Annotated in this window: 47 protein-coding genes and 1 pseudogene (1 of these 48 running past the window's edge); 31 read left to right on the forward strand and 17 right to left on the reverse strand. The window is 61.9% G+C overall.

Annotation, left to right across the window (positions count from 1 at the left end; genetic code table 11):
- Both C5J24_RS20350 and C5J24_RS20355 read left to right on the forward strand, forming a co-directional pair.
- On the forward strand, positions 1-390 hold the end of the coding sequence (locus tag C5J24_RS20350) for a 2-hydroxyacid dehydrogenase (protein WP_172724077.1). Its footprint begins 516 nt before the window's first position; the window shows 390 of its 906 coding nt (coding positions 517-906); the start codon falls outside the window, past its left edge; its stop codon occupies positions 388-390.
- Positions 391-463: 73 nt separating this feature from the next.
- Positions 464-787 carry a hypothetical protein gene (locus C5J24_RS20355; protein ID WP_105420435.1) on the forward strand — a complete coding sequence of 108 codons (324 nt, stop codon included), beginning with the start codon at positions 464-466 and terminating at the stop codon, positions 785-787.
- Positions 788-792: 5 nt separating this feature from the next.
- On the opposite strand, the gene C5J24_RS20360 is transcribed toward C5J24_RS20355, so the two are convergent.
- The 4 genes from C5J24_RS20360 to C5J24_RS20375 all read right to left on the reverse strand — a co-directional run bounded on the left by C5J24_RS20360 (position 793) and on the right by C5J24_RS20375 (position 3721).
- A complete protein-coding gene (locus tag C5J24_RS20360) occupies positions 793-1215 on the reverse strand; it encodes a VOC family protein (protein ID WP_105420437.1) in 423 nt (140 codons plus the stop codon).
- Positions 1216-1319: 104 nt separating this feature from the next.
- Positions 1320-2129: an AraC family transcriptional regulator gene (locus C5J24_RS20365; RefSeq protein ID WP_105420439.1), complete on the reverse strand. Its 810-nt coding sequence runs from the start codon at positions 2127-2129 to the stop codon at positions 1320-1322.
- Positions 2130-2203: 74 nt separating this feature from the next.
- The gene (gene kynA / locus C5J24_RS20370) at positions 2204-3043 is read right to left on the reverse strand and encodes a tryptophan 2,3-dioxygenase (RefSeq protein ID WP_105420441.1); all 840 of its coding nucleotides are present in this window, start codon (positions 3041-3043) and stop codon (positions 2204-2206) included.
- 24 nt (positions 3044-3067) lie between these two features.
- Entirely contained in the window at positions 3068-3721 is a 654-nt protein-coding gene (locus C5J24_RS20375) for a glutathione S-transferase (RefSeq protein WP_105420443.1), read from the reverse strand.
- Between the two features lie 116 nt (positions 3722-3837).
- Here C5J24_RS20375 and C5J24_RS20380 point away from each other — a divergent pair, with 116 nt between their 5' ends.
- From C5J24_RS20380 to C5J24_RS20420, 9 genes are all read left to right on the forward strand, one after another.
- Positions 3838-5052, forward strand: coding sequence for a polyhydroxyalkanoate depolymerase (locus C5J24_RS20380; RefSeq protein ID WP_105420588.1), 1215 nt, complete (start codon positions 3838-3840; stop codon positions 5050-5052).
- 82 nt (positions 5053-5134) lie between these two features.
- Positions 5135-6508: a malonyl-CoA decarboxylase gene (locus C5J24_RS20385; protein ID WP_105420445.1), complete on the forward strand. Its 1374-nt coding sequence runs from the start codon at positions 5135-5137 to the stop codon at positions 6506-6508.
- Entirely contained in the window at positions 6508-8037 is a 1530-nt protein-coding gene (locus C5J24_RS20390; RefSeq protein WP_105420447.1) for a malonyl-CoA synthase, read from the forward strand. The genes C5J24_RS20385 and C5J24_RS20390 overlap by 1 nt, the downstream gene beginning before the upstream one ends.
- 88 nt (positions 8038-8125) lie before the next feature.
- Positions 8126-9793, forward strand: coding sequence for a hypothetical protein (locus C5J24_RS20395; RefSeq protein WP_105420449.1), 1668 nt, complete (start codon positions 8126-8128; stop codon positions 9791-9793).
- A 2-nt stretch (positions 9794-9795) separates the two neighbouring features.
- Entirely contained in the window at positions 9796-10773 is a 978-nt protein-coding gene (locus tag C5J24_RS20400; RefSeq protein WP_105420451.1) for an NAD(P)/FAD-dependent oxidoreductase, read from the forward strand.
- 4 nt (positions 10774-10777) lie between these two features.
- Complete coding sequence (locus C5J24_RS20405) at positions 10778-11467, forward strand: GntR family transcriptional regulator (RefSeq protein ID WP_105420453.1); 690 nt, start codon at positions 10778-10780, stop codon at positions 11465-11467.
- Between the two features lie 112 nt (positions 11468-11579).
- Positions 11580-12629, forward strand: coding sequence for an ABC transporter substrate-binding protein (locus C5J24_RS20410; RefSeq protein ID WP_105404931.1), 1050 nt, complete (start codon positions 11580-11582; stop codon positions 12627-12629).
- A 97-nt stretch (positions 12630-12726) separates the two neighbouring features.
- Entirely contained in the window at positions 12727-14475 is a 1749-nt protein-coding gene (locus C5J24_RS20415; protein ID WP_105420455.1) for an iron ABC transporter permease, read from the forward strand.
- The gene (locus C5J24_RS20420; RefSeq protein WP_105420457.1) at positions 14475-15545 is read left to right on the forward strand and encodes an ABC transporter ATP-binding protein; all 1071 of its coding nucleotides are present in this window, start codon (positions 14475-14477) and stop codon (positions 15543-15545) included. Before C5J24_RS20415 ends, C5J24_RS20420 begins: the two co-directional genes overlap by 1 nt.
- 15 nt (positions 15546-15560) lie before the next feature.
- Here C5J24_RS20420 and C5J24_RS20425 read toward each other — a convergent pair whose 3' ends face one another.
- On the reverse strand, positions 15561-16415 hold the full coding sequence (locus tag C5J24_RS20425; RefSeq protein WP_105420459.1) for an NADPH-dependent oxidoreductase: 855 nt from the start codon (positions 16413-16415) through the stop codon (positions 15561-15563).
- A gap of 232 nt (positions 16416-16647) precedes the next feature.
- On the opposite strand from C5J24_RS20425, the gene C5J24_RS20430 reads away from it, so the two are divergent.
- Together C5J24_RS20430 and C5J24_RS20435 are read left to right on the forward strand one after the other, a co-directional pair.
- A complete protein-coding gene (locus C5J24_RS20430; RefSeq protein WP_105420590.1) occupies positions 16648-17880 on the forward strand; it encodes a Xaa-Pro peptidase family protein in 1233 nt (410 codons plus the stop codon).
- 111 nt (positions 17881-17991) lie between these two features.
- Complete coding sequence (locus tag C5J24_RS20435) at positions 17992-18447, forward strand: Rrf2 family transcriptional regulator (protein ID WP_105420592.1); 456 nt, start codon at positions 17992-17994, stop codon at positions 18445-18447.
- A 62-nt stretch (positions 18448-18509) separates the two neighbouring features.
- Here the strand turns inward: C5J24_RS20435 and C5J24_RS32430 are convergent.
- From C5J24_RS32430 to C5J24_RS20480, 9 genes and pseudogenes are all read right to left on the reverse strand, one after another.
- Positions 18510-18953, reverse strand: a pseudogene (locus C5J24_RS32430) (integrase core domain-containing protein); the annotation flags it as partial.
- Between the two features lie 755 nt (positions 18954-19708).
- Positions 19709-21298, reverse strand: coding sequence for an ABC transporter substrate-binding protein (locus C5J24_RS20445; protein WP_105420463.1), 1590 nt, complete (start codon positions 21296-21298; stop codon positions 19709-19711).
- Positions 21299-21402: 104 nt separating this feature from the next.
- Complete coding sequence (locus C5J24_RS20450; protein ID WP_105420465.1) at positions 21403-22755, reverse strand: NtaA/DmoA family FMN-dependent monooxygenase; 1353 nt, start codon at positions 22753-22755, stop codon at positions 21403-21405.
- 27 nt (positions 22756-22782) lie between these two features.
- Positions 22783-23433, reverse strand: a complete 651-nt coding sequence (locus C5J24_RS20455) for an NAD(P)-dependent oxidoreductase (RefSeq protein ID WP_105420467.1) — start codon at positions 23431-23433, stop codon at positions 22783-22785.
- Positions 23434-23451: 18 nt separating this feature from the next.
- Complete coding sequence (locus C5J24_RS20460) at positions 23452-24705, reverse strand: NAD(P)/FAD-dependent oxidoreductase (protein WP_105420469.1); 1254 nt, start codon at positions 24703-24705, stop codon at positions 23452-23454.
- Positions 24706-24709: 4 nt separating this feature from the next.
- Complete coding sequence (locus C5J24_RS20465) at positions 24710-25573, reverse strand: NmrA family NAD(P)-binding protein (RefSeq protein WP_105420471.1); 864 nt, start codon at positions 25571-25573, stop codon at positions 24710-24712.
- A complete protein-coding gene (locus tag C5J24_RS20470; RefSeq protein WP_105420473.1) occupies positions 25570-26604 on the reverse strand; it encodes an ABC transporter substrate-binding protein in 1035 nt (344 codons plus the stop codon). The genes C5J24_RS20465 and C5J24_RS20470 overlap by 4 nt, the downstream gene beginning before the upstream one ends.
- Before the next feature lie 8 nt (positions 26605-26612).
- A complete protein-coding gene (locus C5J24_RS20475; RefSeq protein ID WP_105420476.1) occupies positions 26613-27845 on the reverse strand; it encodes an acyl-CoA dehydrogenase family protein in 1233 nt (410 codons plus the stop codon).
- A gap of 12 nt (positions 27846-27857) precedes the next feature.
- Complete coding sequence (locus C5J24_RS20480) at positions 27858-28898, reverse strand: ABC transporter substrate-binding protein (protein WP_105420477.1); 1041 nt, start codon at positions 28896-28898, stop codon at positions 27858-27860.
- Positions 28899-29208: 310 nt separating this feature from the next.
- On the opposite strand from C5J24_RS20480, the gene C5J24_RS20485 reads away from it, so the two are divergent.
- Genes C5J24_RS20485 through C5J24_RS20505 form a run of 5 tightly spaced genes read left to right on the forward strand, consistent with a single transcriptional unit; the run spans position 29209 to position 34202 of the window.
- A complete protein-coding gene (locus tag C5J24_RS20485; RefSeq protein ID WP_046665741.1) occupies positions 29209-30195 on the forward strand; it encodes an ABC transporter permease in 987 nt (328 codons plus the stop codon).
- Entirely contained in the window at positions 30195-31199 is a 1005-nt protein-coding gene (locus C5J24_RS20490) for an ABC transporter permease (protein WP_105420479.1), read from the forward strand. The genes C5J24_RS20485 and C5J24_RS20490 overlap by 1 nt, the downstream gene beginning before the upstream one ends.
- A gap of 3 nt (positions 31200-31202) precedes the next feature.
- Positions 31203-32201, forward strand: coding sequence for an ABC transporter ATP-binding protein (locus tag C5J24_RS20495; RefSeq protein ID WP_105420481.1), 999 nt, complete (start codon positions 31203-31205; stop codon positions 32199-32201).
- Positions 32179-33123 carry an ABC transporter ATP-binding protein gene (locus C5J24_RS20500; RefSeq protein ID WP_105420483.1) on the forward strand — a complete coding sequence of 315 codons (945 nt, stop codon included), beginning with the start codon at positions 32179-32181 and terminating at the stop codon, positions 33121-33123. The genes C5J24_RS20495 and C5J24_RS20500 overlap by 23 nt, the downstream gene beginning before the upstream one ends.
- 17 nt (positions 33124-33140) lie before the next feature.
- Positions 33141-34202: an aldo/keto reductase gene (locus C5J24_RS20505; protein ID WP_105420485.1), complete on the forward strand. Its 1062-nt coding sequence runs from the start codon at positions 33141-33143 to the stop codon at positions 34200-34202.
- 84 nt (positions 34203-34286) lie between these two features.
- Here C5J24_RS20505 and C5J24_RS20510 read toward each other — a convergent pair whose 3' ends face one another.
- Together C5J24_RS20510 and C5J24_RS20515 are read right to left on the reverse strand one after the other, a co-directional pair.
- Positions 34287-35240, reverse strand: coding sequence for an amidohydrolase family protein (locus C5J24_RS20510; protein ID WP_105420487.1), 954 nt, complete (start codon positions 35238-35240; stop codon positions 34287-34289).
- Positions 35237-36337 (reverse strand): LLM class flavin-dependent oxidoreductase, encoded by a 1101-nt coding sequence (locus C5J24_RS20515; protein WP_105420489.1) that lies wholly within the window; start codon positions 36335-36337, stop codon positions 35237-35239. Before C5J24_RS20515 ends, C5J24_RS20510 begins: the two co-directional genes overlap by 4 nt.
- A 463-nt stretch (positions 36338-36800) precedes the next feature.
- Here C5J24_RS20515 and C5J24_RS20520 point away from each other — a divergent pair, with 463 nt between their 5' ends.
- The 3 genes from C5J24_RS20520 (at position 36801) to C5J24_RS20530 (ending at position 40363) form a co-directional block, all read left to right on the forward strand.
- On the forward strand, positions 36801-38417 hold the full coding sequence (locus C5J24_RS20520; protein WP_105420491.1) for an ABC transporter substrate-binding protein: 1617 nt from the start codon (positions 36801-36803) through the stop codon (positions 38415-38417).
- Positions 38418-38483: 66 nt separating this feature from the next.
- The gene (locus C5J24_RS20525) at positions 38484-39707 is read left to right on the forward strand and encodes an acyl-CoA dehydrogenase family protein (RefSeq protein WP_105420493.1); all 1224 of its coding nucleotides are present in this window, start codon (positions 38484-38486) and stop codon (positions 39705-39707) included.
- 41 nt (positions 39708-39748) lie between these two features.
- The gene (locus tag C5J24_RS20530; RefSeq protein ID WP_245437449.1) at positions 39749-40363 is read left to right on the forward strand and encodes an alpha/beta hydrolase; all 615 of its coding nucleotides are present in this window, start codon (positions 39749-39751) and stop codon (positions 40361-40363) included.
- A 238-nt stretch (positions 40364-40601) separates the two neighbouring features.
- On the opposite strand, the gene C5J24_RS20535 is transcribed toward C5J24_RS20530, so the two are convergent.
- Positions 40602-42956 (reverse strand): LuxR C-terminal-related transcriptional regulator, encoded by a 2355-nt coding sequence (locus C5J24_RS20535; protein ID WP_105420596.1) that lies wholly within the window; start codon positions 42954-42956, stop codon positions 40602-40604.
- Positions 42957-43092: 136 nt separating this feature from the next.
- Here C5J24_RS20535 and C5J24_RS20540 point away from each other — a divergent pair, with 136 nt between their 5' ends.
- The 10 genes from C5J24_RS20540 (at position 43093) to C5J24_RS20590 (ending at position 57561) form a co-directional block, all read left to right on the forward strand.
- The gene (locus C5J24_RS20540; RefSeq protein WP_105420495.1) at positions 43093-44121 is read left to right on the forward strand and encodes an ABC transporter permease; all 1029 of its coding nucleotides are present in this window, start codon (positions 43093-43095) and stop codon (positions 44119-44121) included.
- On the forward strand, positions 44121-45002 hold the full coding sequence (locus C5J24_RS20545) for an ABC transporter permease (protein WP_105420497.1): 882 nt from the start codon (positions 44121-44123) through the stop codon (positions 45000-45002). Before C5J24_RS20540 ends, C5J24_RS20545 begins: the two co-directional genes overlap by 1 nt.
- Before the next feature lie 3 nt (positions 45003-45005).
- Positions 45006-46652, forward strand: a complete 1647-nt coding sequence (locus C5J24_RS20550; RefSeq protein ID WP_105420499.1) for an ABC transporter ATP-binding protein — start codon at positions 45006-45008, stop codon at positions 46650-46652.
- 13 nt (positions 46653-46665) lie between these two features.
- Positions 46666-48222 carry a hydantoinase/oxoprolinase N-terminal domain-containing protein gene (locus C5J24_RS20555; protein WP_105420501.1) on the forward strand — a complete coding sequence of 519 codons (1557 nt, stop codon included), beginning with the start codon at positions 46666-46668 and terminating at the stop codon, positions 48220-48222.
- The gene (locus tag C5J24_RS20560; RefSeq protein WP_105420503.1) at positions 48215-49348 is read left to right on the forward strand and encodes a DUF917 domain-containing protein; all 1134 of its coding nucleotides are present in this window, start codon (positions 48215-48217) and stop codon (positions 49346-49348) included. The genes C5J24_RS20555 and C5J24_RS20560 overlap by 8 nt, the downstream gene beginning before the upstream one ends.
- Before the next feature lie 39 nt (positions 49349-49387).
- The gene (locus C5J24_RS20565) at positions 49388-50986 is read left to right on the forward strand and encodes an ABC transporter substrate-binding protein (protein WP_105420505.1); all 1599 of its coding nucleotides are present in this window, start codon (positions 49388-49390) and stop codon (positions 50984-50986) included.
- Positions 50987-51075: 89 nt separating this feature from the next.
- Complete coding sequence (locus C5J24_RS20570; protein WP_105420507.1) at positions 51076-52149, forward strand: DUF917 domain-containing protein; 1074 nt, start codon at positions 51076-51078, stop codon at positions 52147-52149.
- Positions 52150-53688 carry a hydantoinase/oxoprolinase N-terminal domain-containing protein gene (locus C5J24_RS20575; RefSeq protein WP_105420509.1) on the forward strand — a complete coding sequence of 513 codons (1539 nt, stop codon included), beginning with the start codon at positions 52150-52152 and terminating at the stop codon, positions 53686-53688.
- 242 nt (positions 53689-53930) lie between these two features.
- Positions 53931-54962, forward strand: a complete 1032-nt coding sequence (locus tag C5J24_RS20585) for a dipeptidase (protein WP_371674730.1) — start codon at positions 53931-53933, stop codon at positions 54960-54962.
- Positions 54963-55428: 466 nt separating this feature from the next.
- The gene (locus tag C5J24_RS20590) at positions 55429-57561 is read left to right on the forward strand and encodes a TonB-dependent siderophore receptor (RefSeq protein ID WP_245437450.1); all 2133 of its coding nucleotides are present in this window, start codon (positions 55429-55431) and stop codon (positions 57559-57561) included.
- Positions 57562-57671: the final 110 nt, after the last annotated feature.

Raw genomic sequence — 57671 nt, forward strand, 5'->3', positions numbered from 1 at the left:
TCCTGTGCCTCGCCGGTGGCCTTGGCGGAAGACAGCGACGTGCTGTGCGTCATCGTCGCGGCGAATGCGCAGACGAAGGACATCGTCAATGCCGAGGTTCTGAAGGCGCTGGGACCGAAAGGTATCCTGATCAATATCGCCCGCGGCAGCGTTGTCGATGAGAACGCGCTGCTGGCCGCCCTTAACGACGGCACGATCGGTGCAGCCGGTCTCGACGTCTATCTCGACGAACCCCGCATCCGCGAGGATTTCTTCACCGCGCCGAACACGGTGCTGATGCCGCACCAGGGCAGCGCCACCGTCGAAACCCGCGTCGCCATGGGGGAGCTGGTGCTTGCCAACATCGCCGCACACTTCGCCGGCGAAAAGCCGCCGACCACCGTCAATTGAGCAATTCCAGGAAAAGTGTGAAGCGGTTTTCCGTCCGGAATTGCGCAGCGCAAAAGTGAGCCGGAGAAACGAGATGATCATCCGTCAGGCCTTTTTCGAAGGCATGATCCATGCCGGCCAGGAGGATGCCTTCAAGTCCTATGTGGCCGAGAAGTTGATGCCGATGTGGCTTGCTTTTCCGGGCATCAGGGAAGTGCGCGTGCTCTACAATATCGAGCGCGACGAAGGCGCACCGTTCTATCCGATGGTGCTGTCGACCATGTACGAAAGCCGCGAGGCACTGGCCGCGGCGCTCGAATCGCCGGTGCGTTACCAAAGCCGAGACATGACCAAGGGCCTATTGGACATGTTCGACGGCCATATCCACCACCACGTCTTCGATCTGGCGATGGCCTGAGTTCGTCAACCGCCGGCGGTCTTGGTGCCTGAGCCGGGCGCGCGATAGGCGGGCGTGTTCGGCTCGAACAGTTCGATCAGGTTTCCGGACGGATCCTCCAGTAAAATCTGCTTGCCGCCCGTCCCCTGGATGATCTCGTTGTGGAAGCTGCAGCCGGCCAGTTTCAGGCGCTCGACCATCCCATCCAGATCCTTAACGGTCAGATGGATGCGGTTCCAGCCGCCGGGTGCCTGCTGCTCTCCGGACGGCATTGGCGCACCGCCGCCGCCCCGCGGGTTCGGCTGAGACAGATAGAGATGCATGTCGCCGCGTGAAATTTCCGCGAAGGGCGGGGCAGGGTGCATCTCGAGCTTGAAGCCGAGGTGTGCGGTGTAGAAATCGATCGCCGCCTTTACATCGTTGACGATATATCTGAAGCATGCGGACATGGTCTAAGCCCTCCCGGTGTCAGATGGATATCCGAAGAAAAGCCTAACACTCCCGCAACAGAGGGCAAGCGTCATCCGTCTTCCTCCGCGAAAGCTGCTGCACGTCAACGCACCGCAACCGCATAAAGCTGTGGGGAAAGCCCGAAACTGCGGGTGAAGATGCGGGTCATGTGGCTCTGGTCGGCAAAGCCGCTGGCCAGCGCCGCCTCCGCAAGTCCCGTCCCGCCGGCGATCAGCTTTCGCGCCAGCTGGATGCGCCGCTGGATCAGGTAGGCATGCGGAGTGAACCCCGTCGCCTTGTCAAAAGCGCGCAGGAGCTGGAATTGGCTGACGCCTGCGGGGCCTGCCAGGTCGGCAAGGCTGACCGCTTTGGCCGGATCGTCATCAATCCGCTCGCGCGCTGCCCGGATCCCTCGCGGCACCGGTTTCGGCTCCGGCACCTCCCGCATCACCTCGGCCAACAACGTCAGCAGCAATTCCTGGCGGCGGAGTTCGGCGCCGGCTTGCTCGACGGTCATCGCGGTGAACAGCTGCCGCATGGTCGCGGCATGTGGCGGTTGCCGCAGCACCGGATCGGCAAATTCGAACTCGCCAGGCCGGCCCTGGCGGATATCCGCGGCCGCGCCGGCTATCACGTTCGGATCGAAATAGAGCATCTGCCAGAAACGGCCCTCGTCGCCGATCGGCGCGCCGTCATGGACTTCGCCAGGGTTGACGGTGATGACGTCGCCCGGTCCGGCTTCCACCGGACCGCGTCCGCTTGCGGACTTCTGGGCGCCGCTCTCGATCACGCCGATGCCGTACTGGTCATGGGTGTGACGGGCGAAATGGTGGTCGGAGCGGGCCACGACCGCCTGCACGCCGGCCATGCCGCATCGAAACATCCGAAATCCGTTTCGTCCCTTCGTCCGCATCGGCTCCTCGCGTTTGACCCAGCATAACTCGGCTCGAGAAGATCGCCAACCGGCAGGTCCAAGCTTCGCGCGGCTTATAGGACGGTGCGCACCCGCCAGAGTTCGGGAAACAGTTCGACCTCCAGCATCCTCTTGAGATACGACGTTCCCGACGTGCCGCCGGTACCACGCTTGAAGCCGATCACCCGTTCCACCGTGGTGACGTGATTGAATCGCCAGCGGCGGAAATAGTCCTCGAAGTCGACCAGCTTTTCGGCGAGTTCGTAAAGCTCCCAATAGGTGCCGGGCGCGCTATAGACCTGTTTCCAGGCCTCCAGCACCTGCTTGTTCTCGATGCGTTTTGTGCGCCAGCCGGTTCTGGCCGCGTCCTCGCCGATATCGAACCCGCGCCGGGAAAGCAGCATCAGCGCCTCGTCGTAGAGGCTCGGGCGGGCGAGGATGCCCTCCAGCATCTCGATGATATCGGGCCGATGCGCATGCGGCCCGAGCATCGCGACGTTGCGGTTGCCGGCAAGGAACTCGATTGCGCGGTATTGATAGGACTGGAAGCCGGAGGACTGGCCGAGCGAGGCACGGAATTCCGTATATTCGCTGGGCGTCATGGTGCGCAGCACGTCCCAGGCATTGTTGAGCTGTTCGAAGATGCGGGCGACGCGGGTTAGCATCTTGAAGGCTGGCTGCGGATCGTCATTGCGGATAGCCTCGATCGCCGAGGTGATCTCGTGGATCGCAAGCTTCATCCACAGTTCGGACGTCTGGTGCTGGATGATGAACAGCAGTTCGTCATGCGCCGCCGAAATCGGCGCCTGCGCGTCGAGCACCTTTTCGAGATGCAGGTAGTCGGAATAGGACATCTTCTCGCGAAAAGACATTTCCGCGCCGTCTTCGCCGGGATCGTAAGGTTTCGAGCTCATGATGTCCGATATGTCTTTCGTGGTCTAGAATTCCACTTCCAACTCGACGATTTCGTCCGGTTCCGCAAGCGCCCCTTCGGTCCATTCGAGCATCAGCGGCCAGGCAAGGACCATTTCCGCATAGGCGGCAAGCTTCGGCGAGAGCTCGACCGCGTAGGTACGGAAACGGCTGCAGACCGGCGCATACATGGCATCCGCCACCGTTGGTTTCTTACCGAACAGCCACGGGCCGCCGCTCGCCTCCAGGCACTCGGTCCAGATCGTCCTGACCCGCTCGACATCCGGCCGGGCGCCCGAAAAGATCTTGAACCGCTCATGCCGCGCCTTGAGGTTCATCGGCAGGGCGGAGCGGAGATTGTGGAAGCCCGAATGCATTTCACCCGAGACCGCACGACAGCGGGCGCGATCGGCGATGTCGGCCGGCCAGAGACCGGCGTCAGGGGTGATTTCGTTCAGGTATTCGGCGATCGCCAGCGTATCCCAGACGATGACGTCGTCGTGAGTCACCCGCGGCACCAGCACGGAGGGCGACAGGAGCAGCAGTTCCTGGCGCGCATCATCGTTCATCTCGACCAGCACTTCCTCGAAATCAAGGCCTGCCAGGCGGCAGAGCAGCCATCCACGAAGCGACCACGAGGAATAGTTTTTCGACGAAATCGTCAGTGTCGCTTGTGCCATCGCTCGAAACTCCTGCCGGACAACCGTGCGTCCTGTGACAATCTTCTCGCATCGCGAGACATATTGCACTAGCATTTTTGCACTGCCGCATTTTGGCGGCGCGCGGGGTCATGTTCATGCTCTATCAGGCCTATCAATTTCATGATGACCTCCTCGCCCCGATGCGGGACCTGGCCCGACGCCTGCAACTGATGTCCTCCACCCTATTCTTCGGCGCCGGCACCGAAACGGGCCGGCATGCCGCAGCAGCATTGGAATTGATGTCCCGCTTCAAGATCTCCCACGAGCGGCCGGAGTTCGAGATCACCTCGGTCACGATCGGCAATCGCGACGTGCCGATCGCCGTGGAAACGGCGCTCGACCTGCCCTTCGGCCGCCTGCTGCATTTCGTCGCCGACGTCGATACGCCCCGCCCGCGGGTGCTGGTGGTCGCGCCGCTGTCGGGCCATTTCGCGACGCTGCTGCGCGGTACCGTCCAGACGCTGCTGAAGGACCATGACGTCTATGTCACCGACTGGGCCAATGCGCGGGACGTTTCCACGGCCGCCGGCCGTTTCGGCATGGACGATTATGTCGACTATATCATCCGTTTCCTTGAGGAGATCGGTCCGCGCGGGCATATCCTCGCCGTCTGCCAGCCCTGCGTCCAGGCGCTGGTCGCCGTCGCGGTGATGTCGGAGGCGAAGAACCCGGCGACCCCGCGCACCATGACGCTGATGGCCGGACCGGTCGATACCCGCGAGAGCCCGACCAAGGTCAACGAACTTGCGGTCTCGAAGCCGCTGGCGTGGTTCAAGAGCGAACTGATAACCGGCGTACCGATGGGGTTTCCGGGCAGTGGACGGCGGGTCTATCCCGGTTTCCTGCAGCTCGTCGCCTTCATGAGCATGAACATGGAGCGCCATGTCGAGGCGCATCGCAAGCTCTACAGGCATCTCGCCAAGGGCGAGACGGCTGAGGCAAACAAGATCAAGCATTTCTACGACGAATATTTCGCCGTGCTCGACATGACCGAGGAATTCTACATCGAGACGATCGACCGGGTGTTCCAGAGGGCGGAGCTGGCGAGCGGCACCTACACCCATCATGGCCGGAAGGTGGATCCGAACCATATCCACGCCACGGCGCTTCTGACCGTCGAGGGCGGACGCGACGATATCTGCGGGCTCGGCCAGACTTCGGCCGCGCACGACCTCTGTCGCTCGCTGCGGCCGCATCTGCGCCGCCACCACCTGCAGGCCAATGTCGGGCATTATGGCGTCTTCAGCGGACGCCGGTGGGAGAAGGAAATCTATCCCGTCGTGCGCAACCTGATCCTCGCAATGGAATGACGCCGAAGGCGTCAAGCCTCATGCCTTGACTTGCATACGATCCTCTATCTGCTGTATGCAATGAATGGGTAGGAGAAAAGAGATGAGCAACAGGGATCCAGTTTTCGGCTGGTGGGACGCTCCACCGTTTATCGGCGAGCTGATCCAGTCCTTGTCCGGCCGCGGCCGGGCCTTGTTCGGCCTGTCATCGCCGCCGTTGCAGAACCGCGATCTCACCGGCCTTGCCGAAATGATCCTGTCGCGTCGCGGCGAAGTCTCCGGCGCCATTCTCGCCGAAGCCTTCCTCGAAGCCTACCGCCAGGCAAGCGCCCCGGACCGCGACGTGTTCATGCGAGCACTGCTCGACCGTTTTGGCCCCGACCGCACGGTTCTGGATGCCGCGGCCGCCGCCTATAACAGCGAGCCGAGCGCAGAGAATATTGCGAGGCTGCACGAGGCGGCCGAACCGCGCCGGCAGGAGCTTTTCCGCCGCATCAATTTCGCCAAGCGCGGCACGGCGACGCTGGTCGAGATGCGTGAACATCTGATGGACATGTTGTCCAAGGAGCCGGCGCTGCAGCCGGTCGACCTCGATTTCTGCCATCTCTTCTCCTCATGGTTCAACCGGGGCTTCCTGATGTTGCGATCGATCGACTGGACCACGCCCGCCAATATCCTCGAGGCGCTGATCCGCTATGAAGCCGTGCACGATATCGACGGCTGGGACGATCTGCGCCGGCGATTGGCGCCGGCCGACCGCCGTTGCTTCGGCTTCTTCCACCCGCAATTGGAAGACGAGCCGCTGATCTTCGTCGAGGTGGCGCTGACCGACCATCTGCCGGCTTCGGTCGACGCGCTTCTCGCCCGCGACCGCCAGCCGCTGGAAGTGCAGCAGGCGACGACGGCCGTCTTCTATTCGATTTCCAACTGCCAGCGCGGCCTTGCCGGCATTTCGCTCGGCAACTTCCTCATCAAACAGGTGGTGAACGATCTGAAGCGCGACCTTCCGCGGCTCGAAAATTTTGTGACGCTATCGCCCATCCCGGGCTTCGGGGCCTGGCTGCGCGGCGAAAGCCGCGTAACCGACAGCGAAGAAATCACCCGAGAAAAGCAGCGGCTTATCGCCAGACTTGAAGGTGATTGGGCATCTGCCGGCGAGCACGAACTCGACCAGATCCAGCGCGCCATGCTGCCGCTCGGGGCGCACTACCTGTTGAACGTCCGGCGCGGCAATGGCCGGCCGGTCGATCCGGTGGCGCGGTTCCATCTCGGCAACGGCGCGCAGGCCGAGCGGCTCAATTTTCTCGGCGACCGATCGCCGAAGGGCATGCGCCAGTCCTGCGGCCTGATGGTCAACTATCGCTACCGGCTCGGCGAAATCGAAAAGAACCATGAGGCTTATGCCGAAAACGGCCATATCGCAGCCACGCCGGCGCTGCGCAAATTGGCCCAACCGGTTTCCCAGGAGGTGTTTTAATGGCTGGTAATCTCTATGACGCGCTGCTCGGCGGGCTCGACCGGGAGGACCGGCTGCTCCTGACGGACGAAACGGTCGGCGCCATGAGCTACCGCACCTTCGCCGATCAATGCGCGCGGCTTGCCGGAGCCCTTCTTGCAGCCGGCCTGCAGCCGGGCGACCGGGTCGCCGTCCAGGCGGAAAAATCGGTCGCGGCCCTGGCGCTCTATCTGGCGACGGTCCGCGCAGGCGGCATCTACCTGCCGCTCAACATCGCCTATACACCCGCGGAAATCGAATATTTCCTCACCGACGCCGAGCCCTCGATTTTCGTCTGCGATCCCTCGAAAGTCGAGGCGCTGCAGCCGATCGCCAAGGCGGCCGGCGCGAAGATCCTGACGCTCGATCCCACGGGGCAGGGGACTTTGACGGACGCCGCCGCCATTGCCACGCCGATTGCCGAAACCTCGGCGCGGGGAGGGGCGGATATCGCCGCGATCCTCTATACGTCCGGCACGACGGGGCGTTCCAAGGGTGCCATGCTCAGCCACGACAATCTCCTGTCGAACGCCACGTCACTGGTGGACAGCTGGCGTTTCACCGACAAGGACGTGCTGATCCACGCGCTGCCGATCTTCCACACGCACGGGCTTTTCGTCGCCACCAACGTCGTGCTCGCCTCGCGCGCCTCGATGATTTTCCAGGTGAAATTCGACCCGAACAAGATCATGGAGGCGATGCCGAAGGCGACTGTGCTGATGGGCGTGCCGACCTTCTATACCCGCCTGCTGCAGCATTCGGGGCTCAACAGGGACAGCACCGCCCATATGCGCCTCTTCGTTTCCGGATCGGCGCCGCTTCTTTCCGAAACCCACGCGGAATGGCAGGCGCGCACCGGTCACGCCATCCTCGAGCGTTACGGCATGACCGAGACCAACATGAACACCTCGAACCCCTATGACGGTCGGCGTGTCGCCGGCACGGTCGGGTTCCCGCTGCCGGGCGTCGAGGTGCGGATCACTGACCCCGAAACGGGCACTTCCCTCGGCACGGAGGAGATCGGCATGATCGAGGTGCGCGGCCCGAACGTGTTTTCGGGCTACTGGCGTATGCCGGAAAAGACCGCCGCGGAATTCCGCAAGGACGGCTTCTTCATCACCGGCGATCTCGGCAAGGTGGATACCGACGGTTATCTGCATATCGTCGGGCGCGGCAAGGACCTCATCATCACCGGTGGCTATAATGTATACCCGAAAGAGGTGGAGATGGAGATCGACGCCATGCCGGGCGTCACCGAAAGCGCCGTCTTCGGTGTCAACCATCCGGACTTCGGTGAGGGCATCGTCGCCGCGATCGTCCTGAAATCAGGTGCCCAATTGACCGAACAGGAGGTCGTCAAGGCGCTCGACGGCCGTCTGGCGGGCTATAAGCGCCCGAAAAAAGTGACGTTCATGGCCGAACTGCCGCGAAACACGATGGGCAAGGTCCAGAAGAATATACTGCGCGATCGGTTTTCCGGAATTTTCGAGCCTGCAGTGGCTGCAAAATAGGCGGCGGCGATTTTAGGACTTGACGGCTGATGTATACGCGTGGACTATGAATTGCATACGAGCACGGATCATTTCGGGAGGAAATGGGATGTTGCAACAGGGAAAGCCGCAGAGCGCTCAGCCGCTCGTCACCGTCCACAACCCGATGGGTTATCCGCCGAAAGTCAGCCGCAAGCAGCCGGCCGACCGACCCGCCAGCCTCGACGGCAAGGTCGTCTATCTCGTCGACAGCCGCTTTGACGATTCCGTCGAACTCCTGAAGGAGGTCGAGGCCTGGTTTGAACGCAACATGCCGTCCGTGGACGTACGGATCCGCCAGATGGCGAACACCTATTCCAAGGATGACCCGCAGCTCTGGGAAGAGATCAAGGCGAACGGCCATGCCGCGATCATCGGCGTCGGCCATTGCAGCACCTGCGCGCCAGCCGTCACCACCCACGCGATCACGCTCGAAACCAAATACGGCGTGCCGACCGCGGCGATCCATACCGAGAAATTCGACAAGGTGGTTCGCTCGGTGGCGAAGATGGGCGGGCTTTCGCAGCAGCCGCTGGTCTTCGTGCCGCAGCCGGTGATGGGAAAGACACCGGAAGAGCTGCGGGCCTATGTGGAAGGCATCGATCCGATCAGCGGCAAGCCGGTGATGAAGGAAATCATCGAGGCCCTGACCGTCGGCCTTTCGACAAGTGCCGAGGATACGCAGTTCGAGCGCAACACGCCGCGCCTGATTGAGCCGGACACGGAGGACAATCTCCACGCAGCTTTCCTGCGCAACAACTGGACCGACAAGCTGCCGATCATCCTGCCGACCGACGCCCGCGTCGCGGACATGCTGGCCGGCACAAGTCGAAAGCCGGACGAGGTCGTCGGCCATATGCAGCCAACCACCAATCGCGGCCTGTGGGAATATACGGTCGAGAAGGTCGCCGTGAACGCCGTCATGGCCGGCGCGTCGCCTGAATATTTCCCGGTCATCCTGGCGCTGGCGGCAGCACAAGTCTCCGCGCGGGGATCGACCTCTTCTTCGGCGGCGGCGATGGCCGTCGTCAACGGGCCTGTTCGCAACGAGATCGGCATGAACTGCGGCGTCGGCGCGCTCGGCCCCTATAGCCACGCCAATGCCACGATCGGTCGGGCCTTCGGGCTCCTGTCGCAGAACCTGCAGGGTGGCTCGGTCGTCGGCGAGACCTTCATGGGGTCGCTCGGCAACAACTATACCTACAACAACCTCACCTTTGCGGAAAACGAGGAGCGCAGCCCGTGGGAGCCGCTGCATGTGCAGAAGGGTTTCGACGCCAAGGCGAGCACCGTCAGCATCTTCCACGGCTGCCGTTCCACGACCTTCAGCCTCGGCCTGCGCAAGGAATATTGGCGCGAGCACGTGCGCGACATGCTGCTCGGCACCGATGCGATCACCGCGCCGACCCTGGTGCTCGACCCGATCTGCGCCCGGCAGTTCATCGATCGCGGCAGCTTCGGGAACAAGCAAGACCTGCTCGACTTCATCTACGAGACGGCGCAGATGCCGGCCGGCCGTTACTGGGACCTGCAGCTCGTCCAGAATTATATCTATCCGCGCGCCACCTTCGGCGAGGAGCCGATGGCGGGCAAGCTGAAGGCCGGCAAGGACGAACTCATCCACATCTTCCGCCCGCAGGACATCAATGTCGTGGTCGTCGGCGGCGAGTCCAACGGCTACTGGCAGATTTACGGCGCGCATTACCGCACCACCGTTTCCGTCGACGATTGGCGCTGACGATGAGCGCCAACGATTACGACATCGTGGTGATCGGCGCCGGCGTGGCGGGGCTCAATGCCGCCATCGCCGCTGCCCGCCACGGCGCGCGCACGATGATCGTCGACATGCTCGGCGCCGGCGGCCAGGTGATCAATGTCGACCGCATCGACAATTTTCCGGGGCCTGCCGAGGGTATGTCCGGTTTCGAACTCGGCCCGATGCTGCAGATGCAGGCGGACGAGGCAGGCGTCGAATTTGCGCTTGATACGATCGAGACAATTTCGAAGACGGATACCGGTTTCCGCATCGCTGGCGCCGATCTCGATCTGACGGCAGGCGCAGTGGTCATCGCCGCCGGCTCGGCCAAGCGCACGCTCGGCATTCCGGGCGAAGCGGAATTCGAAGGCCGCGGCGTGTCCCATTGCGCTTCCTGCGACGGGCCGCTGATGCGCGGCAAAGACGTGTGCATCATCGGCGGCGGAGATTCGGCGCTGGATGAGGCTTTGGCGCTCGTCCCGCATGCCGCTCGCATCACCATTATCCATCACGGTTCACGTCTCACTGCCTCCGCTGCCCTGCAGGCGAAAGCGCGGGAAGCCTCCAATATCGAAGTAAGATCAAACACGATCGTCACCGCGATCCGCGGTGACGGCGGCGTCAGCGCCATAACTGTCCGCGATCTGTCGACGGGCGCGGAGAGCGATCTCCCCTGTCACGGCGTCTTCGTTTATGTCGGGCTCGAACCCAATACCGCATTCCTCGGCCAATCGGTCACGCTCGCGGCGGATGGCCGGATTGTCGTCGATCTCGACATGCAGACGTCGGTTCCGGGCATTTTCGCGGCTGGCGACATCCGCACGCGTTCGGTTGCGCATTTGGCAGCCTCCGCCGGCGACGGCGTGACGGCCGCGATTTCCGCCGTGCGTTATCTCGCGGAACAGGACGACGAAACCCAACAGGCGGAGCCGCGTTTTGCGGCGGCCGCATCGGCAGGATAAGCCCATGAACGTGCAGCTCAAAGGCAAGCAGGGCAAACCGAGCGTTCGTGATGCGATCGAGCAGGATATCGTCACCGGCTTCTATTCCCCCGGCGACCGGCTCGACGAGGCAGGGCTTGCGACCCGCCATCAGGTGTCGCGCACGCCGGTGCGCGAGGCGCTGATCCAGCTCAGCACCATGGGCCTCGTCAAGATGGTGCCCAATCGCGGCGCCTTCGTCACCCAGCTGACGATCACCGAGCTTGTCGAAATGTTCGAGGTGATGGGTGAACTGGAGGCGATGTGCGCCCGGCTTGCCGCCCGCCGCATCCGCCCGGAACAGCTGAAACTGCTCGAAGGGGCGCAAGCCGCCTGCGCCGCGGCTCAGCAGGCCGGCAATTCCGACGATTATTATTATGCCAATGCGGAATTCCATCGGCTGATCTACGAGGCGAGCGGCAACGGGTTCCTCGCCGAGAACGCCCATGCGCTGCAGCGGCGGCTGAAGCCCTATCGGCGCCTGCAGCTGCGGGTGCCCGGGCGCGTCAACAGTTCGCTGTCCGAGCACGAGGAGGTGCTTGCCGCAATCCGGGACCGAGACGACGCCCGCGCCCGTGATGCGATGCGCAACCACGTCGTCATCCAGGGTGAATATTTCAGCGACTTCCTGGCGCTGATGCGCCCGGTGGAACGCCAGCTGATCCCCGGCGAATGATGAGGAACATCGCCTCCGGGATCGATTGCGGCGGAAGGGAAATGTGAATTTTTAAGCTCGGGAGGGTCGAGCTTATCGCCGGCGATGGGCCGGATCAAAGGGAGGAGAGACGATGAAGCATGCCATGACCTATGTGGCCGGCCTGGTTCCGGCATTCTTGCTGGCGGCCGGTCTTGCCGGTGCGGCTGAAATGACGGCCAGCGAAAAGCAGCTCTACGACGCCGCCAAGAAGGAAGGTTCGGTCACCTGGTACGTCTCGCAGACGACCACCGAGTTCGCGGACGGCATGTGCGGCCTGTTCAAGAAGAAATATGCCGGCGTCGAATGCAACGTCGTACGCGCCTCCGGCCAGGTCATCTTCCAGCGCCTCGTGCAGGAACTGCAGGCCAAGGCCGTCCAGGGCGACCTGATGTCGACCAATGACGATGGCCAGATGGCGCAGTTGAAGGAACAGGGCGCGCTTGCCCAGTTCGCCCCTGAAAACCTCAAGGACATGGTGCCGGAGCTTCGGTCGCTCGCCGACAAGGAAAATTACTGGATCACGTCGGGCGTCTCGCCTCTTGTCATCGCCTACAATACCAAGCTGGTGACCGAGGCGGAAGCCCCGAAGAACTGGACGGATCTTGCCGATCCGAAATGGAAGGGCCAGGTCGCCATCGGCCATCCGAGCTTCTCCGGCAGCGTCGGGCTCTGGACGGTGCTGATGAACGATCTCTACGGCTGGGACTTCTTCAAGAATATCGAGAAGAACAAGCCCCAGATCGGCCGCTCCGTGGCCGATGGTCATAACCTCGTCGCCTCGGGCGAACGCAAGCTGGCGCTGGCGCCGTTGCCGCTGATCCTGTCGGACTCGATTCTCAAAAAGGTACCGATCGGTGTCGTCTATCCGACCGACGGCGCGCTGCTGCCGCCTTCGGCAACCGCCATCTTGAAGGATGCGCCGCATCCGAATGCCGCGAGACTGTTCGAGAACTTCCTGCTCGGGCCGGAGATCGCGGAATATTTCGCCAAGGATTACCGTTACCCGCTTCGGGCCGGCGTGCCGCTGGCAGAGGGCATGCGTCCACTCAGCAGTTACAAGACGAAGTCGATCGCGACGGCCGACGGCATCAGGAAGCTGCCCGAGGTCCAGGAAAAGTTCCGCGACACGTTCGGGATCTGAACCGTAACCGGGAGGCCGGCATCTGCTGGCCTCCGCCCATCACGCCCGCTGGCGTGACCTGTTTCCGACGCCTCCAGTGACAAAGCGAGCGCCGATCATGACGAGTGTTTCCCATCCCGCGGCCTCCACCTGGTCGGAAGACCAGCCGGTGAAGGTACGCGTGCCCTGGCACCAGCGGCTGCAGCCGGCCAATCTGCTCTGGCTATTCCTGGCCGGCATTCTGGTCGTGCTGATCGTGGCGCCGATGTGGACGCTCGTCGTCTCCAGCTTCACTGACGCCAAGACCGGCGGCTGGACGCTTCACAACTATGTCGAGGCCTATGGCAAGGAACGCCACATCACGGCGCTCACCAATACGCTGAAGATGGGTGCCGTCGTCGTCGTGCTGAAACTGGCTTTCGGCGTGCCGCTCGCCTGGGCCTGCACCCGCACCGACATGCCGGGCCGCAACTTCGTGCGCTACAGCGTGTTCGGTGCCTTCATCATGCCGCCCTATCTCGCCGGCGTCGGCTGGATCCTGCTCGCCGGCCCGAATACCGGCTGGATCAACCGTGTCTGGCACAGCCTTTCCGGCTCGACCGAACCGCTGGTCAACATTTTCTCCTTTGGCGGACTGGTGCTGGTCACCGCGATCGGCGGCTTTTTCCTCGTCTTCGTGCTGGTGAGCTCGGCCTTCGAGATGATCAATTCCGAGATGGAGGATGCCGCCAACATCCTCGGCGCCGGGCCGTTCAAGACGGCGATGAAGGTGACGTTCCCTCTCGTCATGCCGGCGATCATCGGCGCAGCACTCCTCTCTTTCCTCGGCGCAATCGCGCTCTACGGGGTGCCGGCGCTGATCTCGATCCCGGCGCGGTATCCTGTCGTGGTGATCCAGCTCACCGAGTTCTTCTCGTTCCCGCTGCGGATCCAGGTGGCGGCCGCCTATTCGATCCCGCTGCTGCTGATCACCGCCGCGATGCTCGGGCTGCAGAAGCTGATCCTGCGCCGCAAGGGTTATGTGTCGGTCAGCGGCAAGGGCGGCGAGCGGCGTATCGTCAAGCTCGGCAGGTGGCGCTGGGTGTTGTTTGCCTATTGCTTCTGCGTCGTGGCGCTGTCGGTGCTGATGCCGATGTTCGTGCTGCTGCTCGCTGCCTTCTCGGACTCCTGGACCACGGGCTTCTCGTTCAGCAACCTGACGCTTTCAAATTTCCACTATGTGCTCTTTGAACATTCGAGTTCACAAAAGGCTTTGGTCGGCAGCATCGGTCTCGGCATCGTGGCGGCGACGGTCGCGATCACGCTGGCGCTGTTCATCGCCTATATCGTCCAGCGCAGGCTGATCCCTTTCTCGGGCCTGCTCGCGTTCCTGGCGGTCTCGCCCTATGTCGTGCCCGGCATCGTGCTCGCCATCGGCTTTTATGCGGCCTACGCCCTGCCGCCGATCGCGCTTTATGGCACCTACACGATCATGGCGCTTGCCTTCATCACCCGTTTCCTGCCGATCGCCTTCACCACCAGCTCGGCCGGCGTGCGCAGCATTCATCCGGAAATGGAGGAAGCGGTGCGCATTCTCGGCGGCGGGCGGGTGACGGCGCTGCGGCATGTGGTCGGACCGCTCCTGAAGCGCACGCTGGCCGGCGGATGGTTGCTGATCTTCGTGCCGGCCGCACAGGAACTCTCGACCGCCATCTTCCTGGTCGGTCCCACCACGCGCGTCGTATCCGTCGTGCTGCTCGATCTCAGCGAGGAGGGCGAGCTCGAAAAGCTCGCGGCGCTGGGCTCTTTGTTGTTGATCATCATTGTCGCAGTCGTCGCCCTCGGGATGAAATATCTCGGCCGCGACTTCATGTTGAGGAGAAGCTAATGGACGGACTTGTCCTCAGGAAACTCGGTCGCCGTTTCGGGGCCGTTGATGCGGTTCTCGATTTCGACCTGCATATCAAGCCCGGGGAATTCGTCTCGCTGCTCGGCCCTTCCGGCTGCGGCAAGACGACGACGCTCCGGATGATCGCCGGCTTCATCGACCCGACCTCCGGTTCGATCGAGCTCGACGGCAAGATCCTCTCGGCGCCTTCCGGCTCCGTGCCACCGGAAAAGCGCGGCATGTCGATGATCTTCCAGTCCTATGCGATCTGGCCGAACATGACCGTCTCGCAGAACGTCGCCTTCGGCCTCAACCTGCGGAAATTGCCCTCCGACGAGGTCAGGAAACGCGTCGGCGCCGTGCTGGAAACCGTGCGGATGAGCCATCTCGCCGACCGCTATCCGGCCGAGCTCTCGGGCGGCCAGCAGCAGCGCGTGGCGCTCGCCCGCGCCGTCGTCATCCGCCCGGCGGTTCTGCTGCTCGACGAGCCGCTCTCCAATCTCGACGCAAACCTGCGCGAAGAGATGCGTTTCGAGATCAAGCGCATGCATGACGAGTTCAAGATCACCTCGGTCTACGTCACCCACGACCAGGGCGAGGCGATGGTGACCTCCGACCGCATCGCGGTGATGAACAACGGCCGCCTCGAACAGATCGACACCCCATACGCGCTCTACAGCCGGCCGAAGACACGCTTCGTGGCGAGCTTCATCGGCCGCACCAATTTCCTCTCGGGCAATTGCGGCAACCAGATGATCGACTTTGCCGGCTTCAGCGTGCCGCTTGCCCTGATCGGTGAGGAAGTGAAGGGCTCCGGACCGATCACCGTCTCGATCCGGCCGCAGGCGATGAAGCTTTCGGCGACGGAGGCTCCCAAGGACAAGGCCATCAACCTCGAGGGCTTGGTTCGGCAGTCCGCGTTCCTCGGCGAGACCTGGGACTACGTCTTCCAGCCGAAGGACAGCGGGCTGCAGTTCCGCGTCGCGGCGCCGCCGGCCGATGTCTTCCAGGTCGGCGCTCCGGCCTGGCTGCAGATCGACCCGGCCCAGATCGTCCCGATCGTGGATTGAGGCCTGCCTCGCCCCCTATTTCACCTTGAAACCCATCCGTCGCACCACATCGAGCAGCACGTGCCGGCCTTTCAAGGCCGGTGCGTCGGCGATGCGGCTGGCGACGACGCTGGTCCAGCCGCGCACCGCCATGCCCTGGTCGGTCTGAAAGGACCGCATCGTGTCATCGTATGCGGCGAGATCCGCTTCCGCCGGTGCTGCCTGATATTGCTCGCGATGAAGCACGACCGATTGCGGCAGGCGCGGCTTGACCTCAGTCTCGACCGCCGGGTCCGGATATCCGACCGTCATCCCGAACACCGCCAGGGCCTCCGACGGCAGGCCGAGCAGTTCGCCCAGTTCGGCGGGATGGTTGCGAATACCACCGATATAGCAGGTGCCGAGACCGAGCGATTCGAGCGCCACCAGCGCATTCTGGGCGGCAAGCGTCGCGTCGATCGTCGCCAGCAGGAAGCTTTCGAGATAGTCGAGGCCTTCGCCGGTCTTGCCCTGTTTTGCGGTGATTTTCCTCAACCGCGAGAGATCGGCGATCCACACGAGAAAGAGCGGCGCGGAGATGATCTGCGGATTGGGCGAGGCGAGGCCGGCAAGCTTTTTCCGCTGCTCGGGGTCCTCAACCGCGACGACGCTCCAGGCCTGCAGGCTGGAGGAGGTTGGCGCCGATTGGGCCGCCGCGACGATCAGCTGCAGCACGCTTTCAGGCACCGGTTTCGGCAGATAGGAGCGAACGGAGCGGTGCGAAAGGATCGCCTCGAGCGCCGTGTTCCACTCCGCCGCCGCGGCCGGCTGATCCGATCCATAACGCTGGCGAAGAAGATCGGCCGGGATCGAGGAAGTTTCAGGGGCGGAGGCGAAGCGGGAAACGGACATCGGAAACTCCTTGGAACAGGAAAGGGATCAGGCCGGCCGTTTTCAGCCATTGTATACCGGGCGGAGAATATCTCAGTCGCTTTCAGCCGGAAGGGTGGCGGAGGGTGATTTTGGGCACGGGCGGGGAATGCTCTTCGCCGCCATGGCGGCATTCAGGAATTTTTTTCCAACCGCTGGCGATTTGGCCGCTGGCCGGCTAAGGCCTTGGGAAAAGACGGATCTGGAGAATGCGATGAGTGATATCGACCGCCGCCACGCAGAGCGCCTGATGGAGCAAGCCGGGCTCGACGCCCTGGTAATCTTCCAGCCCGAAGCCTTTCGGTATGCGGTGGGGGCGCCGGCCGGTGTCGCGACCATGTGGGGCAGGGCGGGTGCCGCAATCGCGCTTGTGCCGGCTGATGCCGCGACCGGTCTGGCCGCGATCGCCAGCGACCACGCCGCCGGCTCGATCCGCAAGGCTGTGGCAGAGGTGGACCTGCGCACCCATCGCGTCTGGATCGACATGCTCGATCTGACGGGAGCCGAGAGCGTCGAGCAGGTCAACGCCGCCTATCGCCGGCTCGGGTCTTTCGGACCTCGGCCGGAAACGTTCGATCGGTCCGCCTGTTTCGGCCTGCTCGGCGATCTGCTGAACGAGCGTGGCCTTGATCGGGCACGGATCGGCGCAGACCTGGAATTCATACCGGCGGCCGATTTCGAGGCGCTGAAACTGACTTTGCCGACGGTGACCTGGACCGATGGCTCGGACGTGCTGCGCCGCCTGCGGGCCGTCAAGACGCTGCGCGAGATCGAGCGGCTGCGTCGTGCCGCCAAGGCTGCGGAGGCCGGACTCGTCCGCATGGCGGCGGCGGTGAAACCCGGCGCGCGGCTCACCGACCTCTCTTGCGCCTGGAAGGCGGGCGCCCAGGCAGCCGCGGCGGAAGGCGGCTTCGGGCTGAGCGGCCACTGGGATTTCATCTCGGTCGGCGCCGATCTTTCGGACATGTCAGCGGTCGTGACGCCGGGCGCGCTTATCAAGGCCGATGTCGGAACGCTGGTCGACGGCTATTCCTCGGACGGCGCACGCACCTTCACCCATGGCCTTGCATCGCCATTGTCGCGCGAAATCTTCAAGGCGCTGGAAAACGCTTTCGCAGCCGGGCTCGGTGAACTTCGTCCGGGCAATACGTTCGGCGCTGTGCATGCGGCCATGCTCGCCTCGATGCGCAACGACGGTTTCGCGGAATATGATCGCGGCCATTTCGGCCATTCGGTCGGCGGCAGCGTCGGCATCGAGGAATGGCCGTTCTTCTCCGCCGGCAATCCGGAGATCATCCAGCCAAACATGGTGGTGGCGCTGGAGACGCCGTTCTACGGGCAGGGTATCGGCGCGCTGATGATCGAGGATCAGTTCCTGATCACCGAAACGGGGGCCGAATGCATGAACAGGCTGCCCCGGACGTTGCGCGATCTTTCGGCAGAATAGCGCCGAGACAAGCAAACCGGCGTTGAACCTTTGACGCCGGTCCTGTATCGGTGTCAAACCTTCGGCGATCTCGCCGCGAAGGGCACCAGACAGGCGGAATATCGATCCTCGATGCTTACGAAAAAGGGAAAATACGGGCTCAAGGCGCTTGTCCACCTTGCACAGCTTGAACCCGGCAAGACCGCCTTCGTCAGCGACATCGCCCAGCAGAACAACATTTCCAAGAAATTCCTCGATGCGATCCTGCTGGAACTGCGCAAGGGCGGTATGCTGCGCTCCAAAAAAGGACCCGGCGGTGGTTATGCGCTGTCCAAGCCTGCGTCGCAGATCTATGTCGGCCAGGCGGTCCGAATCCTCGACGGTCCGCTCGCGCCCATCCGCTGCGCCAGCAAGACGGCGTTCGAGCCTTGCGACGATTGCGACCATCCGGAAGATTGCCAGATCCGCCATTCGATGACGGAAGTGCGCGACGCGATCGCCTCGGTACTCGACAACATGACGCTGGAGCAGATGGTCGCCAAGCGCTCGAGCGGCCTTCTCGACGACGCCCAGACAAGCAGCAAATAGCCAGACAAGCAGCAAATAAATGGCGTCCCGCGGCCGCAAGCTGATGCACTCGGCCGCCGGCACTAGGTATTTAGTCCCGGCATTTGATGGATCGGATCGATGATGAATCTTTCCGGTTCTATTGTCCATCGTTTGGAGATGAACTCGTAGGGTGTGAGCCCCTTCAAGGTCTTGAGACGGCGTTTGAAGTTGTAGGCTGCGATGAAGCTTTGGAGATGGGTTCGCAGCTGATCATGGTCGTCATAAAGGAAGCGCTTGACGGTCGCGTCCTTTGTGGTGTGGTTCATGCGCTCGACCTGGCCGTTGGTCCATGGATGCTTCGGCTTTGTCAGCCGGTGTTCGATATCGTGGGCTTGGCAGGCTCGATCGAACGGATGCCCGCGCCAGATAGCTGTCGGCCCTGAGCGGTTTTTCGGCAGATCGGCAAACTGGATGCCGTTGTCAGTCAGAACAATCTTGATCTTGTAGGGAACGGCGGCCACCAGAGCACCGAGGAATGCACGTGCCGTCGCTGTGTTGGCCTTGTTTACGAGCTCAGCGAAGGCAGACGCAAGCGAGGCGTTGGCAGACACGAACGCAGGGTCGATATCGGAGATCACATTCAATTTTTGCGCGTCGAATAGTTCCGAGCTCAAGAGCGTCTGCCGGAACGGATCGTCAATCGTATATTTGTCTGGACCGGCCAGATACACCTCGAAATTTAAGGCAATGAACAGGACCTTGAGATCCTCGCCCTCCAGATGCTCGACATTCTCGACCGAAAATTCGATCTTGTCCTCCTCAATCAACACCTTGATCTGCTTGGGCTGACGTCTGGGAAACCTGGAATCGCCTGGGCAGCTTCCGGATGTAGGATCTGTAAATGTCGAGCGGAAAGCCCTCGTTGCCGATCAGGAATGTCCGCAGTGGCAACGCGAAATCCGCCGCAGGGACCGACTGATGGGAGAGGACGCTGTTGGCTTCACCGCTCTGCAGATACGTGGTCAGCAGATCCGGGCTGTATGGCTGGACCCCTGAGCGTCTGGTAGTTTTTCTTGTCGAGGACGCATAAGGCATCAGCGCCAATTGCGGGCTTCGTCTGCGAACCTATGTTCGATGACTATGTGATTGCAGTCTGTGCGCCGGGCTTCGCTGGCGGGCACCGGCCCATCGGTGCGCCTGACCAATTCGAGATCCTTGCTTGACCCTTCAGGAGGAAGATTATTTGCGCACCGTCTTCGATTGCCGGGTATTGCCCCGGCAATCGACATTCGTCGCCATGTCAGGCCTTGAGCCAGGCCCGCGAGATATTGCCTCCGAGACCTTCTGCACCCTGGGCGTAGTCCCTGACTTTGACGCTGCCCACGATCGGCTGGATTGGTGAAACCAGGTTGATGACGGGCAGATCGCGCGCAATGATGACCTGGAAATCCTTGAAATACTTCGCCCGCTTCTCGATATCCGGTTCCGCTGCAGCAGCTTCCAGCAGCCGATCGACCTCCGGATTTTCGTAATGGCTGGCGTTGGAGAAGGGCAGGCCGATCTTGAAGTTCTTGCTCCAGTAGACGCGTTGCACCCCGGCGGTCGGGTCGAATGTGTTTGAGAGAGATTCAACCGAGAGATCCCAGGCGCGGTCGGTATAGACGATTTTCACATAGGTCCCGAAATCGAACTTCTGAATGTCAGGCTCGATGCCGATCTTGGTGAGAGCCTGTGCGATGAAGTCAGAATAGGTTTGCGGGTTGAAAGGGTTAGTCGTGACCCGGAGCTTGAATCTCTTGCCGTCCGTCTTGCGCGGGTAACCGGCTTCGTCGAGAAGCTTTTCCGCCAGTGCGGTGTCGAATTTGGCAAATGGGATATCGGGGTTGTGGAACTTGGCCAATCCCGGGCTGATGGGTGTCGGTGACGGAACCGCGTAACCATAGAGCACGACGTTGATAAGCGCCTTGATGTCGATAGCGTGAGCGATGGCTTGCCGGACTTTCAGCTCCTTCAGATACGGGTTTTCCAGATTGATGACGAGCTGGTTCTGCTGGCCGGCATAGGCATAGATACGGTCATCGATCCGAAGCGCTGGAATGGTCTTCAGACGTTCAAGATCGGCAAGCGGCACAGGATTGGGACCGATGTCGACTTCGCCGGTCTCGAGCGCTGCCGATCGCGCCCCCGCATCGTTGACGAGGCGGATGATGACACGGTCGAGATAGGGACGAGGCGCATCCCAGTAGGCGGGATTCTTTTCCAGCAGGATATGGCTGCCCGGCAGCCATTCCTTCAGCACGAAGGGACCGCTGCCGATGATCTGGTCCGGCCTTGGATTGTCGATCGGTTTGAAGCTCTCGAAAATGTGCTTCGGCACGACGGGCGATTCCGAACCTGCAAGCGCCGTGATCAGCCCCGGTGATGGCTTGGCGAGCCTAATCTTGGCGGTGAGAGGATCAAATGCATCGACATCGACAACCTGCGAGAAGATGGCGCGGCCGCGCGGATGCGCTTCCTTCAGCCGAAGGATCGAAAAGGTGACATCGGCCGACGTGAGCGGCTTTCCGTCATGGAACTTGATACCATCGCGCAGCCGGAAGACATACTCCAGCCCATCGGGCGAAATGGTCCATTCCTTCGCCAGTGAAGGCTTGGGCGTAAGGTCGTAATCGTAGGTCAGGAGGCCGTCGAAAATCTTCGCGCCGATGAACTGCGGGCCGCCAGCGCTGGTATTGATCGCAACGAGCTGCGTCGGCTCTGGAAAATAGACGATCTTTAATGTGCCGCCGGAAATTGGCTCCTCGGCTGCGGCGAACGAGCCTCCCGGCAATGCGACCATTGCACCGGCGGCAAGGGCGATTTTGTGAAAGCCGCGTCTGGAAAACGTCATGGGATGATCCTGTGAAAAGCGAAAGGTGGATATCAGTGGAGATGCGGAGAGTCGTGGCGTTCGGCCTGGAGTTTCCGAATGCGCCGGGTCTCCTCGAGATCCATTCAGCGCAGCCGTGAAATGGCTGCGCTCCTGCTGATGCCGGCGTCTGTTTCGGGAAAGGGTAGGCCGTACCGCTCGCGGACAGTCTTTTCCTCGTACCGGGTACGATAGACGCCGCGATCCTGCAGGATTGGAACGACCTTTTCGACGAATTCCTCGATATCGTCCGGCGCGCGAGGCGGCTGCAGCGTATAGCCGTCGACGGTTCCATCCGCCCAGAGGTCGATGATCCCGTCGGCCACTTCCTCGGGCGTGCCGAGCAGGAGGCGGTGGTGCCCTTCCGACCGCCGCACGGCCTCTCTCGCTGTCAGCCTCTCGTGGGTGAGCAGATCGGAAAGCCCAAGGCCCATTCCAACCGCCTGCAGGCGGTTTGGATCGGGGATGAACCTTTCAGCATCCAGGATAGCATCCGGATCGAAACCGTCGGGATCAATGCCGTTTTCCTTGGCGAAGCGGGCGATCAGGCCGTCTTCCGTGCCGGCGCCGCTGAAGAGTTCGTGCTTGCGAAGCGCTTCCTCGCGTGTTTCGCCAAGAATGACGACGAGGCCGGGGACGATGCGGATGCCGGCGGGATCGCGGCCGAACGCAACTGCCCGGTCCCTGACTTTTTTGCCGAAGGCCCGCCCGGCAGGACGAGACAGGATGTTGCAATAGATGATCTCGCCATGACGCGCGGCCAGGTCGATACCGCCCTCGGACGCGCCCGCCTGTGCGATGACCGGATGACCCTGGGGGCCACGGGGGACGTTGAGCGGCCCCTTGACCGTGAAATAGGCGCCGTGGTGATCGATCGCGTGCGCGCTCGTTGCATCCCAGAACAGGTCTTCCGGGACATCACCCTCGCGGGCAGGGTCCCAGCTCGCCCAGAGCTTCTTGGCGACGTCGAGGAATTCGGATGCCTTGGCATAACGTTGGTTGCGCGGCGGCAGCGGTTCTGAGCCGAAATTGGCCGCGACGTTCGGATTGAACGAGGAGACGATGTTGATGATCAGCCGGCCCCCAGAAATGATGTCGGTCGATTGGGTACGCCGTGCGAGATTGTAGGGCGAATTGTAGGTCGAGGACATGGTGGCCACGAAGCCGATATCCGGCACCTGGGCTGCCAGAGCGGTGCAGAGGATCAGCGGATCGATCGTGTGGAAGGGGCGGCCGTTCGGATCGGTCATCAGCGCCGGGTGGTCGGAGAAGAACACCGCGTCGAACAGGCCCTTGTGGGCAAGCTCGGTCAGGCGCCGGTAATATTCGGGATCGGTGATATCGTGCCGGGTGCCGCGTCGGTATTTCCAGGCATTGCCGAGATAACCGGTCGTGTTGATGCCGACATTGAGGTTGAGCTTGCGCTGTGTGTTTGTCATCCGTGTGGAATCCTAAATACGTGGGCGTCAGTAGGCGGCAGTGAAGCGCCGGCGGACGAACTGGCCCTTGTCGAGTTCGTCAAGAATGGCAATGGCGAAGTCGGCCGCCGAAATGCGGCTTTCGCCGGCTTCGTCGCGCATCAGACGGTCTTCGCCGAGCCGGAATTTGCCGGTGCGTTCGCCGGCCTTGATGGAGAGCGGCGGAGAGACATAGGTCCAGTCGAGATCATGATCGCCGCGCTTGAGACTGCGCAGGATTTCGCGGTTGCGCAGCGTATGAGCCTTGTGTTCGGCCGGGTAGAAATCGCTGTCGACCACTTCGATGCCGGGGCTTGCCTCGAGGCTGCCGACACCGCCAACGATGATGAGGCGGCGCACGCCCGCTCGTTTCACGCCTGCGAATAGGGCGTCATGCGCCTCGCGAATGAGTTCGGCTGCATCTTCCGCTGGGTAGCGGCGCAGGCCGGGACTGTAGGCGCTGATCACCGCGTCGTGGCCTGCGACGATCTTCGCGACATCGTCGGCATCGGCGATATCCGCCTTGAGGGTAGTCAAGCGCTCAGCGGGTTCGAGGTCCGTCGAGCGGGTGACGGCGGTGACGCGGTGGCCGCGGGATTGCGCTTCTTGGCGGATATTGCTGCCGATATTTCCGGAGGCGCCGAAGACGGCAATGGACATGAGATTATTTCCTTGAAGCTATTGGGGAGCGGCCACGGCGGAAAGCGGCCGGCCGGCACCGACATTGCGTAACATTGCCGAAAGAGAGGAGCGCACGGCCTCGTAGCCGTGATCGCGCATGGCGTTTTCATAGTCGCGGACAGCGGCCGTCTGCGACTTGCCGTGGTGGCGGGCGGCGGTGAGTTGGGGCACGAGAAGACCCGTATCGTAAAGTGCCGTATTGCCACCAAGCGCGCGAAAATAGGTCATGGCGTGGATGGAGTCGCCAAGCAGGGTAACAGGGCCAGTGCGCCAGACTGCACCGGGCGTCGAACTCTTCACCTTGAGGAAGCCAACAGTCGAGGGGTCGGTATGCCGGATGAGCTTCAGGATTCGCTCATCCCAATGCTTGATCCGCGCGATGAGCGCATCAAGTAGTTCGGCACCATTGAGGTTTTCCAGTGCTTCGTCCGGCCCGAGCTCATTCGCGTCGTAAGCCGTGTTCCACCAGGCGTAGCTGGTCGTGTTGTTGAAGTGGAAGCCGGAAATGTTGCTATGGCTCGGGTCCTCGCCGCCGATCAGGCCGTGACGGGCATAAGCAGCCGGATCGACGCGGTGGCTGGTGATCATCAGCGTGCGGCCGTCGCGCGGGCGGATATGGGTGTTGAAGTCGGTCAGAAATGGCGAAACGCCGTGGCGTTCGGCATCCTGGAGCGTTATTTTTCCGGCGAGACGGCGCACGCCGGTGTCGATGCTGGTGAGATCCGGCAGGAGCTGGCGGCGCACCGCCGATCCCGCACCATCGGCTCCGACCAGCAGGTTGGCGCGCACCGCGGAACCATCAACGAAATGAGCGATCACCGTGCCATCCGGCTGAAGCTCGTAATGGCAGAAATGTTTGCCGGTTTGAAATATATGGTCGAGGCCCGAAAGCAGGATCTGCCGGAGTGTAATGCGACTAACCGACTTTTCGATATGGGTGTCTTCCGGCTCGCCACCGCTGCGCCCAGCGTCGTCCAGCCGGTTGAACTGCTCGTCGAGGGCGAGGTTTTCGGTTGGTGCCAGGCCAAGCGTATCGAGAAAGATCTCGTAGAGGTGCGCAGGCAGGTTGGCTTGAAGTGCATCGATGCCGCGCTGGCGGATGCGCATGCGAAAACCCTGCACATAATCGGCGCGGACCGGATCGCGTTCGAATACGGCGGTGTCGATGCCGTTTTTCTTGAGGCCCTGGGCGAGCGCCAGGCCGCCCGGGCCGCCGCCGATAATGGCGATGTCGACGAAGGGAATGCTCATGATCTCATCCGGCCAGTGCCGCCTCGATGGCCAATTGTTCAGAAATGAAGGACTCAACGCTGCGCGGTGGGCGGCCGAGCAGCGAGGCAACGACGTCGGTCGTCAAAGCCGCCCGACCGGCCGCAATAAGGCGTCCGAACTCCGCGACGGCACGATGTTCGAAATCGCCATCAGGCGTCAGAGCAGACGGAGGTCTCTCGACCAAGGCGACCGGCCGCTTGAGGATGGTGGAAAGCAGAACCGCGATTTGTCGCGGCGTGACGATTCCTGGCCCTGTCAGGTTCAGCGGAGTGCTGGAGACCGTTTCAGCCAGCAGCTGATGGACGGCGACATCGGCTATGTCACGGGCATCGATGTACCCGACGCCGGCATCAGGATTGGCTGCAGAGATGGGGTTGCCGACGAGAACCTGCCGAATCGTGTTGGCAAGCGACACCTGCATCCACGCATTTGGACGAAGGGAAATCGATTCAATCGAAAGGCGACGGAGGTGCTGCTCGATGGAGGCGTGGGCGTCACCGGAAATCGAGACGCCGGGCGGATCGATCGTCCAATCCGAACCCGAAATCTTGACGATGCGTCGCACGCCTGCGGTCTCGGCGGCGTTGGCTACGGCGATCTGGTCCGCCGCCAACCGCTCACTGATCGGCGACAGGAGGAGAAGCCGCCCGACGCCCCTGATGGCGGCATCGAGCGAGTAACGGTCGGCAAATTCGCCGACAGCGATCTGGACGGTAGTGCCGAACAGCTTGCGTGCCGTTTCCGGCCGGCGGGTGAGGATCCGGACCGGCCGGTTCCGCGCGACGAGCTGTTCGACGAGAAGCTGGCCCAGCCTCCCGGTCGCGCCGGTAACGAGGATCCGGCTCATGCGGCTGCCCGCCGGTTTGCGGCTTCCAGTGGCCTGCTGTCGATCCAGGCGGGCAGATCGAAATCGGCGGGGATGAAACCCCATTCGAGGAGGAAATTCTTGAAGTGATCGAAAGCGGCGATCTGGTCTGCGTCCAGCGAGAGCGTCAAATGCTTGTGTACGTCGGGGCCATTTGCTGCCCGGATCGCATCTTCGCCGACGCCGATCTCATTGGCGATCAGGCGCACGGCGTCGCCCGGATTGGCTTCAGCCCACGCCGCCACTCTGTCGACGGTTTGGACCAGGTCGGTAACGAGGTCGAAATGCTCGTCGAGGAAGCGGGCATCGACGGTCAGGGGCCGCGGCGTGCCATTGTTGATGCGGATTTTTGCGTCGGGATGGAAGCCGAATTCCGAGACGATGACCGCGCCGACCTGGTTGGCGAGCACGATTCCTTCCGCCCCCTTGACGAAAAAGGCGTCGATGTGGCCGCGGGCAAGGGCCAGGAGTTCGTCGCCATAAGGGTAGCGCCGCTTGAGACCGAGAAAGGCGGCATTGCCCCGCTCGATCAGGGTGGCCTCGGTACTGTCGAGATAGACGAGTTCGACATCGGTATGGACCAGGCCTTCCAGCGACAGGGCAGAGACAATCCCCTTCAGCGCCGTGGCGCGCTGGAAGTCGACGATCTTCTCGTCCGGCTTGCGCGGCACGCCGAGGCGACGGCCCTTCAAATCGGCGCTGGTCTTTATGCCGGAGGAGCGTAGCGCGATAATCGCCTGGAACTCGTCAGTGGTGGTGATGCCAACGACTCGCGTCCCGCGTCCGCCGGAGCGGGCCCAGATCGGCGGGATATTGCCTCCCTGCCGGAAAGAGTAGTCGAGCGCATGGGTGAAATGGCTCTGGCGAACGACGGGGTCCTTGCTGTCGCGGATCGAGCGGACCAAGACGCCGGAGGATTCGAACTGCCGATCGATCCAGCCGAGCTGGTGGGCGATCGAAAGCGGCGTCGGGGCGGGGCAGCGCGTGTACCAAATGGAGGAGGGAGACGACATGATGGCTCCTAACCGCGGCCGACGACGGCGAGGCGGGGTTGCGGGTGAGGGCGCACGGGCACCGGTTCGAGCACGGTCGCGGGTGCAGCGGCATGCCGGCCGAGCGCGGCCCTGGCGAGCATGGTGCGGATCAGGTTGTTCTGGGGCGCATGGGCGTTGCCGGACAGCGCATCCCGGTGATGCCGCTCCAGCGGGTTGTCGCGGCTGATGCCGGGATTGCCGCCGAGTTCCAGTGCCAGCGTGGTGACGGCGATGGCGTTTTCCATGACGGTATGCTTGACCGCCGCCGCATCCGGACCGAACGGTTGTCCTGCATCGAAATCTTCGGCGATCGAGCGGAGCAGGCGGCGGTTGGTCGTCAGCCAGACCTCGATGTGGCCGAGGCCGTCTTGAATTCGGGGGACTGTCGAGAGAGGAGCGCCAAGGCTTGCCGGCGCCCTTGATGTGGTGAATTCAATCAGCCAGTCGCGGGCACCTCGGGCGGCCCCGTCATAGATCGCCGGGACGAGGCTGAAATACCAGGCGCCCAGGCGTTCGTCGCGTTTGATGCCCTCACTGGCTGGTGCAATGTCGAGCACGTCCTCGAGCGGGATCGCGACATCATCGAGGATCAGGTCGTCGCTGTTGGTGGCGCGCATGCCCGTGGCGTTCCAGGTCTTTTCCACTCGAATGCCATCGGCGCTGGTGGGCACCAGAAATGAACCGAGGCGCGGCTCCGGCTCGTCGGTGATGGCGAGCACGGAGACCCAGCGCAGAAGTGGAATACCGGTCGCATAGGTCTTGTGGCCGCTGATCCGCCATTCGTTGCCGACCCTGCGGGCCACCGTTTCCGGCGGTGTGCCGTGCGAAGGCGAGCCGACGCGTGGCTCCACCTGCGCGGCGTTGATGAGCGCCACGCCTTCGCGATTGGCCTTCGTGACGCGTTCGACCAGATGTTTCGGCCACTTGCCCGAAGCGCGGATCGAATAGTGCTGGTTATAATGCATGGACAGCACCAGCGCGGTGGAAGGTTCGCCGCGGGCGATGGCGGAAACGACCGCCAGCGCTTCGGTCAGACCGCCGCCGAGGCCGCCATGTTCGACCGCCGTCACGAGGCCAAGAAGGCCGGTTTCGTAGAGTGCATCGAAATTGGCGAAAGGAAATTCGCCTGTCTCGTCATAATGACGGGCAGTCAACGCGAAGCGTTTTCCCAGTTCCTCAGCTTTGGCAATCAGCGACGCGAAATCGATCGAAGCGGTCATCATGTTCTCCGATCAGGCGACGGCACGGGTTTCGAGCAGTGCCCAGGGACGATGATCGACCCAGGCGTCGATATCGAAGTCGGAGGCGAGGAAGCCCCATTCGTGCAGAAAATCCTTGTAGTGGCCGATTGCTTCCACCAAGTCAGGCTCGAGCCCGATGCCGAGATGCTCGTGGAGGTGCGGTCCGTTGGCGGAGGCCACGACCTCTTCCGATGCGCCCACCTCGCGGGCGACGAAGCGGCGCACGTCGTCCGGATGGCTTTCCGCCCAGGCGCTGGCCCGCTTCAAGGTTCCGATGAGCTTTGCCACGAGATCCGGCCGATCGTCGGCGAACCGCTCATCGACGGTGAGGATGCGTGGCGAGCCGGAATTGATGCGGATCTTCGGATCGGGGTGGAAACCGAATTCGGCGACCGTGTGGGTTGCGAAGAGGTTGGCGACACTGATGCCCGACGTGCCTTTCACGTAGATCGCGTCCACCTCGCCGCGCAGCACCGCGGCGATTTCCGGCCCGTAGGCCTGCTGGTTGCGCAGACCGTAGAGCTGCGGGCCTTCGCGATTGTCGAGTACCGAATCGGGAAGCGCGATGTCGACGATCTCGACGTCCTTTTGGGTGAGGCCTTCCAGCGAAAGTGCGGAGACCAGGCCCTTCAGCGCGGTGGCGGCCATGAAATCGACGACGCCAGGTGGGCGGCGGGCGATGCCGAAGCGACGGCCGACGAGATCCTTCGTCGTTCTGATTCCTGTGCCGGGTAGGGTAATGATCGCCTGGAATTCATCTGTCCAGGTAATGCCGACGAGGCGCGTCGGATTGCCCTCCGAGCGGGCTCGGATCGGCGGGACATTGCCGCCGTGGCGGAAGGAATAGTCAAGGTGATGATCGAAATGGCTGGACCGGATGTTCCGGTCCTTGTTGTCGATGATCGAGTTGAGGGTGATACCCTCCCTGGCGAAGGTTTCATCCAGCAGGCCAAGCTGGGTCGCGAGACCCACTGGAGTGGGCACAGGGCAGCGCGTGTACCAGATTTGAGAAATGGCGTTCCGAATGGTCATGGTATCCTCCTATGCCTCGTCCGCGTCTTCAGGCCCGCGGAAGCCTTTTTCTTCCAGTCGCAGCAAACGAGTGTGTTCTTGCCTCTGGTTTGCGAAACGTGGGAGATAATTGCGTAAACTGATTATGCGTGAGTATTTATCGGAACCTGATTTCCAGAAATGATTGGAATCAGGTTTTATTTTGCGCAAACAGATTTGACAAAGCCTATAGAATTAGTCAACTATCAAAATTACCGGATGCCGAAATCAGTGTTTCCGGAAGTCTTGTGCTGCTCCGTGCAGCTAACGTGAACCTGAGAGGCGGAGCACGATGCCGGCGCTGCTGAGAATTGGACGAACACTGCGACGCACGCTGCTGCAGGCGATCCCGACCGTCCTCGGGATCGTCATCCTGAATTTCTTTCTGCTGCAGCTGGCACCCGGTGACGCAGCCGACGTGATGGCCGGCGAGGCGGGCTCCGCGACGGCGGAAAGCATGGCGGCACTGCGCTCGCGCTTCGGCCTCGACAATCCCGTCCTCGTACAGCTCGGGCATTATCTCAACAATCTTGCGCATTTCAGCCTTGGATTTTCACCACGCTACGGCATGCCGGTCGCGGACCTGATCGCCCAGCGCCTGCCGGGCACGCTGACATTGATGGCTTTCGCGCTGACCATTGCCATCCTGCTCGGCGTCATCCTCGGTTCGCTGATGGCATCTTTCGCCGGCCGTATTCCGGATCGCTTGCTGTCGATCTTTTCGCTGCTTTTCTATTCCATCCCGAGCTTCTGGATCGGCCTGATGCTGATCGTCTTCTTCTCCGTGAAGCTCGGCTGGTTGCCGAGCGGCGGCGCCGGGACGATCGGGTCGCGACTAACCGGCCTGCCGGCAATCCTTGACAAGGCGCGCTACATGGTGCTGCCGGCGACGTCGCTCGCGCTGTTCTACGTGGCGATCTATGCCCGGCTGACGCGCGCCTCGATGTTGGAGGTCAAGAACCAGGATTTCGTCCGTACCGCCTATGCCAAGGGGCTGACGCCTTTCGGCGTCACCGCCCGCCATATCCTGCGCAATGCGCTGATCCCGATCACCACCATGGCCGGCATGCATATCGGCGGCATGCTGGGTGGCGCGGTGGTGGTCGAGACCGTCTATAGCTGGCCGGGCCTCGGCCGGCTCGCTTTCGAAGCGGTCATGGGCCGCGACTTCACAGTGCTGCTCGGCATCCTGCTTCTCTCTTCGCTTCTCGTCATCATCGCCAATGCCGCCGTGGATATCATCCACGCCTGGCTCGACCCTCGTATTGGAGCCCGCTGATGTCCACGACCGATGTCGGAAACTTCCGCAGCCTTGCGGCCGAACGCCAATCCGCTGCGGAGCGCGAGGCGCTTGCGGCGAGTGCCGCAACCGAGGGGCCGGCGTGGTCCAATATGAAGGCTCCGGACGCCCGCTCGCAACAGAGCGCAGCGGTTGCGGTGACCAACGGACGGCGGGCGCTGAAGGTTTTTCTGTCGAACCCGAACGCCTTGTTCGGCACGGGTTTCCTTGTCTTCGTCATCCTCGTCGCCCTTACCGCGCCGATCCTCTATCCGGACGATCCCCTGTCCATGGTGGGCCGCCCGTTTCTCTGGCCGGGGCAGAGCCCCGCCTATCCGCTCGGCACGGATTCGCTCGGCCGCGACGTGCTTGCCGGTATCCTGCATGGTTCGCGCATCTCACTGTTCGTCGGGCTCATGGCAACGGCGCTGGGGCTGACGTTCGGCGTCCTGGTTGGCTCGACTGCAGGTTATTTCGGCGGCTGGATCGACGATCTACTGGTTCGGCTTATCGAAATCTTCCAGACGCTGCCGAGCTTCGTGCTGCTGGTCGTGCTGGTGGCGATCGCCCAGCCCTCGGCCACGACGGTGACGCTTGCCATCGCCGTCATTTCCTGGCCGACGGTGGCGCGGCTCACCCGCGCCGAATTCCGCGCCATTCGCGAGAAGGATTTTGTCGTGGCGGCCCGCAGCCTCGGTTACGGCCACGCCCGCATCATCTTCCGGGAAATCCTGCCCAACGCGCTGCCACCGATCATCGTTACTTCGTCGGTCATGGTGGCGACGGCAATTCTCATGGAATCGGCGCTTTCCTTCATGGGGCTCGGCGATCCGAACGTGGTGAGCTGGGGTTCCATGATCGGTACCGGTCGCGAGCTCGTCCGCACCGCCTGGTATCTGACCGCGCTGCCAGGGCTGGCGATCGTCTTTACGGTACTGGCCCTCAACCTCATCGGCGACGGCCTGAACGACGCCCTCAATCCCCGTTTCTCGCAGGATCGTTGAGCCATGGCCCCGCTGCTTCAAGTCGACAACCTGACCATCCGATTTCCCCGTGCCGAGCCCGTCCGCGATCTCTCGTTCGAAATTTCCCAAGGCGAGACGCTGGCGATTGTCGGCGAATCCGGCTCTGGCAAGTCGCTGACCGCGCTTGCACTGATGCAGCTCCTGCCGCGCGCCGCACGGATTGCCAATGGCAGCATTTCATTTGGTGGGCGCGATCTCACCAAGCTCGGTGCGCGCGAGATGCGGCATCTGCGCGGCCGCGAGATCGCCATGATCTTCCAGGAGCCGATGACCAGCCTCAACCCGGTCATGACCATTGGCCGCCAGATCGCTGAGGTGCTGCAGGTTCACGAAAAGCTCTCCAGCAGGGCGGCGCGCGAGCGGGCGATCGAGCTTCTGAGGCTGGTTCGTATTCCGGCGCCGGAAAAGCGCGTTGACGACTATCCGCATCAGCTCTCCGGCGGCATGCGCCAGCGTGTGATGATCGCGATCGCCGTTGCCTGCAAGCCGAAACTCCTGATCGCCGACGAGCCGACAACCGCGCTCGATGTGACCATCCAGGCGCAGGTGCTCGACCTGCTCGATACGCTGCGGCGCGAGCTTCAAATGGCCGTCGTGCTGATCACCCACGACCTTGGTGTCGTGGCGCAATGGGCCGACAAGGTCGTCGTCATGTATGCCGGCCGCAAGGTGGAACAGGCGCTGCCGGACGACCTCTTCAACGATCCGCTGCATCCCTATACGCGTGGCCTCCTCGCGGCCTCGCCGCGGCTGAAGCACGATTTCCATTATCGTGACGGGGCCCTCACCGAGATTCCCGGTTCGATCGTCTCGGCCGTCGGCGAGACCGGCTGTCCGTTCCGGCCGCGATGCAATCAGGCGCGCGCCAGCTGCAGCCATCACGTGCCTCAACTCACCGTTCCGGCCGAGGATCGGCTGGTCGCCTGTCCCTTCACGACATCCATCAAGGCCGTGCCCCATGCCGCTGCTCTCAGTCTCTGACCTCAAGACCCACTACAAGAGTCGGGACGGCCTGTTGCGGGCCGTCGATGGTATCGATCTCGTCGTCGAACGCGGCGAAACGGTCGGACTCGTCGGCGAGAGCGGCTGCGGCAAGTCTACGCTCGGCAAAACGGTGCTCAGACTGGTCGACCCGACGGCGGGCCGCATCGAATTCAAGGGCGAGGATATCACTGTGCTCGACCAGCGAAGCCTGCAAAGCGTTCGCAAGTCGATCCAGATGATTTTTCAGGACCCGTACGCCTCGCTCAATCCGCGCCAGACCATCGGCGAGATCCTGGAGGCGCCGCTGATCGTCCACAAGGTCGGTGATCGCACTGAGCGGCGGCAGATCATCGCCAATATCGTTGCCAAGGTCGGGTTGCCCTCGGAATCCATCAATCGCTATCCTCATGAATTTTCCGGCGGCCAACGTCAGCGCATCGGCATCGCCCGGGCGCTGCTCCTCAATCCCGAACTGATCGTCTGCGACGAACCCGTCTCGGCGCTCGACCTCTCCATCCAGGCGCAGATCCTCAACCTGCTCGTCGAGATGAAGAAGGAATTCGGCCTTTCCTATCTCTTCATCAGCCATGACCTTTCGGTGGTGCGCTATTTCGCCGACCGAGTGATGGTCATGTATCTCGGGCGGATCGTGGAGAGCGCCGATAATGCGACGCTCTGGTCCGATCCGCGACATCCCTATACGCGCGCGCTGATGGATGCGGTGCCCGACCCGGCAAGGCCGCGCCAGGCCGCCCCCCTCGGCGGTGACCTGCCGAGCCCCAGCGACATTCCTTCTGGCTGTCGGTTCCACACTCGCTGCCCGCTCGCGACGGATCTCTGCCGCGCAGACGAACCCGAATTCCGCGCTATTGCACCCGGCCACCAGGTCGCCTGCCATTTCGCGGATAGCATCAACTGAAATAAGGGAGTTTTTGAATGGTTGACTATCACTATCTGGGGCGCAGTGCCCTGAAGGTCTCGCCGCTGACGCTGGGAGCCATGATGTTCGGCAACCAGACGCCGGACGACGTCGCCTTCCGCATCATCGACAAGGCGCATGAACAGGGGATCAATTTCATCGATACCGCCGACGTCTACCACAACGGCAAATCGGAGCAGGTGGTCGGGCGCGGTATCAAGAAGAACCGCGACAGCTGGGTGGTGGCGACCAAGTTCGTCAACTCCCACAACAAGGGGCCGAACCTGGGCGGCTATTCCCGCAAGTGGGTCTACCAGACGGTCGAGAATTCGCTGCGCAATCTTAATACCGACTATATCGACATCCTCTACTTTCACCGTGCCGTTTTCGATGCGCCCCTGGACGAGCCGGTCCGGGCGATCGCCGACCTGATCAAAGCCGGCAAGCTGCGTTATTTCGGCGTGTCGAACTTCCGCGGCTGGCGTATCGCGGAAGTCGCGCATCTCGCCGACCAGCTTGGCATCGACCGGCCGATCGCCAGCCAGCCGCTCTACAACATCGTCAACCGGACGGCTGAAGCCGAGCAACTGCCGGCCGCTGCCGCCTACGGTCTCGGGGTCGTCTCGTACAGCCCGCTGGCGCGTGGTGTTCTCACCGGCAAATATAATGTCGGAGAAACCCCAGCCGCCGATACCCGCGCAGGCCGCGGGGACAAGCGCATGCACGACGTGGAGTTCCGCGAGGAATCGATCGGCATCGCCAAACAGATCGCCGCGCATGCGCAGGCCAAGGGTATTTCGCCTGCCGATTTCGCATTGGCCTGGGTGCTCAACAACAAGCTGATCACCTCGGCGATCGCCGGCCCACGCACCGAGGAGCAGTGGGATGCCTATATCCGCGCACTCGACGTGAAGCTCGATGCGGAGGATGAAGGGCTCGTCGACCGGCTGGTTGCGACCGGCCATTCGTCCACGCCGGGCTTCACTGACCCGGGTCATCCGGTCGAAGGTCGCGTACCCCGCTCGGCTGCCGCATCCGGCGAAGTCATTCCGCTCGCCCGTCCCCAGCGCGTTGCCTGATCAGGGACGGAGCCCGGCCGACGGATAAAACTCTTGAAGAGGAAGGCCCCGGATTTCGGTCCGGGGCCCCGCCGTCTGCCAAGTCTATTCGGCCGCTTGGGCTTGCGCCTCTCGAAACCCGAGCAGGCGTCTGGCATTGCCGCCGGCCACAAGGCGTGCTTCCGTCTCGCTCAGACCGGCCTCAGCGAGGCTGGCGGCGAGGGTCTTCCTGTCGAGTGCCGCCAGGATCGGCCAGTCGGTGCCCGCCAGCACTCTTTCTGCGCCAAAGAAACCGCTCAGCGTGCGGATGACAGCGGGGTCGTGCCCCATCGTGTCGAAATAAATGTTCGGCCGATTGCCCGCGGCTCTCTCCGCACGTCCATAGATGCCGCCGCGCGCCGCCTGAACGATCGCGCCAAGGCCAAGGGTCGCAAAGATGAGGTGAAGGTCCGGCAAGTCGTCGAGCAGCGGCGACTGGATGACCGACAGGAAGGCGATGCCGTTCATCAGCCCGCGGCCAAGGGAATTGCCGAGCGTGCCGGCGCCTGCGATCAGCACCTGCGAATTCGGATGGGCGACCGGGTGTACGAAGACGGGCACCTTGTAGCGTGCGGCAACTTCGAGGGTAGGCCTGACAGACGGATCGGCCAGGAATTTGCCGTCGCGCGAAGAATCGATCACGAGGCCCGACAGGCCGAGTTCGCCGATTGCGCGTTCGGCTTGGCGCGCACCTTCTTCACCGCTGAACGCGTCGGTGACGGCAAAGCCGACCAGCGACTGGTCGTAATGGGAGATGGTGGCAAGCCAGTTATTTGCCTCGCGAACCGCGGCAGGATCGACAGGTCCCTCGGCACCGAACAGGCTTTCGATCGTTGCGGTGACAATCGCGAGCGATACTCCGGCCGCCTGGAACTCATCCACCAGCGCCTGCGGCGTGGTGATCTTGCGATAAAGATCGGGAGTAAAGCCGCTGGCGGGTTTGGCATATTGGCCGCCAGGTCCCCAGGCCGGCGGCCAGAGATGCGTATGAATATCGACGATATCGAGCGGCGTGGTCATTCCGCGGCTACCTTTCTGGCTTCGCGTTCGGCAATCCCGGCTTTCACGAGCGGCACCACATCGCGCCCGTAAGTGACGGTGTCTTCTGTCGGATAGAAGCCGCGCACGAGAAAGTTCGAGACGCCGGCGTCGTAATAGTCGAGGATCGCGTCGGCCACCTGTTCGGGCGTCCCGACCAGTGCGGTGGAATTGCCGCCGGCGCCGCTTGCTTCTGCAACCTCGGTCCAAAGCCGCTTGTCGAGCACCTTGCCGCGTTTGGCCGCTTCGCGCAGACGCACCGACCCGACATTCGAGGGCAGCTTTTCGCCATTGCCGCCGGCCACGCGGGCGACTTGCGATTTCACCTTTTGCAGGATATCGGCGGCTTTTTCCCAGGCAGCGTCCTCCGTCTCGGCAACAACGGTCCGGAAGGCGAGCGTGAAGCGGATGTCGCTCGCCGCGCGGCCGTTGGCAACGGCTGCGGCACGCACCTTGGCGATCGTCTCACGCGCGCCGTCCAACGGTTCGCCCCAGAGAGCGTAGATATCGGCATGCTTGCCGGCGACCGCGATCGCGGCATCGGAGGAACCGCCGAAGGAGATCGGGATGCGCGGCTTCTGGTATGGCTTCACCTGGCTGAAGGCGCCCTTGAACTTATAGAAGCGGCCTTCGTGGTCGAAGGGCTGGTTGCTTTCCCAGACCTTCTTCAGCACGGTCAGATATTCATCGGTGCGGGCGTAACGGGTATCGTGGTCCTCGAAATCGCCGTCGCGGGCCTGGTCGGCATCCGATCCGCCGGTGATGATATGGACCCAAACGCGGCCTTCGGAAAACTGGTCGAGGGTGGCGAGTTGGCGGGCGCCGAGCGTCGGCGCCATCAGGCCGGGTCGATGGGCAAGGAGCGCGCCGATGCGTTCCGTCTGACTGAAGACGTAAGACGCGATCTGGTTGTTGTCCGGCCATTGCGCGAACTGGCCAATCAGAAGCCGATCGATGCCGGCGGCTTCCGCAGCCTGAACGTGGTTGCGGATATAGGTTTTGTCGATGATCGGGCCGGAGGCGGGGACGATGTCGGACCCTTCCCGGTTGGATGTATGGCCGATGAATTCGGGTTGCATCGATAAGCTCCTGAACGCGATCCAGTTTGGTGACCAAGCCGCGCCCGAAACGGGTTCGAGCGCCTCAGTTGGCTCACTTTAGTCTATTTCGTTGATAGACTTTGTCGATTGCGTTTTGTGGCTCTATCTTGGGAAGGATTTCCAATCGGCGGGCAATCCGTGGGATTTCCTTCGTCGCGCGAGCGTCAGGCTCTTCCGAGCCAAACGTTCGGCCTGCTTGACGGACGAGATTTGCGCTGAGGATAGATTTGCAACGAGGGACGGGATTTGGCGGACTCGCGCGAAAAATTCTCCAAAAGGCGGGAAAACCTCTGCCTTTTTTCATCCATCCTCCTCGCTTTAGAAATCGAGTATCTCGATAAAGTTAGTAGATTTTATATTCTCAAAGCAACCACGCTCGCTCGGGTGTTGGGCGAAATCCAGGTCGTTCGTCGCGATGAATGGCTGCTTTGGGGGATATTTCATGACGATCAAAAATGCTCATGCGCTGACGCCGACACGCCGCGCCTTCCTGCTTTCCACTGTGGCGCTCGCGGCCGCGTTCACCGTACCGCAAGTTTCCCAAGCTCAGGACGAGACACCACGCGGCGGCAGCGTTTCGATCAATATCGGCACCGAGCCTCCGGTTCTGGTGCTTATCGCCCATAGTGCCGGTGCCGCCTATTATATCAGCGGCAAGGCGACCGAGAGCCTCTTGACCTATGACCGCAATTTCAATCCGCAGCCGCTTCTGGCAACGGAATGGAAGGTGAGCGAGGATGGCCTGCGCTACTGGTTCAAGCTCAGGCAGGGTGTGCGCTGGCACGACGGCAGGGACTTCACCGCAGACGACGTGGCCTTCTCCATTCTGGCGCTGAAGGAAAACCATCCGCGTGGCCGGGCGACCTTCGCCTCTGTCCAGAAAGCCAACGTGCTCAACTCCCATGAAGTCGAGCTCCTTCTGTCCAAGCCGGCGCCTTATCTGCTGAGCGCCTTCGCAAGCTTCGAAGCGCCGATCGTGCCGAAACACCTCTACGAAGGCACAAAGGTTGCCGAAAACCCGCACAATGTTGCACCGATCGGCACCGGCCCTTACAAGTTCGTCGAGTGGGTGCGCGGCAGCCATGCACTCTTCGTCCGCAACGAAGATTACTGGGGCTCGCCGAAACCTTATCTCGACCAGATTATCTTCCGCTTCATCATCGATCCGGCCGCCGCGGTGGCGGCGATCGAAACCGGCGAAGTGCAAGTCTCGACCGCCAATCTGCCGCTGACGGATATCGAGCGCCTGAAGGCCAATCCGAACCTGGTCGTCGATACCACGCCGGCCGCCTATTCGCCGAGCATTGCCCGCGCCGAGTTCAACCTGGAAAACAAGTATCTCGCCGACATCAAGGTGCGTCACGCGATCGCCCATGCGGTCGACAAGGATTTCATCGTCAACACGGTCTATCTCGGCTATGCGACGCGGCTCGACGGGCCTGTGAGCCCGGACCTCGCAAAATTCTACAATCCCGATCTGCCGAAGTACGAGTTCAATCCGGCTAAGGCGAACCAGCTTCTGGATGAAGCCGGTTACAAGCGCGGGACCGACGGGTTCCGCTTCAAGCTCTTCATCGATCCGACCCAGCCATCTGGTCCTCCCAAGCAGACGGCTGAATATTTCGCCCAGGCGCTCGGCAAGGTCGGCATCAAGGTCGAGCTTCGCAGCCAGGACTTTGCGACCTTCGTGAAGCGGATCTTCACCGATCGCGATTTCGACATCGCCATCGAAGGCATGAGCAACCTTTACGATCCGACGGTTGGTGTCCAGCGGCTCTACTGGTCGAAGAATTTCAAGCCGGGGGTGCCCTTCACCAACGGCTCGAAATACTTCAATCCCGAGGTTGACCGCCTGCTTGAGACCGCCGCCGTCGAGGTCGATCCGAAGAAGCGGCTGCAACTCTTCCACGATTTCCAGAAACTCGTCGTGCAGGATCTTCCGACGCTCGATATCGTCACTCCTTCGGTGATCACGGTCTACGACAAGCGGGTGAAGAACCTCAAGATCGGTGTCGAAGACCTCTGGAGCAACGGTGCCGATATCTATTTCGAGGGGTGAGCGATCATCAAGGCGGCCGGACTTCGTACCGGCCGCTGTCGTTTTTGTATTGACGGAGACAGTCGCTTGAGCATCGCCAAACTGCAGACCAACCGAGGCCCGACGCGCGAGGAGCTCCTTGCCCGCATCCCTGATTTCACGGCCGAAATCGCCAAGGGCGCCGCGCAACGGGATCTCGATCGAGAATTGCCTTTCGAAGCTTTCCGGCTGTTTCGCGAACTGGGTCTCGGCACCTTGCGCATCCCGGTAGCACTTGGCGGACCGGGCGGTTCGGTGACCGACTATATCGAAATGATCGCGGCAATCGGTGCAGCGGATTCCAACGTGGCGCATGCTCTGCGATCGCATTTCAACTATGTCGAGAACGTCATCCTCAGTGAACCGCGGGAGTGGGACGCCGGTGCGGTCGAGCTGGTTCTCGCCGGTAAGCTGTTCGGCGGTGCCCATACGGAGCAGGGAACCGCCCGGCCCGGGCAGGTGACGACGACGATCGTGCGCCACGGCGAGACCTATCGCCTCAACGGCCGCAAATGGTATGCCACGGGCACAGCTTTCGCAGATTTTGCGTCTTTCAGCGCTTTGGATGAAGAGGGACAGACGGTCGGTATCCTCCTGCCGGTCGATCGCGAGGGCGTCAGGATCCTCGACGATTGGGATGGCATGGGCCAGCGCCTGACAGCGAGCGGCGGTGTTCTTCTGGAAAATGTCGAGGTATTTCCGCACGAGTTTGCAACGCGGGGCCTCGACAATCTCGTCGGCCGGCATTGTTCGACGCTGCGTCAATTGCATCTGGCAGCAAGTGCGGCTGGAGCGGTTCGCAACGTGCTGACGGACGGGCTTGCCTATGTGCGCCGGCAGGCGCGTTCGGCGGCGCACAGCATGGCGGAGACGGCAAACCAGGATCCGTTCGTACAGCAGGTGATCGGCGAGATAGCCGCCAACTCCTTCGCGATCGATACCGCCGTCGCGGCCGCCGCCATGGCTCTCGATCGGGCCGTGGCGGCCTTCGGCAAAGGCAACGAAGCAGGGATCGAGGAAGCTCTGGTCGCAAGCGCGCTGGCAACGGCACGCACGCAGCTCGTGCTCGGCCAGCTCGGCCCCCGCAGCGCCGAACGCATGTTCGAGCTCGGCGGTGGCTCGGCGACCTCCCGCAACAACAATTTCGACCGTCACTGGCGCAATATCCGCACCGTCCTCAACCACAATCCGCTGCTGCATAAGTCGAGGGTGGTCGGTGATTATCTGCTCAACGGAACGACGACGCATCTCAAGGAAGGAAGAGTGTTTTGACGTCTATTTCTGACCGATTTCGATAAGCCCTGGAGGTTTGCATGTTCCCGACCCTGATATTGCCAGGTCTCAACGGATCGCCGGAGGGACATTGGCAGCGTCATTGGGCAAGAGAGCGCTCCCATGCGTCGATTATCGAGCAGGAGGATTGGGACTGTCCGGTCATCGAGGACTGGCAGGCCGAACTGGACAGAGCGCTCTCGGAGGTGGAAGGCGCCTATCTGGTTGCGCACAGCCTCGGGTGCCTCCTGGCTGCGAGCTATGCCGAGCGCAGCATTGCCGGCAAGATCCGCGGGGCATTGCTCGTCGCGCCATGTTCGCTGCAGGTGACGCTGCGGCTTCACCCTTGCATGATCGGGTTCGGCGAACAGCAGTTGGCTCGCCTCCCGTTTCCGAGCCTTGTGGTTGGAAGCCTGAACGATCCCTATATGAGCGTTCCCGACCTGGAGCGGCACGTCCGCGCCTGGGGCAGCGAGTTGACGACGATCGGTTTTGCCGGGCATATCAATGTGGCAAGCGGCTTTGGGCGCTGGGATGAGGGCTACATCCTTTTTGATCGACTGGTTCGAAGCGCGCGAAATGCCAATCCGGTTCAGATGCTTCGCGTTTCTGCCAACACTGTTGGAGCAGGCACAGCCACAAGCCAAAGGGTATAGGCGAACGGTGAAACAGGTCATGAGATGATCGGCCTCCATTGGCCGCGGTCGTGGTGATCAGATCCCATGGCGCAGGTGTGACATCATCGGAAAGCCCCGTGTCCCGCCGACCATTGAACTTCCACCTTCGCATGACGGCAACTGGTGTTTTTGGTAAAAATTTCCGTCGTAACAGGCCGTTGGTCCCTATCCCCTCAAGAGCAAGGTTTCCCAATAAGAGTGGGTGCCGGATCGACTCCTAAAGCCAACCAAGTGCCGTTGCCGCGCGAAGTGCTTCTGCCCGGCGGCTGCAGCCCAGTTTCCTGAAAAGATTTCCGAGGTGGAATTTCACCGTCACCTCGGAAACGCTTAGCGTGTGCGCGATGCGTTTGTTCGACAACCCGGCAGCGACCAACTGCAATATCTGTATCTCGCGCTGCGACAGGCCGCCGTGCAAAGCCCGCGCCTGAGGTGAATTGATCGACGCCGCAAAGATCGACAGCGCGGTGCGGACGTCGTGCGACGTCTCGACAAAGCCCCTGATCCGTTTGTTGTTGAGAAGCGGTGACAGAAATATCCGCTCTTCCGACAGGACGCCGTTGCAGCCGAGGCGCGTGGCCGCCTCCAGCGCGGACAAAAGATGTGTCCGCACGGCGGCATTGTCTCGCCGCTGGTAGGCCGCATAGCTTTGCCATAGCTGGAGAGCCACGCGTTCGCGGTTCGTGACTTTCGGGTTTGCGATTAGCGCATCGATCTGTCGGACAAGGTAAGGACGAGGCGTAGCCAGCCGCACGGCATCGCGCAACCAAGCCATTGTATAGGCGATCTCATCGCGCCGAGCGAGGCGGATCAATTCGTCGGTTGCGCTCTCCACCCAGTTGCGCCCCAGCGGCATGCGCACGGCAGTGAGGGTTGCTGCAGCATCGGCCCATCGGTTGGCGTTCTGATAGGCGATGGCGGTACGGATCTCCATCATCGCGTGGAACTGCAATCCTTCCGACAGATGTATCCAAAGCCCATCCAGGAAGCCCGGCCTGATCGTCATCGCAAAATGGTCGCCGAGCACCTGCGAGGCGTAGCGAAGCGCAAACTGCATCAGGCTCGGCCAGATCTCGGCGGCCGCAAACGCCTCGAAGTCGTCTTGGACGAATTCCAGCAGGTCGCGGGGGCGCCCTGTCTCATAGGCAAGACAGGCTTCCGCCAACCGCAACATGCGGAACTCCTGGATGGCCTCGTGGGGAACCTGTTCAAGCCTGGCACGGGCATCCTTGGCCGCCCGGCGCGCAAGTAGAACGTCGCCGCTCGTCAGCCGCAGCACGGTTTGATGCAGATGGATGAAGAATTCGAGGAGTGGCTGCCCACCCCTTTTTCGAAGATAGATCAGCGCTCGCGTTGCCGCCGCCTCGGCCTCGCGGAAGTTGCGTCGGCGGATCTCGAATTCGAGGATGGCGTTGTAATAGCTGGACCATTTCGCGTCGTCGCCAAGCGGATAATCCGCCATGAACTCCCCAAGACGGGTGATCATCGCATCGTTGGGCGTCAAGTCCTCGCTGATCATCAGGTTGAGCCTGAAGGTGCGTGCCGCAAACGAAAAGCGGGAATTACGGCTCAGGACCTTCAGTGGATCCAGGTAATCGTGTCCGAGATGCCGTGCCAGCAGATGCCTTACATGCGGCAATTCACCTTGCTTCAGCAGCGTACGGGCAACAGCAAACAGCACGGTCTCGTTGGTGGCGATCAACGCCTGCGAAAACCGCATGACAATCCTCTGAAAGGCATCGACACTGTTTCGATAGATCAGTTCCCGGCCCTGCGCCCGTTCGAGGCTTTGCGCCGCATGTTCCTCATGCCCATGATCGAGCAGCAGGTCCATCGCCGCAAGCGGGCGCCCGGCTCGCTCGAGCGCAGATGCGACGTCAATGACCGCGCCGCCGGACGTGAGCGCGGTCAATCGTTCGCCGACCGCGACAGCGAGCAGGCGCAGAAGATCCGAATGCCGTTCCGGCTCATCTGCAAGAAGAGGAGGCAGGAAAGCCTTCCAATTGCCCGCGGTCGCCATCGAGGGCGCCTCCAGCCAGATCGACAGCTCGGTCGTCTGGGCCGGCGAGAGGGATGAAAGAAAGGCTTCTCGCAGATAATCGACGCAGGCCCTATCATCCGGCTGTGCCGCGATCGGCAGGAAGGCCGGCCAGCCTGCGTAGTCGTGCAAAAGGCGCTGCTGGTGCGGGACGGCTAGAGTTGCGAGCTCATTTTCTGCAAACACCAACCGGGTTGCGTCATACGTCACCGCACCCTGATGCAGGATGCGACGCGCCATGCCGCTGATCCGCTGTTCCGGCCGGCAAGCGATCAATACGGATCGCGAGGCCTCCAGCACCCGGCTGGAAAGCCTGGCGGAACGCGCCGTGACCGGGACGTCCCAGATCAGCCATCCGTCGGCGACATCCTCCAGTCGCGGCTGGTATGCCGCGCACACCGGCGTGCCGAGATGCCCTGCGACCATGCGAAGCAAGGTGGATTTTCCGGCACCGGCCGGAGCCCGGATGAACATCAGGCTGGCGGTTTCGTCGGCAATACGGCGCACGAGATCGGGACGAGGCAACAGGGACTGCATTGCCATCCGATAGTCCATAATCCGCAAATAACCTATACCATGCGAGTTAAAAACCATACCTTCACGTGGTTGTTGCCGACACTGCGGCGCGGGATGCTGGGCCGCAAGCAAGCGATGCACGAGGACCTCTCCGCCGATGCAGCAACATCCACTGGTCGCAATTCTCATCCGTATTGGCACATTCGTGCTGGTGATGATTGCGCTCTCGATCATGATTTTCGTTCTGGCGCGGGTCGTCCCTGGAGATCCGGCGCGCATGGCGCTTGGCCCATCCGCCACTCCGGACCAGGTTCAGGCCGTGCGTCTGCATATGGGCCTCGACCAGCCGCTGGTGGTTCAATACCTGGACTACGCCGGCAAGGCATTGCGCGGCGATCTCGGCATGTCGCTGGTCTCCCAACGGCCGGTCATCACCGACCTTGCCCAGACCGTGCCCGCAACGCTGGAACTCGTTCTGGTCTCCGTCATCTTCATGTTCGTGGTTGCCGTGCCGCTTGGCGTGGTAATGGCGCATTACCGCGACCGCGCCATCGATCATGTCGGGCGGCTGCTTTCCCTGACCGGCGTCATCATCCCGAGCTTTCTGTTTGCGATCACGCTGCAGCTGGTGGCGGCGCGTTTCCTGTCCGGCTGGCCGATCATCGGCCGCCTCGATCATGACATGAACTGGGCCGGCGGCCCGACTGGCCTGCTGTTGCTCGACGGCCTCCTGGCCGGCCGACCCGACGTCATGCTCAATGCGCTGCAGCATCTTCTCCTGCCTGCGTTTGCGCTTTCAATGGCCGGCATCGGTCAGATCACCCGCATCACCCGCTCGGTGATGATCGAGAACCAGCGCAAGGATCACGTGCTGACCCTCAAGAGCTTTGGCGTGCCGGAAAGAGTCATCATCTTCAAGTACCTGCTGAAGCTGTCGTCGATCGCGCCGCTGACGATCATGGGGCTCGAATTTGCGTCCCTGATCGGCAATGCCTTCGTCATCGAAATGGTCTTCGCCTGGGGTGGGTTTGCCTCTTATGGACTGACCTCGGTCCTTCAAAAGGATCTGAACGCCGTCACGGCCGTGGTGCTGGTCGCCGGTCTGTTCTTCATCATCGCAAATCTGATCGTCGATATCCTCATCACGATCATCGACCCGCGTCTGCGCCGCAAGGAGGCACGTTGATGGCCGATATGAACATGCTCGACGCGTCCGATCGCGGACTGAGCTCCGGCTACATGATGTGGTATCGCTTCAGCCGCAACCCGGCTGCGGTAATCGGCACGCTGATCATTCTGTCGGTGCTCGTGCTTGCCGTCTTTGCGCCTTGGCTCACACCCTATCCCAAGCATGTCGGCGCCGTCGTCGACTTCCGCGCCCGGCACCTGCCGCCGGACACGGCGCACTGGTTCGGAACCGACAAGGCGGGACGCGACATCTTCTCGCGGACGATCTTCGGCCTTCGCATCTCGCTCCTGCTGGTGGTTGGCGTGCTCGGCATCTCGGTGCCGGTCGGCGCGGTGCTTGGTCTTCTGGCGGGCTATTTCGGCAGCTGGGTCGAGAAGCTGATCAGCGGCCTGACGAACGTCATGCTGGCGATGCCGCCGCTGGTCATGGCGCTGGCCGTTTCCAACCTGCTCGAACCTAACCTGATGAATGCGATGATCGCCATCACGCTTCTGTGGTGGACCTGGCACGCACGGCTGATCTACACGGTCTCGAAGTCGATTGCGTCGGAAGACTATATCGAGGCGGCGCGTCTTGCAGGTGCGGGACCGATCCATATCCTGTTCCGTGAAATCCTGCCGAACTGCATTCCCGTCATCTCCGTCAAGACGACGCTCGATGCCGCCTTCGTCATCCTCTTTGGCGCGACGCTGAGCTTCCTCGGCTTCGGCGTGAAGCCGCCGACCCCGGATCTCGGATCGATGGTCGCGGACGGCCGCCAGTTCATGCCAGACTACTGGTGGGAAGTTCTCTGCCCCGGCCTTGCGGTCCTCTACGTGACGCTCGGCTTCAACCTGCTGGGCGACGGCCTGCGCGACATGTTCGACGTGGAGAGCTGAGCGATGACCGAACCGCTTCTCAAGGTGGAAAACCTTAGCGTCTCCTTCGCCACGTATGGCCGAACGCGGCGGGTCCTGAATGATGTCGGATTTACCGTTTCCGCTGGAGAGCGCGTCGCCCTGATCGGCGAAACCGGCTCCGGTAAATCGGTGACTGCCAAGGCGATCATCGGCACGCTGCCAAAAAATGCCGCCATCCGCTCGGGCTCGATCTCGTTCAGCGACCGTGATGTACTGGCCATGTCGCGCGGCGAGCGCGAGAGCCTCAAGGGCAGCGCCTTTTCACTCATCATGCAGGACCCGCTGTCGTCGTTCAATCCGGTCTTCAAGATCGGTACCCATCTCGACGACGTAATGCGGTTCGCCGACAAGCGCGACGGCAAGTCTTCGTCCAGGGCGGAGCGCCGCACCCGCATCGCCGCCGTGCTGCGCCGCGTGCAGCTGGCCGATACCGATCGCGTGATCGATGCCTATCCGTCCGAACTCTCCGGCGGTATGCGTCAACGTGTGCTGATCGGGCTTGCGCTTCTGCACCAGCCCAAGCTGCTGATCGCCGACGAACCCGGCACGGCGCTCGACGTCACCACCCAGGACGAGATCCTCAATCTCATCAACCAGCTGGTGGTCGAGGAGAACATGGCTCTCCTGATGATCACCCACAATCTCGGCGTGGTACGCAAGGTCGCCGATCGGGTCGTCGTCATGCATCATGGCGACATCGTCGAGACCGGCCCCTGCACAGAAATCCTCTCCAGCCCCAAGCAGCCTTATACCCTGTCGTTGCTCGATGCGGTGCCGGCGCTTTATGGCCCTCGCGTCATCGACCTGCCGGAGAGCACCCGCCCGCCGATCATAACGGTGGAAAGGCTGAACAAGATCTATGGCCGACGCAACGGTTACCATGCCGTGCGCGACGTGGATCTCGTCCTGCGCGAGGGCGAAGTCTTCGGGCTTGCCGGCGAATCCGGCTCGGGCAAGACCACCGTCGCGCGGATCATCATGGAACTCTCCAGGCCGACCACCGGGCGCGTCACGATCGACGCCCCGCAGCCGGCGAAGGGTAGGCGTCTGACGCAGATTGTCTACCAGAACCCCGGCACGTCGCTCAACCCGAAGCGCACGGCAAGGCAGACGCTAAGCGTACCCCTGAAGTCGATCGGACTGGATGGAGCCGCGCGAGAAGTGCGGATGAACGAACTGATGGATCTTGTGCGCCTGCCGCAATCCTATCTCGGCAAATATCCGCATGAGCTCTCGGGCGGTCAGAAGCAGCGTGTGGCGATCGCCCGCGCGCTGGCCGCAGAACCAAAGATCCTGATCCTCGACGAACCGACGGCGGCGCTTGACGTCTCTGTCCAGAAGACGGTGATCGAGCTGCTTTTGCAGCTGCGCAAGGATCTCGGGCTCACCTACCTGATGATTTCGCACGATCTGTCGCTAATGCGGAATTTCTGCTCCCGCATCGCCGTCATGCTGCGCGGCGAGATCGTCGAAGAGGGGGCGACTGCGCAGGTCTTTGCAGAACCCAAACATCCCTACACACGCGCGCTGATTGCTGCGATCCCGGTCGTCAGTGATGAGGAGGAGCGCCTGAAACCTGTCGTGACCGAGGAAGAGCGCATGCGCTTTCTCGTCAAGACCACTGATTGAGGAGGAGCCTGAGGTGTATCGGCTTGGAATTGACGTCGGCGGCACCAATACGGATGCTGTCGTCCTGCAAGGGAAGAAGGTTCTGGCGGGGGTCAAGGCCTCCACCACCGAGGATGTGACCTCGGGCGTGATCGAGGCGCTGGAGGCAGTGATCGCGACCTCCGGTATCGACCGGCAGCGGATTGCTGCCGTAATGATCGGCACCACGCATTTCACCAATGCGGTGATCGAGCGTCGCCATCTGGAAGAAGTCGCGGCGATCCGGCTTGGCCTGCCCTCAGGCGCCGGGCTGCCGCCCATGGTCGATTGGCCGGATGATGTACGCGAGATCGTCGGCAATCATGGCTATCAGGTCCGTGGCGGTTACGAGTTCGACGGACGCGAGCTTTCGCCTCTCGACGAGGACGAGATCGTTCGCATCGCCGGCGATATTCGCGCCAAAGGTCTGAAGGCCGCCGCCGTGACCTGCGTCTTCAGCGGTATCAATGATGCGATGGAAGTCCGCACCAAGGATATCCTGCAGCAGCAATGCCCCGGCCTGCCGGTGGTGATGTCGAAGGATATCGGCCGTCACGGCCTTCTGGCACGCGAAAGCGCGGCGATCATGAATGCCAGCCTGCTGTCGCTGGCCGATCGCACGGTCGCCGCTTTCGGCAAGGCGCTGACGACCGCCGGCATCACCTGCCCCTTCTACATCACTCAGAATGACGGGACGCTGATGGCGGCCGATGTCGTGCGCGCCTTCCCGGTCCTGACCTTCGCATCCGGTCCGACGAATTCGATGCGAGGCGCAGCTTTCCTTACCGGCATCAAGGATGCGGTGGTCGTCGACGTCGGCGGTACCACGTCGGACGTCGGCTCGTTGTCGCATGGCTTTCCGCGCCAGGCTTCGACAACGGTTGATATCGGCGGCGTCCGTACGAATTTCCGCATGCCCGACGTGTTCTCGATCGGACTTGGCGGCGGCTCGCTGGTCGTTGAAGGCGACAACGGCATTGTTGTCGGCCCGAAGTCGGTCGGCTATCGGGTTCGGCAGGATGCCTTGTGTTTCGGCGGCAGGACTTTGACCGCGACCGATATCGCCGTCGCCTCGGGCAAGGCGGATGTCGGCGACAAGGCCCTCGTGACAGGGCTTGCCAAGCCCCTCGTCGACGCGGCTGCCGCAAAGATCAATGCCATGCTGGAAGCCTGCGTCGAGCGCAGCCGCATTTCCTCGACGCCGGTGCCTGTGATCGCCGTCGGCGGCGGGTCGATCCTGATGCCTGACCGGATCGGCGAACTGGAAGTTATTCGTCCCGAAAATTTCGCCGTTGCCAATGCGGTCGGCGCTGCGATCGCGCAAATCAGCGGGGAGACAGATCGAGTTTTCTCGCTGGTCGATGGGCGGACGCGCGAAAGCGCGCTCGCCGAGGCCGAGGCGGAAGCACGGGAGAAGGCGATAGCCGCTGGCGCACTATCAGAAACGCTTGAGGTCATCGAGCGCGAGGATACGCCGCTGGCCTATCTGCCGGGCAATGCCACCCGCATTCATGTGAAAGTCGTCGGAGAAATGGGAGGCCACGATGCCTGAGGCACGCAAGCTGAAATACGACGAGGCCCATGTCCGCACCTTGACGGTGGAAGATCTCGATGCGCTGGAGATCGGCGCCGGCATTCTCGGCACCGGCGGCGGCGGCAATCCTTACCAGGGCAAGCTGCTGGCGCTCGAAGCGATGAAGGCCGGATACGAGATGAATGTATTGGCCACCGACCAGATCGCGCCCGATGCGCTCTGCATGTCGATCGGCGGCATCGGAGCACCGGTGGTCGGCGTCGAGCGGCTGCGCGAGGGGCGGGAAGGATTGCGTTGCCTGCGGGCGATGGAAGACCTCATCCGCGCGCCGATCGATGCGATGGTCTGCGAGGAAATCGGCGGCGCCAATGCCATCAACCCGCTCGTCACCGCCGCACTCGGCGGCTTGCCGATGCTTGATTGCGACGGGATGGGACGCGCCTTTCCCGAAATGCAGATGACAACGTTTTCCATCTACGGCCACAGCTCGACCCCCTCGGTAATGTGCGATCTTCACGGCAATGTGGTGATCTTCAACCATGCCGTTTCCGAAGTCTGGCACGAACGCATGGCGCGGGCCTGCGTGGTGGCGCAGGGCGGTGGTGCGATGCTGGCGACCGCACCGATGCTGGCGCATTTCGTGCATCGCTACGGCATTCCGAAAAGCTACACCAAGGCGATCGCCATTGGCGAGGCTGTCATCAAGGCCCGTAAGGCGCAGGAGGATCCGATTGCCGCCGTATGCGCGCTCGAAGGCGGCCGTCGCATCTTTAACGGCAAGATTACCGATCTTAAGCGCCATCTCCGCGGCGGCTTTGCCGTCGGAGATCTGGAGCTTGCCGGTTTCGACGATTGTATCGGCCAGGTGGCCGGCGTCGCGATCCAGAACGAATTCCTGATCTTCCGGCGAAACGGCAAGGTGGAAGTGACCGTGCCCGACCTGATCGTATTGCTCGATGTAGATACCGGCTATCCGATCACCACCGAAATGCTGCGCTACGGCCAGCGGGTCGCGGTTCTCGCAATTCCTTGCCACGATCTCCTGCGCAGCGCCCAGGCTCTCGAAGTCGTCGGACCGAAAGCTTTCGGTTACCCGGAAATCACCTTTACGCCACTGCCATCCGCAGTGCGCCAGGCTGCCTAACCATAAGCGGACGTTGTCCGCATCAAGAGAGGAACTTTGATGAAAGCCTATTCCAAGACTTCCCGCATCGCCGCGCTTGCGCTCGGCACAGGCATGGCCCTGCTGATGAATTCGGCGGCAGCATCCGCGGCCGGCGACAAGCTGTCGATCGCGGTCAACACGATGCAGATCTTTTCGTCGCTCGATCCGGCCAAGGTCACCGACTATACCGGCTATATGGCGATCGTGAACATGTACGACGGCCTGACAACGGTGAGCCCTTCGGGCGAAATCGTCCCGCACCTCGCCAAATCCTGGGACATTTCCAGCGATGGCCTGAGCTACACGTTCCATCTACGCGATGACGTGAAATTCCAGGACGGCACGCCGCTCAAGGCGTCCGACCTCGTCTGGTCGGTGAAGCGCCTTCTCGGCATCAACAAGGGGCCCTCGAACCTGATCGTCGGACTGATCAAGCCGGAAAATGTCACGGCGCCCGATGACGCCACGTTTTCCGTCAAGCTTGATCGCCAGTTCTCGCCGTTCATGTCGGTCACGCCTCTGTTCATGGCACTGAACCAGAAGCTGATCGAAGGTAATACCAAGGCCGAGGACAAGTGGGGCGAAGCCTATGTCGGCGAGCACTCTGCCGGCTCCGGCCCCTACAAGCTGGTCAGCTACAACCGCTCGGCCGACATGGTCATTGCCCGCAATGCCGATTACTTCCTCGGCTGGACCAAGGGCAAGCCGATCGACGAGGTCCGCTTCGTCCAGACCAGCGACGACGCGACCGTCAAGGCGCTGGCGGAAAAGGGTGAACTTGGCCTGTCCTCGCACGGGCTCGGCAACGATACCTATGAAGCGCTCGGCAGGATGAAGGGCTACAAGGTCATCCAGACGCCGACCGCCGGCGGCTTTGTCATCAAGCTCAACACCAAAGTCTACCCGACCGACGATGTGCATGTCCGCCGCGCGATTGCCTATGCCACCGATTACAAGACCATCCAGGAAGTGATCTATCCGGGCACGGACATGACCGGCCCGCTTTCGACCGCCTTCAAGGACGCTCACAACGACGGTATCAAGCCGGGCGTCTTCGATCTTGAAAAGGCCAAGGAAGAACTGGCGAAGTCGAAATATGCCGGCCAGAAGATCACGCTGGTCAACAGCTATGTCGCTTCTCTGGCCTTCGAGGCGGAAGTGGCGCTGATGATGCAGGCCAATCTCGAGCAGATCGGCATCGCGCTCGATATCAAGCCGGAGCCGTGGAACCGTATCGTCGAGCTCTCCGCCAAGCTTGAGACGACGCCGGCATCGACCCAGGTCAACGTCTCGCCAAGCTATCCGTCGCCGGATTCGATGTTCTACAACCAGTATCATTCCAAGGCATCCGGCACCTGGTGGTCGATGGAATGGCTGCAGAATCCGGAAATCGACGCGCTGATCGACAAGGCGCGCGGTGAAACCGACGTTGCAGCGCAAAATGCCGTCTACAGGGAATTGCAGGCAAAGCTTGCCGAGCTGCAACCCGACGTCTGGGCGGTTTCCCCGAACCGACGTTATGGCGCCAACAAGTGCCTGCAGGGCTACGAGTTCATCCCGATGCAGAGCTGGGACCTGAACTTCTCCAACTTCCATTGGGACTGCAAGGCGAACTAAGCCGCCCGCATCATACGAGAAAGTCGGTCCGCATCCGTGCGGGCCGGCAAGGCCAGCCATGCCGAACAGATACTGCCGAGAGGTGAAACATGCTTCAGGAATTTCCCGAGGAAAATATCGAACCGCTCGCCACGGGCGCCTGGATTCTAGGCACCGGAGGTGGCGGCAATCCATATATTTCGACGCTCAATCTTCGACGTCTCTACGCTGAGGGTCGACGCGTCCAGATCATGGATCCGATGGATCTCGAAGACGAGGACATGGTGGCGGTTGTTTCCAAGATGGGCGCGCCCCTGGTCAGCCAGGAGCGCCTCAGCGATCCCATCCACCTGGCACGTGCCGTCGAGGTCATGGAAGATTATCTCGGCAAGCCCTTCCGCGCCATTATGAGCGTCGAGATCGGCGGCTCGAATGCCTTTTCGTCCTTCCTTGCCGGTGCGATACTCGACCGCCCGGTCGTCAATGCAGACGCCATGGGGCGCGCCTATCCGGAAGCGCAGATGACTTCGTTTGCAATCGGCAACCTGCCGATGTTTCCGTTGTCGCTTGTCGATATCCGCGATAACGAGGTAATCGTCACCCGCGCCGCCTCGTGGAAATGGATGGAGCGCATCTCGCGAAAAGTCTGCACGGAAGTCGGCTCCACCGCCGCGACCTGCAAGGCGCCGCGCACTGGTCGCGAAGTCAAGGAATGGGGCATTCATTACACGGTCACCAAGGCGACCGCGCTCGGTCGCGCAGTGCTCGAAGCAAGCGCACGCCATGCCGATCCAGTCCAGGCGGTTCTCGATCACGAGGGCGGCAAGCAGCTGTTCCGCGGCAAAGTGGTCGATGTCGTGCGCGAAACGACCGGCGGCTTTCTGCGCGGCAAGACCGCGATCGAGGGGATAGATGCCGACAAGGGGTCCCGCATGGAACTGGCGTTCCAGAACGAATGGGCTGTCGCCTTCCGCGACGGGGAGCCCGTGGCCATGACGCCGGACCTACTATGCCTGCTGGACACCGTTTCGGGTGGTGCGATTGGCACTGAATCCGTTCGTTATGGACAGCGCGTCACGGTCGTCGCCCTGCCGGCGCCGGAACTGCTGACCTCGCAAGCGGGGATTGCTGCCGTCGGGCCTCGCGCCTTTGGTTACAACATAGATTTCAAATCGGTATTCTAAATGAAACGCATCGGCATTGACGTAGGCGGAACCAATACGGACGCTGTTCTAATCGACGGCGACACGATCCTTTCCTCCATCAAGGTTCCGACCACTCAGGACGTGATGTCCGGCGTGAAGGCGGCACTGGCGCATGTTTCCGGCCGTATCGGTCCGAGCGACCGGCCGATCGACGCCGTGATGATCGGCACGACGCATTTCACCAATGCGGTAGTCGAGCGTGCCCGCCTGGAGCGGGTCGCGGCGATCCGCGTTGCACTGCCGAGCGGATCCTCGCTGCCGCCGATGTGCGACTGGCCCGAAGATCTGCGCGCGGCGGTCGATCCACTGATCTTCATGGTGCATGGTGGCCACGAATACGACGGCAGCCCGCTTGTCCCGATGATCCCGGACGAGATCCGCGAGGCGGCAATGAAGATCCGCGACGCCGGCATCACCTCGATTGCCATATCGGCGACCTTCTCGCCGCTGACGACCGAATGCGAGGTCACGGCCGCGGAGATCGTCCGTTCGATCATTCCGGACGCCCGCATTACCCTGTCGCATACGCTCGGCCGCATCGGCCTGCTTGAACGCGAGAACGTCGCGCTTCTGAACGCGGCGCTGCAGTCACTCGGCAAGACTACCGTTCAGGCATTTTCCGACGCGCTGCGAGAGGCCTCGATCTCCGCTCCGTTCTTCCTGACCCAGAACGACGGCACCGTGGCGCTGGCGGATGTCGCTGCTTCGAACCCGGTGCACAGCTTCGCCTCCGGGCCGACCAACTCCATGCGCGGCGCAGCTTTCCTGACCGGCCTTAGTGATGCAATGGTTGTCGACGTCGGCGGTACCACCTCCGACATCGGTTGCCTGGTCGGTGGCTTCCCCCGTGAGGCGAACAATATCGTCCATGTCGGCGGCGTGCGCACGCTGTTCCGCATGCCGGACCTCCTGCCGATCGCGCTTGGCGGCGGCACGATCATCGACACCGAAACCGGCAAGATCGGCCTGCGTTCGGTAGGACACCGCATCCTCAGCGAAGCCCGCGTGTTCGGCGGCAGCACACTGACGACCTCGGACGTGGCGGTGGCTGCGGGGCTGATCAAAATGGGCGATCGCGACCGGGTGAGGGATCTCGACCCGGCCTTCGTCGAGGCATGTCTTGCCCGCATCCGGGACATGGTGACCAACAGTTTCGACCAGATGAAGACTTCGGCCGAGGACGTACCGCTGATCGCAGTCGGTGGCGGCGCCTTCCTGATCCCAGATCGGATTGCCGGCGCCTCCGAGGTGCTTCGTGTCGAGAATGCCGGCGTCGCCAATGCACTCGGCGCTGCCATGGCACAGGTTTCAGGCGAGGTTGACCAGGTGTTTTCCGGCGTCAGCCGCGACGAGGCGCTCACCACCGCGGAAGCCGGAGCGCAGAATGCGGCCGTTGCATCCGGTGCCGGACGTGAAAGTCTCAAGACGGTCGAAGTGGAAGACATTCCGGTCGCCTATTTGCCGGGCGGCGCCCGGCGTGTACGTGTGCGGGTGATTGGCGATATCGCCTTCAACTGAAGAGCGCCTGTCGACCTAGACCGGGCGGCCACTATCCGCGCCGGAACGGAGCATGACGAAGATCACACGGGCCATTCCCGGCGGATGCGGCGCGATGCCGGGAGACAGCACGAGCGCGGAAGAGTGGGCGGCCGCCCGCGACGATATCGCGGGGTCTGGGTGACGCCCGAGGGGAGAGCTTGCGTTGCCACGCATGAAGACAATCCACGAAATGCTGCTATAAGGAGGTTCGCGTGACCGAACTGACGGCTATCGTTCCTGTATTTGACGGACACAACGATATTCTCTCCCGCCTGATGCGCGAAGGCCGTGAAGGCGCCGAAGAGCGCTTCCTTAACGGTCAAGTGGGCTTGCATATCGATCTTCCGAGGGCACGCCAAGGCGGGCTCGCCGGCGGACTTTGCGCCGTCTACATACCTTCGGGCCGGGGCCTTGACGCGAACGGCGATCTGCCGCGCGTCGACCGCCAGAGCGCGCTCGATCAGACGATCGCGCAGGCAGCACTGCTGCGAAGCATCGAAGCCCAGTCGGATGGCGCCTTCAAGATTTGCGTCTCCGCCGGCGAAATCCGCGCGGCGATGGCGGAAGACCGGTTCGCGGCAATCTTCCATATCGAAGGCATCGAGGCTGCAGGGGCGGATCTCGACCTTATTCCAGTCCTGCATGCCGCGGGCCTGCGCACGCTCGGTCCCGTCTGGAGCCGTTCGAACATCTTTGCGCATGGCGTTCCCTTCCGCTTCGGCCACGGGCCGGATATCGGGCGGGGATTGACCGAGGCGGCCCGCGATCTAATCCGGCTGTGCAATCGCCTGAAGATCATGGTCGACCTCTCGCATATGAACGATGCCGGTTTCTGGGACGTTGCGAAGATCTCCGACGCGCCGCTGGTAGCTTCGCACTCCAATGCGTTTGCGATCTGCCCGCACAGCCGCAACGCAACCGATCCTCAGCTCGACGCCATCCGAGGTACGGGCGGGTTGATAGGCCTCAACTTCGGCGTCAAGTTCCTGCATCCGGAAGGCAAGGCGGATGTCAACCTGGACCTGTCGATCATGGTGCGCCATGTCGACTACATGGTCGAAAAAGTCGGTATCGATCACGTCGCTTTGGGCTCGGATTTCGACGGAACTTTGATCTCCAGGAAGATCGGCGACGTTACAGGCCTGCCGCGCCTGATGGCAGCGCTTCGCGAAGCAGGCTATGACGACGAGGCTTTGGCCAAACTCGGTCATCGCAACTGGATTGCGGTGCTGGAGCGCACCTGGGGGATTTAGAATCTCTTGTCGTGGCGATAGTTAAGTTGACCTGTCGTGAGGGCAGATCGACGGTGCGGTCGTTGTCTGGCGGCTTATTTTGCGCGTCTTTGGTCGAATCGACGGTGTAGTGACATGGAGCGCGGTGACTGCAGTTCGATCCCTTTCAAGAGCATAAATCCTCCCAGACGTTAACCGCCAGCGGCGGAGGCGGGTGTGGAAGGGGAGGCTCCGCCAGAGTTCTTCAATCAGTTGTAGAGGTTATGTCCAGCACGTTCAGGTTCGCCTAGGGCATTGTCCGTTGCAATTTTGCGACCTCTCGCAATAAGATGAGTATAACACTCATATTTGATTGATCAGCAAAGATTCAGCTTTTATAGCTGCCCTCGGCGAACCATCTCGCCCAGCGACCTTCTCTCGCTGCTCCCTCACATCCGTGATCTGTCAGGATCACCCACCGCATTTTGCCGCCAAGAAGGATCGGGTAGTGACGTTATTTTTCAACCAGTTTTACGCCCGCCGCCATCTTCTCAACTCCACCGTACTCGTTGGCGCGATGGCTGCAGCCATCATGCCAACTGGGGCAGTTGCGCAGGATGCGGCTAGTGACGCGACTACGCTCCAACCCATAATCCTAAGAGGCTCCGGCACCCAGACGTTCAGCGAGGACAACGACACCATCGTTCCCGAGCGTTCGGTTTCCGCCTTGAAGACCGACACGCCGCTCGTCGAGACGCCGCGCTCAGTTTCCGTGATCACACGCAAGGAGATGGAGCAGCGTGCCGTCACCGATATAATCCAGGCAGCCCGGTACAGCTCCGGCGTGAGTACCGGTGGCTTCGGCTATGACCCGCGCTTCGATCAGATTTACATCCGTGGCATCGAGACCACCGTAAGCGGTGATTTTCGCGACGGCTTGCGCCAACCGGTGATGACCTACGGAACATTCACAACCGAAATATACACGCTCGACCGTGTGGAGGTGTTGAAGGGCCCAGTGTCTGTCATGTACGGTGCGGCGAGCGCAGCCGGTATCGTCAACAAGATTTCCAAACTACCGCTCCAGGAAGCGCACCATGAGGTCGAACTCCAATACGGGACGGTTGGCCGTAAACAGGCCGCCTTCGATGTCGGCGGGCCGATCGGCGAAGGCCGTGACATGTTCTACCGTGTCGTAGGCCTCGTCCGAGAAGGGGAGACCAATTACGACATTCAGGACGACCGTTACCTGCTGCAGCCGTCCTTTACCTGGGAGCCGACCGACAGCACCAAAATCACCATCTATGGCCTGGCTCAGGATACCGAAACCGCGGCGAGCGCCTGGACTTTCAAAAATGACGGCCAGATCTATCTCGTCAGCGACCCGGATTACGATTATCAGAAAATTCGGCAGTATCAGCTGGGCTATCAGCTTGAACACGACTTTGGCAACGGCCTGACCTTCCGTCAGAACGCACGCGTGAGCGATCTCGACCTCAAGGCACGTTATCTCAACCGGATGACAATGTTCAGCGCTCCGGCCGACCCCTGGGCGACCGCAGCGGTGACGGACAAGATGCGGGCCTACCAGATCGACAACCAGCTCCAAGTCAAGTTCGAAACCGGCAGCTTGTCCCATACCATTCTCGCGGGGCTGGACTACACTGCCGTAAATTCGGATTTTGCCGTCGGCTATGGGTCCACACTGCCAAGCAACGTTGGTAGCGCACCAACGCCCGCGCTTACCGGCTTCACTGGCAACAACCTGCGTCAGACGGGACTGTATGCGCAGGAACAGGCAGAGATCGGAAACTGGCGCTTCGTCGGCGGCTTGCGCTACGATTGGCTGGACCAGACCAAGACAGATAAGGTTGCTGGCACAAGCGACGAGAGGGAAGACGGAGCTCTGTCCGGTCAGGTCGGCCTTCTCTATCTCTTTGACAACGGGATCGCTCCCTATGTGAGCTACGGAACCTCCTTTGTACCCTCCACCGAGCTCTCTGCCTCGGGGGCCGTGCTGGAGCCAACCGAAGGCCGTCAGATCGAAGTCGGTATCAAATATCAGCCGGATGGCGAAAACTTCTCGCTCAGCACGGCTGTTTATCGTTTGGTGGAAACCGGCAAGCCGCAATATGCCGGCGCGTCGGGGCCTATCCTTATTTATGAAAACTCGGGTGAGAATACGTTCACGGGCTTCGAGGTCGAAGGTCGCAAGACATTCGACAACGGCATCAGCCTGATCGCCGCCTACACTTACACTCACGGGGAAATCACGGACAATCTCGACAGCTCCATTATCGGCAACACGCCAACGACGACGCCGCGTCACATAGCATCGCTGTGGGTCAACTATGAAGCGCCTGAAGATACCGTGATTGACGGCCTCAGCGTCGGCGGTGGCATCCGCGCAACAAGCGAATCTTTCACCAGCGACGCCAACACGGACAAGAATGCGGGGATCGTGTATCTGGACGCCGCAATTTCCTATGACTTCGGTGCAAAAAGTCCGGACCTGAAAGGTCTTTCACTCTCCGTCAGCGCGACGAACATCGCAAACCGCGAAGAGCAGGTCTGCAACGGCGGCTATTGCTACTTCGGCCAGGGCCGCACGGTTCTCGGATCGCTGAAGTATAAGTGGTAACAGGTGGCGGCTGGGCGCCAGAAACCGCCAGGTAACCGCCTCACATCTGTGCTTTCATCAGGTATTCGAAGCAGGTGCGTCCAATGACCCCGTGGCAGAAAATCTCAGCG

The sequence above is a fragment of the Neorhizobium sp. T25_27 genome (assembly GCF_002968565.1).
In the GTDB taxonomy this organism is placed as follows: Bacteria; Pseudomonadota; Alphaproteobacteria; order Rhizobiales; family Rhizobiaceae; genus Neorhizobium; species Neorhizobium tomejilense.

Bases quoted from the DNA above. Each gene is read 5' to 3' on its own strand.
- C5J24_RS20355 (WP_105420435.1), top strand. From the start codon at position 464: ATGATCATCCGTCAGGCCTTTTTCGAAGGCATGATCCATGCCGGCCAG.
- C5J24_RS20360 (WP_105420437.1), bottom strand. From the start codon at position 1,215: ATGTCCGCATGCTTCAGATATATCGTCAACGATGTAAAGGCGGCGATC.
- C5J24_RS20365 (WP_105420439.1), bottom strand. From the start codon at position 2,129: ATGCGGACGAAGGGACGAAACGGATTTCGGATGTTTCGATGCGGCATG.
- kynA (WP_105420441.1), bottom strand. From the start codon at position 3,043: ATGAGCTCGAAACCTTACGATCCCGGCGAAGACGGCGCGGAAATGTCT.
- C5J24_RS20375 (WP_105420443.1), bottom strand. From the start codon at position 3,721: ATGGCACAAGCGACACTGACGATTTCGTCGAAAAACTATTCCTCGTGG.
- C5J24_RS20380 (WP_105420588.1), top strand. From the start codon at position 3,838: ATGCTCTATCAGGCCTATCAATTTCATGATGACCTCCTCGCCCCGATG.
- C5J24_RS20385 (WP_105420445.1), top strand. From the start codon at position 5,135: ATGAGCAACAGGGATCCAGTTTTCGGCTGGTGGGACGCTCCACCGTTT.
- C5J24_RS20390 (WP_105420447.1), top strand. From the start codon at position 6,508: ATGGCTGGTAATCTCTATGACGCGCTGCTCGGCGGGCTCGACCGGGAG.
- C5J24_RS20395 (WP_105420449.1), top strand. From the start codon at position 8,126: ATGTTGCAACAGGGAAAGCCGCAGAGCGCTCAGCCGCTCGTCACCGTC.
- C5J24_RS20400 (WP_105420451.1), top strand. From the start codon at position 9,796: ATGAGCGCCAACGATTACGACATCGTGGTGATCGGCGCCGGCGTGGCG.
- C5J24_RS20405 (WP_105420453.1), top strand. From the start codon at position 10,778: ATGAACGTGCAGCTCAAAGGCAAGCAGGGCAAACCGAGCGTTCGTGAT.
- C5J24_RS20410 (WP_105404931.1), top strand. From the start codon at position 11,580: ATGAAGCATGCCATGACCTATGTGGCCGGCCTGGTTCCGGCATTCTTG.
- C5J24_RS20415 (WP_105420455.1), top strand. From the start codon at position 12,727: ATGACGAGTGTTTCCCATCCCGCGGCCTCCACCTGGTCGGAAGACCAG.
- C5J24_RS20420 (WP_105420457.1), top strand. From the start codon at position 14,475: ATGGACGGACTTGTCCTCAGGAAACTCGGTCGCCGTTTCGGGGCCGTT.
- C5J24_RS20425 (WP_105420459.1), bottom strand. From the start codon at position 16,415: ATGTCCGTTTCCCGCTTCGCCTCCGCCCCTGAAACTTCCTCGATCCCG.
- C5J24_RS20430 (WP_105420590.1), top strand. From the start codon at position 16,648: ATGAGTGATATCGACCGCCGCCACGCAGAGCGCCTGATGGAGCAAGCC.
- C5J24_RS20435 (WP_105420592.1), top strand. From the start codon at position 17,992: ATGCTTACGAAAAAGGGAAAATACGGGCTCAAGGCGCTTGTCCACCTT.
- C5J24_RS20445 (WP_105420463.1), bottom strand. From the start codon at position 21,298: ATGACGTTTTCCAGACGCGGCTTTCACAAAATCGCCCTTGCCGCCGGT.
- C5J24_RS20450 (WP_105420465.1), bottom strand. From the start codon at position 22,755: ATGACAAACACACAGCGCAAGCTCAACCTCAATGTCGGCATCAACACG.
- C5J24_RS20455 (WP_105420467.1), bottom strand. From the start codon at position 23,433: ATGTCCATTGCCGTCTTCGGCGCCTCCGGAAATATCGGCAGCAATATC.
- C5J24_RS20460 (WP_105420469.1), bottom strand. From the start codon at position 24,705: ATGAGCATTCCCTTCGTCGACATCGCCATTATCGGCGGCGGCCCGGGC.
- C5J24_RS20465 (WP_105420471.1), bottom strand. From the start codon at position 25,573: ATGAGCCGGATCCTCGTTACCGGCGCGACCGGGAGGCTGGGCCAGCTT.
- C5J24_RS20470 (WP_105420473.1), bottom strand. From the start codon at position 26,604: ATGTCGTCTCCCTCCTCCATTTGGTACACGCGCTGCCCCGCCCCGACG.
- C5J24_RS20475 (WP_105420476.1), bottom strand. From the start codon at position 27,845: ATGACCGCTTCGATCGATTTCGCGTCGCTGATTGCCAAAGCTGAGGAA.
- C5J24_RS20480 (WP_105420477.1), bottom strand. From the start codon at position 28,898: ATGACCATTCGGAACGCCATTTCTCAAATCTGGTACACGCGCTGCCCT.
- C5J24_RS20485 (WP_046665741.1), top strand. From the start codon at position 29,209: ATGCCGGCGCTGCTGAGAATTGGACGAACACTGCGACGCACGCTGCTG.
- C5J24_RS20490 (WP_105420479.1), top strand. From the start codon at position 30,195: ATGTCCACGACCGATGTCGGAAACTTCCGCAGCCTTGCGGCCGAACGC.
- C5J24_RS20495 (WP_105420481.1), top strand. From the start codon at position 31,203: ATGGCCCCGCTGCTTCAAGTCGACAACCTGACCATCCGATTTCCCCGT.
- C5J24_RS20500 (WP_105420483.1), top strand. From the start codon at position 32,179: ATGCCGCTGCTCTCAGTCTCTGACCTCAAGACCCACTACAAGAGTCGG.
- C5J24_RS20505 (WP_105420485.1), top strand. From the start codon at position 33,141: ATGGTTGACTATCACTATCTGGGGCGCAGTGCCCTGAAGGTCTCGCCG.
- C5J24_RS20510 (WP_105420487.1), bottom strand. From the start codon at position 35,240: ATGACCACGCCGCTCGATATCGTCGATATTCATACGCATCTCTGGCCG.
- C5J24_RS20515 (WP_105420489.1), bottom strand. From the start codon at position 36,337: ATGCAACCCGAATTCATCGGCCATACATCCAACCGGGAAGGGTCCGAC.
- C5J24_RS20520 (WP_105420491.1), top strand. From the start codon at position 36,801: ATGACGATCAAAAATGCTCATGCGCTGACGCCGACACGCCGCGCCTTC.
- C5J24_RS20530 (WP_245437449.1), top strand. From the start codon at position 39,749: ATGTTCCCGACCCTGATATTGCCAGGTCTCAACGGATCGCCGGAGGGA.
- C5J24_RS20535 (WP_105420596.1), bottom strand. From the start codon at position 42,956: ATGCAGTCCCTGTTGCCTCGTCCCGATCTCGTGCGCCGTATTGCCGAC.
- C5J24_RS20540 (WP_105420495.1), top strand. From the start codon at position 43,093: ATGCAGCAACATCCACTGGTCGCAATTCTCATCCGTATTGGCACATTC.
- C5J24_RS20545 (WP_105420497.1), top strand. From the start codon at position 44,121: ATGGCCGATATGAACATGCTCGACGCGTCCGATCGCGGACTGAGCTCC.
- C5J24_RS20550 (WP_105420499.1), top strand. From the start codon at position 45,006: ATGACCGAACCGCTTCTCAAGGTGGAAAACCTTAGCGTCTCCTTCGCC.
- C5J24_RS20560 (WP_105420503.1), top strand. From the start codon at position 48,215: ATGCCTGAGGCACGCAAGCTGAAATACGACGAGGCCCATGTCCGCACC.
- C5J24_RS20565 (WP_105420505.1), top strand. From the start codon at position 49,388: ATGAAAGCCTATTCCAAGACTTCCCGCATCGCCGCGCTTGCGCTCGGC.
- C5J24_RS20570 (WP_105420507.1), top strand. From the start codon at position 51,076: ATGCTTCAGGAATTTCCCGAGGAAAATATCGAACCGCTCGCCACGGGC.
- C5J24_RS20575 (WP_105420509.1), top strand. From the start codon at position 52,150: ATGAAACGCATCGGCATTGACGTAGGCGGAACCAATACGGACGCTGTT.